The 47,076-nt window shown below is 68.4% G+C and carries 46 protein-coding genes and 1 pseudogene; 33 read left to right on the forward strand and 14 right to left on the reverse strand.

From position 1 onward, the window contains the following. From D3H34_RS26925 to D3H34_RS26955, 7 genes are all read right to left on the reverse strand, one after another. Positions 1-325, reverse strand: a 325-nt coding sequence (locus D3H34_RS26925) for a DUF3325 domain-containing protein (RefSeq protein WP_147400492.1), incomplete at its 3' end; no start/stop codon positions are given. Further along, the gene (locus tag D3H34_RS26930; RefSeq protein ID WP_119557491.1) at positions 322-1,938 is read right to left on the reverse strand and encodes a PepSY-associated TM helix domain-containing protein; all 1,617 of its coding nucleotides are present in this window, start codon (positions 1,936-1,938) and stop codon (positions 322-324) included. The genes D3H34_RS26925 and D3H34_RS26930, both read right to left, overlap by 4 nt. Continuing rightward, complete coding sequence (locus tag D3H34_RS26935) at positions 1,935-2,237, reverse strand: DUF3649 domain-containing protein (protein WP_119557493.1); 303 nt, start codon at positions 2,235-2,237, stop codon at positions 1,935-1,937. The genes D3H34_RS26930 and D3H34_RS26935 overlap by 4 nt, the downstream gene beginning before the upstream one ends. 113 nt (positions 2,238-2,350) lie before the next feature. Then, positions 2,351-4,840: a ferric-rhodotorulic acid/ferric-coprogen receptor FhuE gene (fhuE, locus tag D3H34_RS26940; protein WP_119557495.1), complete on the reverse strand. Its 2,490-nt coding sequence runs from the start codon at positions 4,838-4,840 to the stop codon at positions 2,351-2,353. Positions 4,841-4,910: 70 nt separating this feature from the next. Next, positions 4,911-5,966, reverse strand: a complete 1,056-nt coding sequence (locus tag D3H34_RS26945; RefSeq protein WP_205736818.1) for a FecR domain-containing protein — start codon at positions 5,964-5,966, stop codon at positions 4,911-4,913. Beyond that, entirely contained in the window at positions 5,963-6,466 is a 504-nt protein-coding gene (locus tag D3H34_RS26950) for a sigma-70 family RNA polymerase sigma factor (protein WP_119557497.1), read from the reverse strand. The genes D3H34_RS26945 and D3H34_RS26950 overlap by 4 nt, the downstream gene beginning before the upstream one ends. A gap of 102 nt (positions 6,467-6,568) precedes the next feature. Next, on the reverse strand, positions 6,569-8,269 hold the full coding sequence (locus D3H34_RS26955; protein ID WP_119557498.1) for a long-chain fatty acid--CoA ligase: 1,701 nt from the start codon (positions 8,267-8,269) through the stop codon (positions 6,569-6,571). Positions 8,270-8,479: 210 nt separating this feature from the next. On the opposite strand from D3H34_RS26955, the gene D3H34_RS26960 reads away from it, so the two are divergent. The 3 genes from D3H34_RS26960 to D3H34_RS26970 all read left to right on the forward strand — a co-directional run bounded on the left by D3H34_RS26960 (position 8,480) and on the right by D3H34_RS26970 (position 10,633). Next, positions 8,480-9,049, forward strand: coding sequence for a CHRD domain-containing protein (locus D3H34_RS26960; protein WP_119557500.1), 570 nt, complete (start codon positions 8,480-8,482; stop codon positions 9,047-9,049). A 105-nt stretch (positions 9,050-9,154) separates the two neighbouring features. Continuing rightward, entirely contained in the window at positions 9,155-9,595 is a 441-nt protein-coding gene (locus D3H34_RS26965) for an OsmC family protein (RefSeq protein WP_119557502.1), read from the forward strand. A 42-nt stretch (positions 9,596-9,637) separates the two neighbouring features. Next, positions 9,638-10,633, forward strand: a complete 996-nt coding sequence (locus tag D3H34_RS26970) for a Bug family tripartite tricarboxylate transporter substrate binding protein (protein WP_119557504.1) — start codon at positions 9,638-9,640, stop codon at positions 10,631-10,633. A gap of 21 nt (positions 10,634-10,654) precedes the next feature. Here D3H34_RS26970 and D3H34_RS26975 read toward each other — a convergent pair whose 3' ends face one another. After that, entirely contained in the window at positions 10,655-11,374 is a 720-nt protein-coding gene (locus D3H34_RS26975; protein ID WP_119557506.1) for a Crp/Fnr family transcriptional regulator, read from the reverse strand. 133 nt (positions 11,375-11,507) lie between these two features. Between D3H34_RS26975 and D3H34_RS26980 the strand changes: the two genes are divergently transcribed. The 24 genes and pseudogenes from D3H34_RS26980 (at position 11,508) to pabB (ending at position 32,376) form a co-directional block, all read left to right on the forward strand. Continuing rightward, the gene (locus D3H34_RS26980) at positions 11,508-12,014 is read left to right on the forward strand and encodes an ester cyclase (RefSeq protein ID WP_119557508.1); all 507 of its coding nucleotides are present in this window, start codon (positions 11,508-11,510) and stop codon (positions 12,012-12,014) included. Then, a complete protein-coding gene (locus tag D3H34_RS26985; RefSeq protein WP_119557510.1) occupies positions 12,011-12,784 on the forward strand; it encodes an SDR family NAD(P)-dependent oxidoreductase in 774 nt (257 codons plus the stop codon). Before D3H34_RS26980 ends, D3H34_RS26985 begins: the two co-directional genes overlap by 4 nt. 12 nt (positions 12,785-12,796) lie before the next feature. After that, complete coding sequence (locus tag D3H34_RS26990; RefSeq protein WP_119557565.1) at positions 12,797-13,876, forward strand: MBL fold metallo-hydrolase; 1,080 nt, start codon at positions 12,797-12,799, stop codon at positions 13,874-13,876. Positions 13,877-13,909: 33 nt separating this feature from the next. Then, complete coding sequence (locus D3H34_RS26995) at positions 13,910-15,256, forward strand: MFS transporter (RefSeq protein WP_119557512.1); 1,347 nt, start codon at positions 13,910-13,912, stop codon at positions 15,254-15,256. A 100-nt stretch (positions 15,257-15,356) separates the two neighbouring features. Continuing rightward, entirely contained in the window at positions 15,357-16,127 is a 771-nt protein-coding gene (locus tag D3H34_RS27000; RefSeq protein ID WP_119557514.1) for a GntR family transcriptional regulator, read from the forward strand. Beyond that, the gene (locus tag D3H34_RS27005; RefSeq protein WP_119557516.1) at positions 16,124-16,921 is read left to right on the forward strand and encodes a transporter substrate-binding domain-containing protein; all 798 of its coding nucleotides are present in this window, start codon (positions 16,124-16,126) and stop codon (positions 16,919-16,921) included. The genes D3H34_RS27000 and D3H34_RS27005 overlap by 4 nt, the downstream gene beginning before the upstream one ends. Before the next feature lie 15 nt (positions 16,922-16,936). After that, positions 16,937-17,599 carry an amino acid ABC transporter permease gene (locus D3H34_RS27010; RefSeq protein WP_119557517.1) on the forward strand — a complete coding sequence of 221 codons (663 nt, stop codon included), beginning with the start codon at positions 16,937-16,939 and terminating at the stop codon, positions 17,597-17,599. Between the two features lie 18 nt (positions 17,600-17,617). Then, positions 17,618-18,271, forward strand: a complete 654-nt coding sequence (locus D3H34_RS27015; RefSeq protein WP_119557567.1) for an amino acid ABC transporter permease — start codon at positions 17,618-17,620, stop codon at positions 18,269-18,271. Further along, the gene (locus D3H34_RS27020; RefSeq protein ID WP_119557519.1) at positions 18,255-19,043 is read left to right on the forward strand and encodes an amino acid ABC transporter ATP-binding protein; all 789 of its coding nucleotides are present in this window, start codon (positions 18,255-18,257) and stop codon (positions 19,041-19,043) included. The genes D3H34_RS27015 and D3H34_RS27020 overlap by 17 nt, the downstream gene beginning before the upstream one ends. A gap of 228 nt (positions 19,044-19,271) precedes the next feature. Beyond that, positions 19,272-19,733, forward strand: a complete 462-nt coding sequence (locus D3H34_RS27025) for a P-loop nucleotide/nucleoside kinase family protein (protein ID WP_119557521.1) — start codon at positions 19,272-19,274, stop codon at positions 19,731-19,733. 43 nt (positions 19,734-19,776) lie between these two features. Continuing rightward, positions 19,777-20,265: a GNAT family N-acetyltransferase gene (locus D3H34_RS27030; RefSeq protein WP_119557523.1), complete on the forward strand. Its 489-nt coding sequence runs from the start codon at positions 19,777-19,779 to the stop codon at positions 20,263-20,265. A gap of 70 nt (positions 20,266-20,335) precedes the next feature. Beyond that, a complete protein-coding gene (locus tag D3H34_RS27035; protein WP_119557525.1) occupies positions 20,336-20,917 on the forward strand; it encodes a YceB family lipoprotein in 582 nt (193 codons plus the stop codon). Next, positions 20,914-21,924: a glycerophosphodiester phosphodiesterase gene (locus tag D3H34_RS27040; RefSeq protein WP_119557527.1), complete on the forward strand. Its 1,011-nt coding sequence runs from the start codon at positions 20,914-20,916 to the stop codon at positions 21,922-21,924. Before D3H34_RS27035 ends, D3H34_RS27040 begins: the two co-directional genes overlap by 4 nt. Beyond that, complete coding sequence (locus D3H34_RS27045) at positions 21,921-22,196, forward strand: hypothetical protein (RefSeq protein ID WP_119557529.1); 276 nt, start codon at positions 21,921-21,923, stop codon at positions 22,194-22,196. The genes D3H34_RS27040 and D3H34_RS27045 overlap by 4 nt, the downstream gene beginning before the upstream one ends. Before the next feature lie 40 nt (positions 22,197-22,236). Next, complete coding sequence (locus D3H34_RS27050) at positions 22,237-22,650, forward strand: hypothetical protein (RefSeq protein WP_119557531.1); 414 nt, start codon at positions 22,237-22,239, stop codon at positions 22,648-22,650. Between the two features lie 77 nt (positions 22,651-22,727). Continuing rightward, positions 22,728-24,236 carry a TolC family protein gene (locus D3H34_RS27055; RefSeq protein WP_119557533.1) on the forward strand — a complete coding sequence of 503 codons (1,509 nt, stop codon included), beginning with the start codon at positions 22,728-22,730 and terminating at the stop codon, positions 24,234-24,236. 7 nt (positions 24,237-24,243) lie between these two features. Continuing rightward, entirely contained in the window at positions 24,244-25,632 is a 1,389-nt protein-coding gene (locus D3H34_RS27060) for a multicopper oxidase family protein (protein WP_119557569.1), read from the forward strand. A gap of 34 nt (positions 25,633-25,666) precedes the next feature. Next, on the forward strand, positions 25,667-26,185 hold the full coding sequence (locus tag D3H34_RS27065) for a cupredoxin domain-containing protein (RefSeq protein WP_119557571.1): 519 nt from the start codon (positions 25,667-25,669) through the stop codon (positions 26,183-26,185). 21 nt (positions 26,186-26,206) lie between these two features. After that, positions 26,207-26,665, forward strand: coding sequence for a DUF411 domain-containing protein (locus D3H34_RS27070; RefSeq protein WP_119557535.1), 459 nt, complete (start codon positions 26,207-26,209; stop codon positions 26,663-26,665). A 38-nt stretch (positions 26,666-26,703) separates the two neighbouring features. After that, positions 26,704-26,994 carry a copper-binding protein gene (locus tag D3H34_RS27075; protein ID WP_119557573.1) on the forward strand — a complete coding sequence of 97 codons (291 nt, stop codon included), beginning with the start codon at positions 26,704-26,706 and terminating at the stop codon, positions 26,992-26,994. 69 nt (positions 26,995-27,063) lie between these two features. Further along, positions 27,064-28,047, forward strand: a complete 984-nt coding sequence (locus D3H34_RS27080) for an acetyl-CoA carboxylase carboxyltransferase subunit alpha (RefSeq protein WP_119557537.1) — start codon at positions 27,064-27,066, stop codon at positions 28,045-28,047. A gap of 85 nt (positions 28,048-28,132) precedes the next feature. After that, the gene (locus D3H34_RS27085) at positions 28,133-29,170 is read left to right on the forward strand and encodes a P1 family peptidase (protein WP_119557539.1); all 1,038 of its coding nucleotides are present in this window, start codon (positions 28,133-28,135) and stop codon (positions 29,168-29,170) included. A 26-nt stretch (positions 29,171-29,196) separates the two neighbouring features. Beyond that, positions 29,197-30,597, forward strand: a complete 1,401-nt coding sequence (locus D3H34_RS27090) for a TAXI family TRAP transporter solute-binding subunit (RefSeq protein WP_119557541.1) — start codon at positions 29,197-29,199, stop codon at positions 30,595-30,597. A 22-nt stretch (positions 30,598-30,619) separates the two neighbouring features. Next, positions 30,620-32,376: pseudogene (gene pabB / locus D3H34_RS34755) on the forward strand (aminodeoxychorismate synthase component I). Positions 32,377-32,443: 67 nt separating this feature from the next. On the opposite strand, the gene ettA reads toward pabB, so the two are convergent. Next, positions 32,444-34,105, reverse strand: coding sequence for an energy-dependent translational throttle protein EttA (ettA, locus tag D3H34_RS27100; RefSeq protein WP_119557543.1), 1,662 nt, complete (start codon positions 34,103-34,105; stop codon positions 32,444-32,446). Positions 34,106-34,395: 290 nt separating this feature from the next. On the opposite strand from ettA, the gene D3H34_RS27105 reads away from it, so the two are divergent. Next, on the forward strand, positions 34,396-36,180 hold the full coding sequence (locus tag D3H34_RS27105) for a DEAD/DEAH box helicase (RefSeq protein ID WP_119557545.1): 1,785 nt from the start codon (positions 34,396-34,398) through the stop codon (positions 36,178-36,180). Between the two features lie 123 nt (positions 36,181-36,303). After that, the gene (locus D3H34_RS27110; protein WP_119557574.1) at positions 36,304-37,362 is read left to right on the forward strand and encodes an endonuclease/exonuclease/phosphatase family protein; all 1,059 of its coding nucleotides are present in this window, start codon (positions 36,304-36,306) and stop codon (positions 37,360-37,362) included. A gap of 6 nt (positions 37,363-37,368) precedes the next feature. On the opposite strand, the gene D3H34_RS27115 is transcribed toward D3H34_RS27110, so the two are convergent. The 5 genes from D3H34_RS27115 to D3H34_RS27135 form a co-directional block, all read right to left on the reverse strand. Next, the gene (locus tag D3H34_RS27115) at positions 37,369-38,568 is read right to left on the reverse strand and encodes a mandelate racemase/muconate lactonizing enzyme family protein (protein ID WP_119557547.1); all 1,200 of its coding nucleotides are present in this window, start codon (positions 38,566-38,568) and stop codon (positions 37,369-37,371) included. Positions 38,569-38,651: 83 nt separating this feature from the next. Then, positions 38,652-39,662 (reverse strand): TRAP transporter substrate-binding protein, encoded by a 1,011-nt coding sequence (locus tag D3H34_RS27120; protein ID WP_119557549.1) that lies wholly within the window; start codon positions 39,660-39,662, stop codon positions 38,652-38,654. Positions 39,663-39,738: 76 nt separating this feature from the next. Further along, a complete protein-coding gene (locus tag D3H34_RS27125) occupies positions 39,739-41,040 on the reverse strand; it encodes a TRAP transporter large permease (RefSeq protein WP_119557551.1) in 1,302 nt (433 codons plus the stop codon). Then, the gene (locus D3H34_RS27130) at positions 41,037-41,582 is read right to left on the reverse strand and encodes a TRAP transporter small permease (protein WP_119557576.1); all 546 of its coding nucleotides are present in this window, start codon (positions 41,580-41,582) and stop codon (positions 41,037-41,039) included. The genes D3H34_RS27125 and D3H34_RS27130 overlap by 4 nt, the downstream gene beginning before the upstream one ends. A gap of 60 nt (positions 41,583-41,642) precedes the next feature. Beyond that, the gene (locus D3H34_RS27135) at positions 41,643-42,392 is read right to left on the reverse strand and encodes a FadR/GntR family transcriptional regulator (protein ID WP_119557553.1); all 750 of its coding nucleotides are present in this window, start codon (positions 42,390-42,392) and stop codon (positions 41,643-41,645) included. 218 nt (positions 42,393-42,610) lie between these two features. Here D3H34_RS27135 and D3H34_RS27140 point away from each other — a divergent pair, with 218 nt between their 5' ends. The 4 genes from D3H34_RS27140 to D3H34_RS27155 all read left to right on the forward strand — a co-directional run bounded on the left by D3H34_RS27140 (position 42,611) and on the right by D3H34_RS27155 (position 46,813). Beyond that, positions 42,611-44,350, forward strand: a complete 1,740-nt coding sequence (locus D3H34_RS27140) for an IlvD/Edd family dehydratase (protein ID WP_119557555.1) — start codon at positions 42,611-42,613, stop codon at positions 44,348-44,350. Positions 44,351-44,470: 120 nt separating this feature from the next. After that, positions 44,471-45,382, forward strand: coding sequence for a 2-dehydro-3-deoxygalactonokinase (locus tag D3H34_RS27145; protein WP_119557557.1), 912 nt, complete (start codon positions 44,471-44,473; stop codon positions 45,380-45,382). Further along, the gene (locus D3H34_RS27150) at positions 45,379-46,020 is read left to right on the forward strand and encodes a 2-dehydro-3-deoxy-6-phosphogalactonate aldolase (RefSeq protein ID WP_119557559.1); all 642 of its coding nucleotides are present in this window, start codon (positions 45,379-45,381) and stop codon (positions 46,018-46,020) included. Before D3H34_RS27145 ends, D3H34_RS27150 begins: the two co-directional genes overlap by 4 nt. Before the next feature lie 55 nt (positions 46,021-46,075). Beyond that, positions 46,076-46,813, forward strand: a complete 738-nt coding sequence (locus D3H34_RS27155; protein ID WP_119557561.1) for an aldolase — start codon at positions 46,076-46,078, stop codon at positions 46,811-46,813. The last annotated feature ends 263 nt before the right edge of the window (positions 46,814-47,076 follow it).

Raw genomic sequence — 47,076 nt, forward strand, 5'->3', positions numbered from 1 at the left:
ACAGATAGGCGCCGCCAACCATCAGCAACGGCGCGATCAGCCATGGTGCAAAGCTGGTCAGCAGCAGCGCCACCGGCAACGCGCCCGCAGACAGAAAGCCCAGCCACGCAACCGGCCCGACCGTGGCACCCCACGCCGTCACGCAGGGCACGATGGCCGCGACCAGCAGCGCCGCTCCGACCACACGCAACCCGACTCGTCGGCGCGCAGGCACTTCGCGCCCGCGCGTCAGCTGTTCGTGGTGCCGGTCCATGGCGAAGCTCAGGCACGACATGCCCGCGTAGGCCAGTGCAAAGCCGAGCAACGAAGCCCACACCGTCGTCATCGCGCCTTCCTCCGCAGATGGCGCAGCGCGCCCAGCGCCGCGAGCCCGAAAGCCACCGCGCCCAGTTCGACGCCCAGGCTCTCCCAGTCGCCGCGCAGCAGTTGCGCCAGCATGTGATCGCCCGTGGTCACGACATTGAGCGCCGGCAGCAGCAGGCACAGCGCGGCCAGCGCGCCGAGCTGTTCGCGCCATGCGCGCGCCGGCTGGCGCAGGAAGGCATGCACCAGCGCCAGCGCCCACAGCGCGAAGAAGACCTGCAGTTCGCGGTCGGCGCGGTGCCCGATGCCCACCGGTACCAGCCGGTTGGCCCACAGGTAGCCCACGCAGGCGATGGCCAGGCCCGCGATCGCCGCGACGTTCAGCGCTTCGACGAGCCGGTAGACCCGCGCCGTCGCGCCGCCGAACTCGCCCAGGTGCTTCTGCCGGCGCTTGACGATGAACAGCACCGCGCCCGAGCCCATCATCGCGGTGCCCGCGAGCCCGCACAGGAAGTAGAGCCACTTCATCGGCCAGCCGCCGAAGGTGACCATGTGCAGCCCGCCCATGGCCGACTGCGCGAGCATGGCCGCGCCGCCGTCCGCGGCGCCCGGCAGGCGCACGCGCTGCACTTCGCCGGTGGCGGCCGAGAACTGCACCATGCCGGTGGTGGCGCTGAGGCGGCGCGCGGACTCGTCGTCGCCGTTCCATCCGTACACGCCGATGCGCGCGGCGGCGTCGCCCGGGTGGTCGATGACGACCGCGCGCACCGGCTGGCCCATCTGTGCCTGGCCGCGCGCGGCAAAGGATTCGAGCGCGGGCACGGGCATCGCGCGGCCAGTGGGCGCGGGCTTGTCGCTGTCGCCCAGCTCGGCCGCGAAGCGCACCTGCGCCGCCGGGCCCGTGCCGTAGTGCAGGACCTTGCCGGCCGGCATGAAGGTGGTGCCCGAGATCACCAGGCCGGTGTAGGCGATCATGAACTGGAAGGGCAGCGTCAGCACCGCCACGGCGTTGTGCGCGTCGAGCCAGCTGCGCTGGCCTTTCTTGGGCCGGAAGGTGAAGAAGTCCTTGAAGATGCGCTTGTGCGTGATGACGCCCGACACCAGCGCCACCAGCATCGCCATCGCGGCGATGCCGACGATCCACAGGCCGACCGTGCCGGCATGCAGCTCGTAGTGAAAGTCGACGAAGTGGTGGCCGCCGAGCGTGGCACGTGTCGCGTGGCCACCCTCTTCCTTCATGGGTCGACCCGTGGTGGGGTCGAGCGAGGCGCTCGCGTACTGCTGATTGGCGTCGAACCAATAGACCTTGAGCTCGCCGCCGCCCTGCGCGTCGGACGGCCACAGTTCCCACATCGCGGCGCCCGGGTGGTGCTCGGCCATGTAGGCCAGGCCCCAGGCCAGGCGCTGTGCGCGGTCGGCGGTAGGCTCGCCCTTCTTCGCTGCGGCGGCGGCTTCCTCGGCGTGGTGCTCCGGCGTCATCCAGTGGGTGATGGGCTCGTCGAACACCGCCAGCGTGCCGGTGAGGAACACCGCGAACAGCAGCCACGAGAACCACAGCCCGCACCAGGTGTGCAGCCAGGCCTGGGCTTGGCGGAAACCGCCTTGCGACGTGGCCTTGGTTTTCTTCGTGCTCATGCCCCGCCTCCCGCGCCGCGCAACATCAGGCCCAGCCCGGCCAGCACCACGGCCGGCAGCAGCAGACCCACCCAGGCGCGGAGCAGCGACACGGGCGCAAACGCCCAGATCACGGCGACGGTGTAGACCGCGAAGCTGAATTGCATGCCCCCGAGCGCGGCCTCGGCGGGGGTGGCCGGCAGCACGGCGGCCAGGAAGACGGCGACGGCCGAGGCCAGCGCGTAGCCACCGAGCACGGCGGCCGCGACGCGGGACAGCAGCCGCAGGGCGGGAGAAAAGGAGGAAGAGCGGGTGTTCATCGGGGACGGAAAAACAGGGCGCGGAAATGCGCCCCACCCCTACATGACAAACGAGAACGAAAAAAGGGTCATACCGGGTGCCGGATGGTGTGCCGGCCCCCGCCTGTTCGCACTCAGAACGCGTAGCTCAGCGTCGCCACGGCGTTGCGCGGCGTGCCGAAGTAGGCCTGCCCGTCGATGTTGCTGTAGTACTTCTTGTCGAAGAGGTTCTCGATGTTCAGCTGCAGCGCCAGCTTGGGCGTGAAGGCGTAGCGCGCCATCAGGCTCACGACCGCGCGCGAGCCTTGCTGGTAACGCAGGTCGACATCGTTCACGCTGTACGCGTAGTACGTGCGGTTCTGCCAGTTCACGCCGCCGCCCAGGGTGAGCCGGTGCCACGCGCCGGGCAGGCGGTAGGTGGTGAACAGCGTGGCCTGCGTGGTCGGCATGGTGGTGTTGATGCGGTTGCCGTTGCCTTCGCGGCCCAGCGTGCGTGCGATGCCCGCGCTCAGCTGCCAGCCGGGGGCCAGCTCGCCCGACACCTGCAGCTCGATGCCCTTGCTGGTCACGCCGCGTGCGCCGTAGTAGGCGCCTTCGGTCGAGTTGGGCACAAGCTTGGTGCCGTCGCGCTGGGCCACGTTTTCCTGTTCGGCGCGGAAGACGGCGATCGAGGTGTTGAGCTTGCCGTTCAGGTGCTCGCCCTTCAGGCCGATCTCGTAGCTCTTGCCGGTCACCGGGTCGAGGTAGGCGCCGCTGGCGTCGCGGTAGTTCTGCGGCTGGAAGATGTCGGTGTAGCTCGCGTACACCGAGTAGGTGTCGCCCAGGTCGTACACCAGCCCCGCGTAGGGCGTGAACACCTCGTGCTTGCGGGTGACCGGGGCGTCGGCGGTCAGGCGCGTGGAGCGCCAGCTGTTCTGGCGGCCGCCCACGATGAACTTGAGCGAATCGGTCAGCGACAGGCGCGCGGCGCCGTAGTAGCCGGTCTGGCGTGTCTTGGTGATGCCCGAGACCTTCAGCGGGTCCCAGTTCGGCTCGGGGTACGACAGGGCGTTCCAGTCGTAGAAGTTGCCGGTGTCGGGCAGCGCGCTGGTGCGCGGATGGTTGGCCTCCACGTAGCGCGACTGGCTGTTGGTGACGCCCACCACCAGCTCGTGCGTGCGGCCCAGCAGCGTGAAGGGACCGGTGGCCTGCAGGTCGAGGCTGTTCTGGCGGAATTCGTGCTGGAAGTAGCCTGGCAGCGAGCCCAGGCCGGTGCCGGTGAGGCGGTCCAGGTCGCCGTAGAGGTACAGCAGCTTGGCGTTCTGCTTGCTCTGGCGGTGCGAGCCGTTGGCCTTGAGCTTCCAGCCGTTGTCGAACTGGTGCGTGAGGTTCGCGAAGGCCGTGGTGGTGGTCGTGTCCCAGTGGGTCCACGGCGTGCCGATGGTCTTGGAGCGGTCCCAGCGGGTGGCCGTGCCGTCGGCGAAGGTCAGCGGCAGGCCGCCCCAGGTCGACGAGGTGGGTCGAGTGGCCTGCGACTCGATGCCCACGCTCAGCGTGGTGCTCGGCGTGAGGTCGGCATCGACCACGCCGTACAGCACGTGCTTGCGGCCGTGGTATCTGTCGATGAAGGAGTCGCGGTCTTCCGTCATGCCGATGATGCGGGCGCGCACACGGCCGTCCTTCGTGACCGGCGTCTGCAGGTCGACGGTGCCGCGACGCAGGTTCCACGAGCCCAGCGCGAGCGACGCATTGCCGGCGAACACCTTGCTGTCGGCATGCTTGCGCACCAGGTTGACCGAGGCCGACGGGTTGCCCGCGCCGGTGAGCAGCCCGGTCGAGCCACGCACGACCTCGATGCGGTCGTACAGCACCGGGTCGTTGGTGGAGGCGCCGAAGAAGTCGGTCGTGACCGTGGTCGGCACGCCGTCGTACTGGTAGTTGTCGATGTAGAAGCCGCGCGCGTACAGGTCGGTGCGGTCGCTGTCGGAGCTCACCGAGAACACGCCGGGCACGCTCTGCATGGCCTGGCCGAGCGACAGCAGGTTCTGGTCGTCGATCTGCTGGCGCGTGATCACGGTGACCGACTGCGGCGTCTCGCGCGGTGACAGCGCCAGCCCGGTGGCCGCCGCGGTGGCACGCGTGGTGTACGCGCCCGTGCCTTCGGTGGCGCCGCTGCGGTCGGCGTCGGCCGAGACGGTGACGGGGGCCAGCGTGTCGACACCGCCCTGCCCTGCGACCGGTGCGGCCAATGTGGCTGTATCGCGGCGGTTCAGCGTATAGCTGCCGTCGGTGCGCGCCACCACCTGCAGTCCGCTGCCCGCGAGCAGGCGCTCGATGGCTTCACGCGCGGTGTAGCGGCCCGACAGCGCGGGGCTGCTGCGCCCTTGCGTCAACGCGGGGTCGAACGACAGCGCGATGCCGTTGCCGGCTGCGAAGGTGGCCAGCGTGCGACCCAGCGGGCCGGAGGGAATGTCGTAGGCGCGGGAAGCCGCGGCATCCAGCGATGGCGACGACGCCTGCGCGAAGGCCGCCCCTCCCGCGCCGGCCAGCCCGCCGAGGGCGAGCGCCATCAGCGCGTGGCGAAGGACGGTGTTCAGGCGGCGCTCTGCGAACGGGCGCAGGGCGGACGGGCGGGATGCAGACATGGAGACGGGCCTTTCGGTTGGGCAACGGTGAGTTCTTCACCTTCCTTGCCAGCCGAAACGAAAAAAAGTCTCACCCCCGGATCGAAATATTTTTCGAGGCGCCCGTTGCGCCGTCTTCCGCCGCACGCGGTATCAAGGTGACCCAGTAGCCGCGCAGGCGCGTGGCCGCATCCACCGGATAGGTCGACACCAGCATGCGCAGCACGGCGTCGGTGTCGGCCAGCGGAAACGCACCCGAGACGCGCAGGTCGGCCACCGCCGCGTCGCACTGCAGCAGGCCGGGCCGGTAGCGCGACAGCTCGGCGGCGAAGTCGGCCAGCCGCATGCCGTCGGCCAGCAGCATGCCCTGCGTCCAGGCCAGGACGGACGCGTCCGCCGCGCTGAAAGGCGCAATGCCGTCGGCCATGAAGCGGGCCTGCTGCCCCGCCGGCAGCACGCGCGCCTCGGCGCGGTCGGGCGTGATGCGCACCGCGCCTTCGAGCACGGCGATGTGCGTGTTGCCGCCCGCTTCCTTGCGCACGCTGAAGCGCGTGCCCAGGGCCTCCATCGTGCCGCCGGCGCTGGCCACGCGGAACGGGCGATGCACGCCGGCAGGGTCGGGCGCGGTGGTGATGAAGATTTCGCCCGCATGCAGCACGACGAGGCGCTGCGTGCCGTCGAAATGCACGTCGACCGCGCTGGCGGTGTTGAGCGTGAGCCGGCTGCCATCGGCCAGCCGGAGTTCGCGGCGCTCGCCGGTGGCCGTGCGATGCCCGGCCATCCAGCCGCGCTCGTCGGACATCTCGACCAACTGCCAGCCGAGCCAGCCGGCGGGCACGGCCGCCAGCAGCGCGGCCAGCCGGCCGAGCGTGACGCGGCGGCTGCTGCCGTTGCTGTTGCGACTGCCATTCGCGGGCCGTGCGAGCGAAGACATCGCCAGCGCCGGCGGCAGGCCGCCGAGCTTGTTCATCAGCAGTTCGGCGCGCGCCCAGGCGCGGGCGTGGTCGGGGTGGCTCTGGCGCCAGCGCTCGCAGGCGCGGCGGTCTTCGTCGGTGACGGCGCTGTCGTGCAGCCGCATCAGCCATTCGGCGGCCTCGTCGAGCACGCGCGGGGCGAGCTTCGATGTCTCGAAATTCAGGGCACTCATTCCATCACCGCCAGGCAGCCACGGAACCCCTGCTGCATGTAGCGCTTGACCGTGACGAGCGACACGCCCAGCTCGCGCGCGATGTCCTCGTACTTCATGCCGTCGAGCTGCGAGAGCAGGAAGGCCTGGCGCGCGAGCGGCTTGAGGGCGTCGAGCATGGCGTCGATCTCGTGCAGCGTCTGCAGGATCACGAGCCGCTGCTCGGGCGATGGCGCCTCGGGCTCGGGCATGACGGCCAACGCCTCGAGGTAGGCGCGCTCCAGCGCCTGTCGCTGGTACCAGTTCACGAGGATGTTCTTGGCCACGCTCGTGAGGTAGGCGCGCGGCTGCGCGATGACCTCGGGGTTGCGCGCCGTCAGCAGCCGCGCGAAGGTGTCCTGCGCCAGGTCGGCCGCATCGCACGAATTGCCAAGCTTCTTGCGCAGCCACGACTGGAGCCAGCCGTGGTGGTCGCTATAGAGGGCGTGGACTTGCTGGAAGGCGGCTTCGGCAGCGGACATGGCGGGCGGCACGGCGGCCGGGATGCCGCTTACAAATAAGAATTATTCTCATTTTAAGCAAAAAGGCCGCAGTCCGGCCTTTTCCGTGCGCACCGTCGCGCTTCAGGCCGCCGGCTGCTCGGCTTCCTGCAGCAGGCGCCACATCACCTTGCCGCTGCCGCTCTTGGGCAGCGCATCGACGAACTGCACCTTGCGCGGGATCTTGTAGACCGCCATGTTCTCGCGGCACCAGTCGATGATCTGTTGCTCGGTCGTGTCCTTGTGCGTGGCGCGCAGCACCACCACGGCCTTGACCGATTCGCCGCGGTAGTCGTCCTTGGTCGAGATGACGCAGGCTTCCTGGATCGCGGGGTGGCGGAACATCAGCAACTCGACCTCGGCCGGCCAGACCTTGAAGCCGCTCGCGTTGATCATGCGTTTGAGGCGGTCGGTGATGAAGAAGTAACCCTCCTCGTCCATGCGGCCCATGTCGCCCGAGCGGAAGAAGCGCTTGCCCTCGAACTCGACGAAAGCCGACGCGGTGGCGTCGGGGCGCTTCCAGTAGCCCTGGAACACCTCGGGGCCGTGGATGATGATCTCGCCCGATTCGCCGATGGGCATCTCCTGCAGCGTGTCGGGGTCGACCACGCGCGCGTCGGTGCTCATGAACGGGATGCCCAGGCACTGCTGCTTCGGGTGGTCGGAGGGGTTGGTGTGCGAGGGCGCGGCGGTCTCGGTGAGGCCGTAGCCTTCCTGGTACTTCAGGCCGTACTGCTCGAACAGGCGCTGCGCCACGGCCTGCGGCATGGCGGCGCCGCCGCCGCCGATGTGGGTCATGCTCGTGAGGTCGTAGCTCGCGAAGTTGGGGCTAGCCATGAGGTCGATGACCATGGTCGGGATGTTGGTCCAGCTCGTGACCTTCCAGCGCGAGATGAGCCGGCCCGCCACGTCGCGGTCCCAGCGCGGCATGATGACCAGCGTGGCCGCCGCGAGGATCGAGGTGTGCATCATGCTCACCACGCCGGTGATGTGGAACATCGGCACCACGGCCAGCACCACCGCCTCCGAGGTCGCCTGGCCCCAGAGCTGGCCGGCCATCGCGTTGTGCATCAGGCTCGAATGGTGGTGCACGCAGCCCTTGGGCAGGCCGGTGGTGCCGCTGGTGTAGGGCAGCAGCGCCATGTCGTTCGCGCCCACCACGTGCGCGGGCGCCGGGTGTCCGGCCGCGAGCGCGTCGGTCCAGGCCATCGACTGGCCGTCGGCCAGCGCGGGCAGCGGGTGGCGCGTGCCGAGCCAGTCGGCCCAGGCCGGCGCGGGGGCGTCGTCACCGGTGACGTTCGGGTCGAAGGCGTCGGTGAACTGGCTCACGATGAGGTGCGACAGGCGCTGCTCGGCCGGCAGCGCGTCGCTGGCCTTGGCCAGCTCGGCCGCGAGGTCGCCGGTGGTGATCGCCACCTTGGCGTCGGGGTCGGTGATGTAGTGCTTGAGCTCTTCCGCCCGGTTCATCGGGTTGACCGGCACCACGACGGCATTGGCGCGCAGGATCGCGAAATGCGCGATCACCAGCTGCGGGCAGTTCTGCATGTTCAGCACCACCCGGTCGCCGCGCTTCACGCCCAGCGCATGCAGCGTGCCGGCCAGCCGCTCGACCTGGTCGGCCAGCTCGCGGTAGCTCAGCACGCGGCCGAAGAAGACCAGCGCGGCCTTGTCCGGGTAGCGCGCCGCCGAGGTCGCGAGGTTGTGCCACAGCGAGGTGGCGGGGACGGTGATCGAGTGTGGGAGGCGTTTGGGCCAGAACTTGTAATGCGGGCGGGTGGGTTGCATGGTCGGGACAGGCTGGGAAGGAAAAGGAAGCGAAGGAAGCAAGGCGCGAAAAGGCGCGATGCGCCAGCCTAAGCCGCACCGGCCGCCGCTCCCATCGGGGAAGCCCCCGGGGCGTCACCTTGGAGACGCCCATTTTTCGTACCTGCGGCCATCGGCTATCGTGAAGCCCCCGGGCCGCGTGCCCTTCCCTCCTTGTCCTCCGCGCCTGCCATGTCCGATCCCGAACGCAAGACCCTCCGCCGACGCATCGTCCTCTTCGGTGCCGCACTGGCCACGCTGGTCGTAGCGGGCTGCTCCAGGGTCCCCCGGTTCGGCATGTCGCCCCCCGCGACGGAACCGCAGTCCAAGGAGCCGCCGACGTGGTTCGTGGCCGACTGCTGGCTGGGGACCGGGGACGTGGTCCCGCGCAACCCCGGCCCTCGCGGCGATGCCGGCGGCTCGGCGTTCGGCACGCTGACGCTGGCCAACGGCCTGTTCGAATGGCGCGTGAACTACGCGCGCCTGAGCGGACCGGCGACGCGCGCGGGCTTCTACGGCCCTGCAGCCAAGGGCAGCAACGGTCCGCTGGTCGTCGAGCTGCCGCCGCACAGCCAGGCCGAACAGCGCGGCGAGGGCGCCAGCGCCGGCTACGAGCTGACTGGCAGGAGCCGCCTGACCCCGGCCCAGATGGCCGACCTGATGGCCGGCCTGCTGTATGTCAGCGTGTCGACGCAGGCCTGGCCGGGCGGCGAGGTCCGGGGCCAGCTGCAGCGCAGCACCTTCGGCACGCACGGCGGCTGACATCGCCGTGCGCGATGCGCCCTGCGACTACAGACAGGCACCGCTTTCGGGGCGATACCCGGGGTTCTCCCTCCGAGCAACCACCACCCGACTGAAGGAATGTCCATGGCAGCAGACAAGCACGCAAGCGTTCACTGGGAAGGCGCCGGCAAGACCGGCAAAGGCCAGATCAGCACCGAGACTGGCGCCCTCAAGGACTATCCCTACGGCTTCGCCAGCCGTTTCGAGGACGACCGGCGCGGCACCAACCCCGAGGAAATCGTCGGCGCGGCCCATGCCGCCTGCTTCACGATGGCCTTTGCCTTTGCGCTCGAAAAAGAAGGCCTGGCCGCCACGAAGATCGACACCCGCGCCGCCGTGCGGCTGGCCAAGGACGGCGACGGCTTCAAGATCGACCGCATCGCGCTGGAACTCGATGCCAGCGTGCCGAACCTCGACGAGGCGAAGTTCCAGCAGATCGCGGCCGCCGCCAAGGCCGGCTGCCCGCTGTCGAAGGCACTGGCGAGCGTGCCCGAGATCACGCTGAAAGCCACGCTGGCCGGCTGATCGCGCTGCTTATGATCGCCTCCACAACAACGGAGACGGATCATGAGCAAGCCCACCCGGACCGCTTCGGCGGTTCTTTCTTTCGCCCTGTCCGCCGGCGTCATGTTCGGCGCGCTCGGCACGACGACCGCGATGGCCGCCTACCCCGACAAGCCGATCAAGGTCGTCATCGGCTTCCCCGCCGGCGGCCCGCTCGACCAGCACGCGCGCCTGCTCACCGACAAGCTGCAGGCCGTGCTCGGCCAGCCGCTCATCGTCGACTACAAGCCGGGCGCGGGCGGCTCGGTGGGCGCCGATGCCGTAGCCAAGAGCCCGGCCGACGGCTACACGCTGATGCTAGCCAACACCGGCGTGGCCGTGATCAACGGCGCGCTCTACAGCAAGCTGCCCTACAACACGCAGCGCGACTTCGTGCCCATTGCGCGCACCGCCATGCAGCCGCTGGCGCTGCTGGTCACGCCCAAGCTGCCAGTGCAGAACCTGAAGCAGTTCATCGACTACGCCAAGGCGCGGCCGGGCCAAGTCAACTATGGCTCGGCCGGCAACGGCGGCATCAGCCACCTGGTGCCCGAGATGTTCAAGACCGCGACGGGCCTCTTCATGGTGCACATCCCCTACCGCGGCAGCGCGCCGGCCTTCACCGACCTGATGGGCGGGCAGGTGCAGTTCATGGCCGAGTCGATCCCGCAGGCCGCCAACTATCACAAGCAGGGCAAGGTGCGCGCGCTGGCCGTGACCAGCCGCGAACGCAACCCCGCGCTGCCCGACATCCCGACCGTCATCGAATCGGGCGTCAAGGGCTTCGAGGTGGTGGGCTTCTACGGCTTCCTCGCGCCGAAGGACACGCCGAAAGACGTGGTCGCCAGGCTCAGCGACGCGTTCAAGCAGGTACTGACCAGCCCCGAGGTGCGCGAGCGCATGGTGAGCCAGGGTGCCGACCCGGCCTTCCTGGGCAGTGAAGACTTCGCACGTTTCCTTGCGACGGAAACGCCGCGCTGGGACAAGGCCGTGAAGGCTTCCGGCGCACGCATGGACTGACGCGCAGTCCGCCGCCCACGCTCAGTTCGGCGTGGCCGCGTGCCGTTCGAGCTGCGCACGGCTCAGCAGCTCGATGCTGCGGTACCGCACGCGCAGCGTGCCGTCTTCCTCCCACAGCTTGAGCTGCCGGTTCACGCTCTGGCGCGACACGCCGAGCATGAACGACAGGTCTTCCTGCGACACGCCCAGCAGCGTGCCACCGCCCTCGCCCGGCCCCTGGCCGTGCGCATCGAGCGTGAGCAGGCGATGCGCCAGCCGCACGGGCAACGGCATCAGGATCACGTCGTCGATCCACGCCAGCGCCTGGCGCAGCCGAAGGCACACCAGCCGCGTGAAGGCCATGTGCACGTCGGGGTGCTCGGCCACGAGGCGGTGGAAGTCTGCCGCCGACACCACGGCCATCTCGGTGGTGTCGACGGCGCAGGTGTCGTAGACGCGCTCGCGCCCCACCAGCAGCGAGACCTCGCCGAACCAGTGGCCGGGTTCGAGCATCGCGATCACCGCTTCGCGCCCGCCCGGTGCGACCACGCTCACGCGCAGCGATCCGCCGACCACGCCGAACAGCGCGTCGGGCGACGAGCCCTTGTGAAAGAGCGATTCGCCGCGCGCCAGCGTGCGCCGGTGTGCCACCGCGAGCAGGCGCTGCTGCACTGCCTCGGGCAGCCGCATGTCGCCGTTGTGCACCGGCGAAGGCGCCGAATCGGGCACGGCATGGGGTGAAGAAACAGGCGTGCGTGGCATCGCGGGTTTGTCCGGGGCTGCGATTGCCAACACCGGACAGTCTTGGTTCGAGGGGCTGCCGATAGTACGCAGGCCACCCGGGTCGACGCATTCGCGGCAACCCGATGTCCCCTGTCACATGGAGCACACCCCGATGAAAGACCTGACCGACCTGCAAGCCCGCCGCGAGCGCCTCGTGCTCGACCATTTCGCCGACGAGACCAAACAGGACTTCGACGCCGTGCTCGGCACCTTCCCGCACCCGCACTACGAGCTGATTCCCAGCGGAGAGGTGCACGACGGCATCGCCGATGTACGCCAGTACTACATCGACACGCGCCGCGCGTTCCCCGATCAGCGCCACGAGATCATCCAGCTGCGCCACGCCGACGATTCGGTGATCGTCGAGTTCTGGCTGCTCGGCACACACCGCGGTCCGCTCAAGGGCATTCCGCCGACGGGCAACAGCTTTCGCTGCCGCATGAACGCCTTCTTCATCTTCGAGGGCGACCGGCTGGTGTGCGAGCGCGTGTACTTCGACACGCTCACGATGCTGCGGCAACTGCTGGTCGGCGTGCCGGCGGCGCACGTCGGCGCGCTGGTGGGCAGCCTGCTGGGCCAGCCCTCACCGGCTCACGCCCCCGAAGCGGCCACTGCATGACGGCGCTACGCAACGACGCACTGGCAGGTCGCCACGCCATCGTGACGGGCGGCGCGCGCGGCATCGGGCGGGCCATCGCGCGGCACTACCTGGCAGCGGGTGCGAGCGTGGCGTTGTGGGACGTCGATGCGGCCGTTCTGCTGGACACGCGGCAGGCGCTGGCCCCGCTCGGCACGGTGGCCGTCGAGGTCGTCGATGTGCGCGACGAAGCGCAGATCGCGCGCGCGGCCTCGCAGTCGCAGGAGCGCTTCGGCGGCATCGACATCCTCGTCAACAACGCCGGCGTGCTCGGGCCGCCCGTGCCGGCGTGGGAACACACGCCCGCGCAGTGGCGCGAAGTGCTCGACATCAACCTGACCGGCGCCTGGCTGTGCTGCCGCGCCATCGTGCCGGTGATGCTGGCGCGGCGGCGCGGACGCATCGTCAACATCGCCTCGGTCGCGGGCAAGGAAGGCAACGGACTCAACGCGGCGTACTCGGCGTCGAAGGCCGGGCTCATCGCGCTGACCAAGTCGCTCGGCAAGGAGCTGGCGTCGTCGGGCGTGCTGGTGAACTGCATCACGCCATCGGCGGCCGACACCGAGGTGTTCGCGGCCGTGCCTGCGGAGCACCGCGAACAACTACGCACCGCGCTTCTGTCTCGTGTGCCGATGGGGCGCTTCGTCGAGGTCGATGAAGTGGCGGCCATGGCGGCGTGGCTGGCGTCGGACGACTGCTCGTTCAGCACGGGCGCGGTGTTCGACATCTCGGGCGGCCGCTCGATGTACTGAGTGGAGATGCACATGACAAGAGATCCAGACCCCACAGGTTTCGCCCAACTCGGCGCGTTCGACGGCGCGCGCAACGCCGCCATGCCGCAAGACCGCCTGCGCGCCATCCGCCACGGCGCCGAGGCACTGCGCGAGCGGCTGCTCGACGCGCCGCCCGTGCGCTTCGCGCGCAGCTTCAACCTGCTGCGCATTCCCTACCCCGCGTGGTTCGCCTTCACCGGCGTGTACTCGCAGCAGCTGCTCAAGCCGCACATGGTGCATCTGCTGGCGCGCACCACGTTGATCCAGTACGACGACTTCGAAGGTCGCCTGCGCACGTTGCTCTTCACGCCCGCCGACTTCGAGGCGGGCAACGAGACGCCCTACTTCAAGCGCCTGGCCGAGCAGACGCCGAAGTTCCTGCACAAGACCATCGCACCGGTCTACCAGACGGTGCCGCAGGCGCTGGCGAGCTGCGGCATCGCGCCGGAGCAGGTCGACTACATCACCTACGACCATCTGCACACGCAGGACGTGCGCCGCTGGCTCGGCAGCGCCCACACGCCGGCCCTGCTGCCGAACGCCAGGCTGCTGGTGCACCGGCAGGAACTCGCCAACGTGCAGGGCCTGCTGCCGGTGCAGGCGGAGTGGTACTGCCCGCACGGCCTGGACGGCGTACCGGCGCAGCGCGTCGTCGCCTTCGACGGCAGCATCCAGCTGGGTCGCGGCCTGGCGCTGGTGCACACGCCGGGGCATACCGAAGGCAACCATTCGCTGGTCTACCGCGCGCCCGACGGGTTGCGCGTGAGCAGCGAGAACGGCGTGTCGGCCGACAGCTGGGCACCGCTGCAGTCGCGTCACAACGGCATTCGCCGCTACGCGCAGGCCACGGGCTCGGAAGTGATCCTGAACGGCAACACGCAGGAAAGCAGCAACGACCAGTACCTGTCGATGGTGCTGGAGAAGACGCTCGCGGGCACCTCGGCGCTGCACGGCTTCAGCAACGTGGTGCCGTCCAGCGAGTGCTCGCCGCACTGGCTCTTTCCGGGCGCGCCCACCAGTCACCTGTGGGGCGAGACCTGCTTCGGCACGCCCACGCTCGCCCGCGCCTGAACGTCACCAGCGACAACAAGAAGGAGACACCCGATGAACACCGCCACCCTCGATAGCGCCGGGGCAAGCGCAAGCATGCCCACGCCGGCCACCACCGCCGAAGACGCCGCCCTCTTTCGCAAGATCACCTGGCGGCTGATGCCGCTGCTGTGCGTCTGCTATGTGCTGAACTACCTCGACCGCACCAACGTCGGCTACGCGCAGCTGCAGATGAAGGAGCAGCTGGGTTTCAGCGACGCGGTGTTCGGCCTGGGCGCGGGCATCTTCTTCATCGGCTACGCGGTGTTCGAGATTCCGAGCAACCTGATGCTCGCGAAGATCGGCGTGCGCGCGACCCTGTTGCGCATCATGGGTCTGTGGGGGCTGGCGTCGGCAGCCATGATGTTCGCCACCACGCCCACGCAGTTCTATGTGCTGCGCTTTCTCATCGGCGTGTTCGAGGCGGGCTTTGCGCCGGGCGTGCTGTTCTACCTGACGCTGTGGTTCCCCTCGCACCGGCGTGCGCAAGCTACCGCCCTGTTCTTCATGGCCTTCGGCGCCGCGCCCATCGTGGCAGGGCCGATCGCCGGGCTCACCATGACCTACCTCGACGGCGTGATGTCGCTGCGCGGCTGGCAGTGGCTGTTCCTGCTCGAAGGCGTGCCGAGCGTGCTGCTTGGCATCGTGGCCTTCCGCTGGCTGTCGAACAGCCCGGCGCAGGCGCCCTGGCTGTCGGCGACGGAAAAGCAGCGCGTGGCGCGCCTGCTGGCCGACGACCAGGCCGCCAACGGCGCCACCGAGCGCCACACCTTCGGCGCGGCGATGCGTGACGGCCGGGTGTGGCTCATCGGGTTCATGTCGTTCCTGATCATCCTGGGCATCTACGCGCTCTCGTTCTGGCAGCCGACCATCCTGAAGTCGATGGGGCTGAGCGTGCTGCAGATCGGTTTCTATGCGGTCATTCCGGCGGTGGCGGGCATCGCGGCCAACCTTGTCGTGGGGCGCCACTCCGACCGGCGCAAGGAGCGCCGCTGGCACTTCGCGCTGAGCGCGGTGGTGGGCGCGGCGGGGCTGGCGCTCACCACGCTCTTCATGCACAACGCCGTCGCCGCCGTGCTGTGCCTGGCGCTGGCGTCGATGGGCATCTCCGCCGCGTTCACCGTGCTGTGGTCGGTGCCCGGCACCTTCATGTCCAAGAGCGCGGCGGCGGCGGGCATTGCGCTCATCAGCACCATCGGCGGCAGCGCGGGGCTGGTGGCGCCGATGATGGTCGGCGCGCTGAAGACGATGACGGGCGGCTTCACCGCCAGCCTGTACGTACTGAGCGGCGCGCTGGTGCTGTCGGCCCTGCTCATGCTCGTGGCGCTGCCGGCCAGCGCGCTGGGCCGCACGAAGCGCTGAGCGCGCGTCACGCCGGGAGGCCCCGCACCGGGGTCGCGATCCATTTCGGTGCACATCGCTTGCATACCAGTTGGCACAGAAGCTGCTGGTATGCAGGACCATGGCCATCTCCGCATCCGAAATCAGTGCACGCATCGTCGAAGCGGTGATGGCGCAAAAACTCGCGCCGGGTTCGCGCCTGGGCGAGCAGCAGCTAGCCATGCTGTTCGACTGCAGCCGCACCATCGTGCGGGAGGCGCTCACACGGCTGGCGGCGCGCGGCATCGTCACGGTGAGCGCGCGGCGCGGCTGGTTCGTCATCGAGCCTTCGCAGGACGAGGCGCGCGAAGCCTTCGAGGCGCGGCGCGTGATCGAGCTGGGGCTGATCCGCAGCACGGGCGCCACGATCGACAAGCGTGCGCTGCGCCAATTGAAGGCGCACCTGCAACGTGAAAAGGCCGCACTGAAAGAGAGCGACGTCGGCAACCGCAGCTTCCTGCTGGGCGACTTCCATGTGTGCCTGGCCGAGTGCCTGGGCAACACGCTCTTGGCCGACACGTTGCGCGACTACACGGCGCGCACCACGCTGATCGCCATGCTCTACCAGTCCACGCACGACGCGGTGCAGTCGTGCGAAGACCACGTGCAGATCGTCGCCGCTCTCGAGCGCGGCGACCACGCCGCCGCCGAGGCACTCATGGCCGAGCACATCGGCACGGTGCAGTCGGCCCTGCGCGTGCAGGCGCCCGCCGATCCGCTGGCGCAGCTGCGCGATGCGCTGGCGCCGCTCAACAGCAGCACCCCGAACACCCCCACGCCGAAGCGCCGCCGCAAGGCCGCGCCCGCCGACGACGCCACCGATTCATCGACCTACCTAGGAGCCCTGCTATGACCTTCCCCGCTTCCCGCCGCCTGGCCCTCACACTCGCCGGCGCCGCTCTGCTGGCCGCGACCGGTGCCGCCCAGGCCCAGAACGCGCTCGACAACGTGCTCAAGGCCAGGACGATCAAGATCGCCGTGCCGACCGACTACCCGCCCTACGGCTCGGTCGACAGGAACATGAAGCCGCAGGGCCTCGATGTCGAAATGGCCGAGCTCATCGCCGCCAAGCTCGGCGTGAAGGTCGAGCTGGTGCCCGTGACCAGCGCGAACCGCATTCCCTACCTGCAGACCCGCAAGGCCGACCTCGTGATCTCCACGCTCGGCAAGAACGTCGAGCGCGAGAAAGTCATCGACTTCAGCGCGGCCTACGCGCCCTTCTTCCAGGCCGTGTATGCCGCCAAGGGCATGAAGCTCACCAGCTTCGCCGACATGGCGGGCAAGACCGTCGCGGTGACGCGCGGTGCGATGGAAGACCAGGAACTGAACAAGGTGGCGCCGCCGAACGTCGACTACCGCCGCTTCGAGGACAACAACGCGACGATCGCCGCCTTCGTGGCCGGCCAGACGCAGACCGTCGCGACCAGCGCGGCGGTCGCCGGCGACATGCTCGCCAAGAACCCGAAGGTGAACGCCGAGTTCAAGCTGCTGCTGAAAGACAGCCCCTGCTTCGTCGGCATCGCCAAGGGCGAGACCGCGCTGAAGACCAAGGTCAACGAGATCATCGCCGCCGCCAAGAAGGACGGCACGCTGGATGCCATGTCGAAGAAGTGGCTCGGCAAGGCCGCCGGCGACCTCCCCGTCTGATCAGCTGAAGCGGCCATGAACATCGAATTCGACTTCGGTGCCGTGCTGTCGGAATGGCCGCTGCTGCTGCGCGGTGTGGCATGGACCATCGGCCTCACCGCCATCGGCACCGTGCTGGGCATGACCGTCGGCACCTTCTGTGCGTGGGCGCGCGCCAATGGCCCTGCGTGGCTGCGCGCCATCGTGGGCACCTACGTGGAGCTGATCCGCAACACGCCCTTCATCGTGCAGCTGTTCTTCATCTTCTTCGGCTTGCCGGCCGCGGGCGTGAAGCTCTCGCCGGAGGTCGCGTCGGTGATCGCGATGGTGATGAACCTGGGCGCGTATTCGACCGAGATCATCCGCGCCGGCATCGAGGCCACGCCCAAGGGGCAGATCGAAGCGGCCGTGAGCCTGGCGCTGAGCAAGGCCCAGGTGTTCCTGCGCGTGGTGCTGCCGCCCGCGCTCAAGAAGGTGTGGCCCGCGATGGTGAGCCAGATCGTCATCGTGATGCTGGGCTCCGCGGTATGCGGGCAGATCTCGACCGAGGAGCTGAGCTACGCGGCCAACCTCATCCAAAGCCGCAACTTCCGCGCGTTCGAGGCCTTCATCGTCGCCACGCTGGTCTACCTGGCCTTGTCGGTGGCGCTGCGGCGTCTGCTGAACTGGGCGGGGCCGAAGTTCTTTTTCGGCCGCTGAATGCAAGGCACTTTCACCATGGTCGATTTTTCCTTGTGGGACATCCTGCGCAACCTGCTGATGGCGCTGCGCTGGACCGTCGTGCTCTCGCTCATCGCCTTCATCGGCGGCGGCCTCGTGGGCGCGCTGCTGCTGTTTGCGCGGCTGCGCGGCGGCAAGGCGGCGGATCGGGCGGTCAGCCTGTACGTGCAGCTGTTCCAGGGCACGCCGCTGCTGATGCAGCTCTTTCTCGCCTACTTCGGCATCGCGCTGTTCGGCATCGACGTGTCGGCCTGGACCGCCGCGAGCGTGGCGCTCACGCTGTACACCAGCGCCTTCCTCTGCGAGATCTGGCGCGGCTGCGTGGCCTCGATCCCGAAGGGCCAGTGGGAAGCCTCGGGCAGCCTGGCACTGAGCTTCGGCGAGCAGATGCGCCACGTGATCCTGCCGCAGGCCGTGCGGATCGCCATCGCGCCGACGGTGGGCTTCCTGGTGCAGGTTATCAAGGGCACGGCGCTGGCGTCGGTGATCGGTTTTGTCGAGCTCACCAAGGCCGGCAGCATGATCTCGAACGCCACCTTCCAGCCCTTCGTGGTGTTCAGCTGCGTCGCCCTGCTTTACTTCGTGCTGTGCTTCCCCGTGAGCCTGTACGCCAAGACCCTCGAGAGGAAGACCCATGGCCGCCGTGCTTGAACAACTCCAACCCCAACCCGAAACCGCAACCTTCGCCGCGCCCATCGTGCGCATCACGGCGCTGCGCAAGTCCTACGGCACGAACGAGGTGCTCAAGGGCATCGACCTGGACGTGAAGCGCGGCGAGGTGATCGCCATCATCGGTAAGAGCGGATCGGGCAAGAGCACGCTCCTGCGCTGCATCAACGGGCTGGAGGTGTTCCAGGAAGGCGCGCTCACCGTCGACGGCAAGCCCCTGCTGCACGAGAGCGCCATGGCCATGCGCGAGCTGCGCCAGCGCGTGGGCATGATCTTCCAGGGCTTCAACCTGTTCCCGCACCTCACGGTCGGCAAGAACGTGATGCTCGCGCCCACGCTGGTGAAGAAGCGTTCGCAGGTGGAAGCCGCCTCGCAGGCGCGCAAGCTGCTCGAACGCGTGGGCTTGGCCGAGAAGTTCGACGCCATGCCCGAGCAGCTGTCGGGCGGCCAGCAGCAGCGCGTGGCGATCGCCCGCGCGCTCGCGATGGAGCCGGCCGTGCTGCTGTGCGACGAGATCACCTCGGCACTCGACCCCGAACTGGTAGGCGAGGTGCTGCGCGTGGTGGAGTCGCTGGCCGACGAAGGCATGACGCTGCTGATGGTCACGCACGAGATGAGCTTCGCGCGCAAGGTCAGCGACCGCGTGATCTTCATGCACCAGGGGCGCGTGCACGAGATGGGTCCGCCGGCGGAGCTGTTCGGCAATCCGCAGACCGCTGAGCTGAAGCAGTTCCTGTCGTCGCTGCACGACTGAACACGGAGCGCACGAAGCTGGGCTATCCTCGGCCCATGGCCTGCCTGCACAACGCGTCGATGATTCGCACCATCTTCCAGATGGTGGGTTAGCGCGCGGTTCCACAAGTTCACGCCATGCGACCCGCCCCACGAGGCGGGTTTTTCGTTTCCTGGGGCTCATCTTCCAAGCCAGACCCCCAGGAGAAATGCATTGACAGCCACAGCAACACCCGCCCCGACGCTTCACATGGTCTGCGGCAAGATCGGCGCCGGCAAATCCACGCTGACCCGGCGACTCGCGCAGGCGCCCGCCACCGTCCTGATCAGCGAGGACACCTGGCTCGCGGCGCTGTACCCCGATGAAATCCATGAACTGCCCGACTACGTGCGCGCGGCCGGCCGGCTCAAGCAGGTGATGGGCGACCACGTCTGCGCGCTGCTCGGTGCCGGCGTGTCGGTGGTGCTCGACTTTCCGGCCAACACCATGAGCCACCGGGCCTGGGCGCGCGGCCTCTTCGAGAAAGCCGGTGCGGCGCACCAGCTGCATTTTCTCGACGTGCCCGACGACATCTGCAAGGCGCGGCTGCGTGCGCGCAATGCGTCGGGCGAGCATCCCTTCGAGACCTCCGACGTCCAATTCGAGCTGATCACCCGCCACTTCGCGCCGCCCACGGCCGAGGAAGGGTTCCACGTCATCCGCCATGTCTGAGGCCGACCCCGGCCAGCATGCGGCGCCGGTATGCTGCGCGCCCATGCACATAGCACTCGCCCTCTCCGCCGAAGCCCCCACCGTCGCGGCGGTTCTGAACGAAGCCGCGCAATGGCTCGCCGAGGGCGGCCGTCCGCTCTGGAACGCGGTGGACATCGGCCTCGAACGCATCCAGCGCGACACCGATGCCGGCCGCTATGTCGTGGCCCGCGAACACGACGACTGGGCCGGCGTGATGCGGCTCGACCTGGAAGACCCGTCGTTCTGGCCCGAGACCGCGCCCGGCAGCTCGGTGTTCGTCCACAAGCTGGCCGTGCGCCGCGCCTGGGCGGGCCGCGGCGTGTCGCGCGCGCTGCTGGCGCATGCACGCGAGCACGCCCGCGCGCTCGGGCGTCCCTGGCTGCGGCTGGACTGCGTGGCCGACCGCACCGCCCTGCGCACGTTGTACGAAGGCGTCGGCTTCACGCTGCACAGCTGCATCGAGCTGCGCGGCGGGTTGTTCGCGCGCTACGAACTGCGCGTCGACGGCTGATCGTCCGACATGTGGGCGCGCCCCGTCGGCTGGCGGGAACCCGGGCGCCTGTGGCAAGCTCGGAAGCTTCATGACCGACCGAATCCTGCCCTCCCATGTCCGCCGTCGGGTGCTGCGCGCGCTGCTGGGCGCCGCCGCCCTGCCCGCGCCGTTCGCGGCGCTGGCCGGCTTCAATTTCTTCACCAACGAGTACACCGCCACGCGCGAGGAGCTGCAGGCGCAGATCGCCAAGCGCTTTCCGGTGGCCGAGCGTTATGCCGAGATCTTCATGGTCGGGCTGCGCGACCCGCAGCTGGGCCTGGACGGGCGCACCAACCGCGCGGCCATCACGGCCACGCTGACCATCGCCAGCCCGTTGCTGGCGGCCTCGCCGGTGCAGGGCGTGGTGTCGGTCAGCAGCGCGCTGCGCTACGACGCGGCGGCGCGCGCGCTGCGGCTGGACCAGCCGAAGGCCGAGCGGCTCACGCTGCAGGGCGTGGAAGGCCGCGACGCCGAGCGCCTGCAACAGGTCGGCGCAGTGGTCGCACAGGAACTGCTGCAAGGGCAGATCCTGCGCAGCTTCACGGCCGACGAACTCACCGTGGGACGCAAGACCTACGAGATCGGCGACATCACGGTGCAGGACAACGGCATCAAGGTGCAACTCAAATGAAACAACGTGCGCTCCTTCCTCTTCTGCTGTTTACCGCCGCGCTCGTCGGCGTCGGTTGCGCGGCCATCGCCCCCACGGTGAAGCAGCACTTCGACCTGCAGGCCCATCGCGGCGGACGCGGCCTTGCGCCAGAAAACACGCTGGCCGCGTTCGGCAATGCCATGGACCTGGGCGTGACCACACTCGAGCTCGACATCGGGCTCACCGCCGACGGCGCGGTGGTGATCTCGCACGACACGGCGCTCAACGCCGACCACACGCGCGACGCGCGCGGTGCGTGGCTCACGGCCAAGACCGGTCCGTCGGTGCGCTCGCTCACGCTGGCACAGCTGCAGACCTACGACGTGGGCCGCCTGAACCCCACGAGCAGCTACGGCAAGCAGTTCGCGCTGCAACAGCCGCGCGACGGCGAGCGCATTCCCACGCTGGCCGCGCTGTTCGCGCAGGTGCAGTCGCGCGGCGCCGATGCGGCACGGGTGCACTTCAACATCGAGACCAAGATCGATCCGAACAAGCCCGACGAGACCGCCGCGCCCGAACCGATGGTGCGCGCGCTGCTGGCCGAGATCGACAAGGCGAAGATGTCCGACCGCGTGACCATCCAGAGCTTCGACTGGCGCACGCTCGCGCTGGTCGGCCAGCTCGCGCCCCAGCTGCCACGTGCCTACCTCACCACGGCCCGCACGCTGAAGGACAGCCGCTGGACCGCAGGTCTCGATGCCGCCAGCTTCGCCTCGGTGCCGCAGCTCGTGAAGGCCGCGGCCGGCGCACCGGCCGGACCGGTGATCTGGTCGCCAGCCTATGCCGACCTGGGCGCCCCCGCGATCCGCGAAGCGCACAAGCTTGGCATGAAGGTCGTGCCCTGGACCGTGAATCAGCGCGCCGACATGGTGCGGCTCATGGACGCGGGCGCGGACGGCATCATCACCGACTACCCCGACACGCTGCGCGAGCTGATGCGCGAACGCGGACTCGCACTGCCGGCGCCGGCGAAGGCGGCGTCATGAGCGCAGTGATTCAACTCGACGCCATCGCCTCGGGCATCGCCGCGCTGCAAGGCGGTGGCGGCTCGGTCACCACGCTTTCCACGGCCGCACGCGCCAGCACCGAACTGCTCGGCGCCCTTCCGCCGCGCTACGGTGAGGTGCTGCTGAACCTGCTCGACCGCCTCGAATCGAGCGCGCTCTTCAGCGAGGAAAGCTGCTCCTTCAGTCAGAAGGACCTGCTCGACAACCTGCAGGTGTGGGTCGACAAGGCCCGTGGCCAGCTGGTGTCTTGACGCCCTGACGCATCGCCCCGGTTTATCATCGCGACCCACCATGCGCACCCTGCTGCTCGCCCTCATGATCGCCCTGCTGCCCATTCGCGGCTGGCTCGGCGACGCCATGGCGGTCGAGATGGTGCGGCATTCGCTGCCCGCCGCCGAGGCGGTGACCACTGCAGCGGCAGGCATCGCCGAGTCGCATTGCCATGAGGCGATGGAGGCCGAGAGTGCCGGCACCGGCCACGACATGGCGGCCATGCACGACAGCGGCACCAATTCACAGCCCCATGGCGCCGACCACGCGAACTGCGGCACCTGTGTCGCCTGCCAGGTCTGCCACACGATGGCGCTCGGCGGCATGCCGCTGGTCGACACCCCGCATGCCGCGCCCCAGGCGCCGCCGGCCGCGCACGCGGCCCGCTTTGCAAGCGCCGAGCCCGTCCTGGGCCTGAAGCCGCCCATTTCCTGATCTCCCTGCCCGTAGTCCGTCCGCAGTGAGCCCTTGCCGGCTCGCCGCGTTCGCTGTCTTACCCATGGAGATCGTTCGTGAATTCCCTTGCCCGCCGGCCGCATGCCGGCATCCCTCGCTATCGAAAAGATAGCCCGCCCCGCCCTGTCGACAGGCGCGGAACTCCTTCCTCGTTCCTGAAAACCGTCGCCGCGCTGGGCGCTGCGCTGGTGCTCGCCGGCTGCGCCAGCCTGTCGCCCGACGGCGGCACGGCCGATGTGCAGACGCTGGTCGGCGGCAACCCGCTGATGGCGGGCGCCACGGCCCAGCGCAAGCCGGACGACGCCTCGCAGAAGAGCGTCGACACGCTCTTGGCCAAGCCGCTGGACGCCGAAGCCGCCGTGCGCATCGCGCTCATCAACGGTCCGCGCGTGCAGGACGCCTTCGCCACACTGCAACTGAGCGACGCCGACCGCGTACAGGCCGCGAGCCTGCCGAACCCGGTGCTGTCTTTCAGCCGCCTGATGCAGGGCAGCGAACGCGAGTTTGAGCGCATGCTGAGCTTCAACGTGGTGGGCCTGGTCACGCTGCCGTGGCAGGCCCGCTGGGCCGGCCAGCGGCACGAGGCGGCCAAGCTGCAGGCGGCGCAGAGCGTGCTGCTGCTGGCCGCCGACACCCGCCGCGCCTGGGTGCGCGCGGTCGCGGCGCAGCAGAGCGTGGCCTACCTGCGCGATGCGAAGGACGCGGCCGAAGCCGGTGCCGAACTGGCGCACCGCATGGCCAAGGTCGGCAACTGGAGCGCGCTGCAACGCACGCGCGAACAGCTGCTGCTGGCCGATGCGGGCGCGCAGCTCGCGCGCGCCGAACAGGCGGCCGTCGCCAGCCGCGAGCAGCTCACGCGCCTGATGGGCCTGAGCGGCACGCGCACCGCCTACACCCTGCCCGACCGCCTGCCGCCGCTGCCGAAGGCCGCGCCCGAACTCGGCGACGTGCAGGCCCTGGCGCTGCGCGACCGGCTCGACGTGCGCTCGGCGCAGGCGCAGAACACCGCGGTGGCCGGCTCGCTCGGCCTGACGCACGCGACCAGCGTCATCAACGCGATGGAGCTGGGCGTGGTGCGCAACACCACCTTCGAGAACGACGCCGATCGCTCGAAATCGATCACGCGCGGCTTCGAGCTCGAACTGCCGATTCCGATCTTCGACTGGGGCCAGGCCCGCAACGGCCGCGCCGAGGCGCAGTACCTGCAGTCGGCGGCGCGCGTGCGCGACGTGGGCGTGCTGGCCGCGAGCGAGGCGCGCGAAGCCTGGCAGGGCTGGAACACCGCCTACGGCATCGCCCGCCGCTACCGCGACGAGGTGCTGCCGCTGCGCAAGCAGGTCAACGAGGAGATGGTGCTGCGCTACAACGGCATGCTCGCCAGCGTGTGGGAGCTGCTCGCCGAAACGCGTGCCAGCACGCTCGCCGTGAACGCCGGCATGGAAGCCCAGCGCGATTTCTGGCTGGCCGACACCGACCTGCAACTCGTGCTCACCGGCAGCTCGCCCGGGGGCATGGCCGCGCCGCAGGCCGCGGCGTCCGACGCACCCGCCCCTGGAGCCCATTGAGATGACGATGAATCGCCGCAACTTCTTCGCGGGCGCCGCCACGGCCGTCGCAGCCACCACCGTGAGCCGCGTGAGCATGGCCGCGCTGCCCGAGCCGGTGACGCAGGCATCGACCGCCACCGCCGCGCCGCTCATGCCGCCGAACGGCCGGCCCTACAACCCCGTCGTCACCCTCAACGGCTGGACCCTGCCCTGGCGCATGAACGCCGGCGTCAAGGAATTCCACCTCGTGGCCGAACCCGTCGTGCGCGAGATGGCGCCCGGCTTCAAGGTCAACATGTGGGGCTACAACGGCCAGTCGCCCGGGCCGACCATCGAGGTGGTCGAGGGCGACCGTGTGCGCATCTTCGTGACCAACAAGCTGCCCGAGCACACCACCGTGCACTGGCACGGCCAGCGCCTGCCCAACGGCATGGACGGCGTGGGCGGCGTCACGCAGCCGCACATCCCGCCGGGCAAGACCTTCGTCTACGAATTCACTGCGCGCCGCCCCGGCACCTTCATGTACCACCCGCACGCCGACGAGATGGTGCAGATGGCGATGGGGATGATGGGATTCTGGGTCACGCACCCGAAGGCCGAGCATCCGCTGATCGAGAAGGTCGGCCGCGACTTCTGCTTTTTGCTCGGCAGCTTCGACATCGAGCCCGGCAGCGCCACGCCCAAGGTCAACACCATGACCGACTTCAACATCTGGAGCTTCAACAGCCGCGTGTTCCCGGCCATCGACACGCTCAACGTGCGCAAGGGAGACCGCGTGCGCATGCGCGTGGGAAACCTCACGATGACCAACCACCCGATCCACATCCACGGCCACGAGTTCGAGGTGACGGGCACCGACGGCGGCCCCGTGCCACGCACCGCGCGCTGGCCCGAAGTGACGGTGGATGTGGCCGTGGGCCAGATGCGGCAGATGGAGTTCATCGCCGACGAGGAAGGCGACTGGGCGCTGCACTGCCACAAGGCGCACCACACCATGGGTCCGATGGGCCACGACGTGCCCACCATGATCGGCGTGGACCACACCGGCGTGGCCGAGAAGATCAGGAAGCTCGTGCCCGACTACATGGTGATGGGCGACAAGGGCATGGCCGACATGGGCGAGATGGAAATGCCCATCCCCGACAACACCGTGCCCATGATGACCGGCACCGGCCCCTTCGGTTCGGCCGAGATGGGCGGCATGTTCACGCTGCTGAAAGTGCGGCGCGACCAGAAGCCGGGCGACTACCGCGATCCGGGCTGGTTCAAGCACCCGGCCGGCACGGTCGCACGCGAGGTGTCGGGCACCGGTGCGCCGGTGGCCCCGCGCAAGACCGGCGCAGCACCCGCTGCCCCTGACAGCGGCAGCGCCACCGTGCGCAAGCCCTCGGGCCATGGCGCCCACAACCACTGATCGTCTTCACCCTGATTTCTTGGAGATCCAAATCATGAACGCACGTTTCTCCGGCCTCGTCGCCGGCTTCGCCCTTGCTGCCGCCACCACGCTTGCCACAGCCCACGAAAACCACACGCCCAAGGCCGGCACCGCCGCCGTCACGCTCGCGCCCGAGCAGAAGGCCTGGGGCATCGCCGGCAAGGCCAGCGCCGTGAAGCGCACCATCGATATCGCGATGGCCGACGACATGACGTTCACGCCATCGGTCCTCGAGGTGCGCGAAGGCGACACCATCCGCCTGCGGCTGAAGAACCGCGGCAAGGACCTGCACGAACTCGTGCTGGGCACCACGGCCGTCATCGAAGAGCACGCCGCGATGATGAAGAAGCACCCCGGCATGGAGCACGACGAACCCTGGATGTCGCACGTGTCGCCCGGCAAGACCGGTGAACTGATCTGGACCTTCAACCGCGCCGGCGACTTCGACTTCGCCTGCCTCGTGAAGGACCACTACGAACTCGGCATGGCCGGCCGCGTGCGCGTGCTGGCCGCTGCCGCTCCCGCACGATGACCCGCTGAAAGGAAACCCACCATGCAACGACGAACCCTCTTGAAACTCGCCGCCGCCACGGCCACCACCGCTTCCGTGCCGCTCGCCGCGCAAGCCGCCGCGCCCATGGTCGAGATCTGGAAGGACCCGAACTGCGGCTGCTGCCAGGACTGGGTCAAGCACCTCAACAAGAACGGCTTTGCCACGCGCGTGCACGACGAAGGCAACGGCCCGGCGCGCGAGCGCCTGGGCATTCCCGCCAAGCTCGGTTCGTGCCACACCGGCCGCGTCGGCGGCTACGCCATCGAGGGCCATGTGCCCGCGCGCGAGATGCAGCGCCTCTTGAAGGAAAAGCCCAAGGCCGTCGGCCTCGCCGTGCCCGGCATGCCCATCGGCTCGCCCGGCATGGACGGCCCGGCCTACGGCGACCAGCGCGATCCCTACGACGTGCTGCTGGTGCTGGCCGACGGCACGACGCGCGTCTTCCAAAGCTATCGCTGATCCACCCTCTCTTCGGAAATCAGGAAGGACTCATGACCATGAAAAAACTCTTCACTGCCCTTTTCACTCTCGTGCTCGCCGCTGCGGCCTTTGCCCAGTCGGCACTGCCCCAGGTCGACGGCGAGGTCCGCAAGATCGACACCGACGCGAAAAAAATCACCCTGCGCCACGGCGACATCCCGAACCTCGAGATGACCGGCATGACCATGGTGTTCCGCGTGAGCGACCCCGCCCTGCTCGCCAAGGTGAAGGCCGGCGACAAGGTGCGCTTCACGGTCGACAAGGTCGATGGCGCGCTGACCGTGCTGTCGCTCGAGCCGGCGACCTGAGTCCGGTCGCGAGCCCGTCGCCGCATCCCTAGAATGCGGCGACGACAACGCCGGACACAGGAACTGAACTTGCCCAAACGAAGCTATCTCGACTTCGAGCAACCCATTGCGGAACTCGAATCCCGGATCGAAGCGTTGCGATCCATGCACGAAGGCTCCGCCGTCGACCTCTCGCAGGAGATCGATCAGCTCGACCGGAAGGGCCAGCAGCTCACCCGAGACATCTACGGCGAGCTCACGCCCTGGCAGGTCTTCAAGATCGCGCGGCACCCCGAGCGGCCGCTCACGCTCGACTACATCCAGGCCATCTTCACGGACTTCGTCGAACTGCATGGCGACCGGCACTACGCCGACGACATGGCGCTGGTCGGCGGCCTGGCCCGCCTCAACGGCACGCCCTGCATGGTGCTGGGCCACCAGCGCGGCGCCGACACCCGCGAGCGCGTGCTTCGCAACTACGGCATGTGCAAGCCCGAGGGCTACCGCAAGGCGCTGCGCCTCATGAAGACGGCCGAGAAATTCGGCCTGCCGGTGTTCACCTTCGTCGACACCATGGGCGCCTATCCCGGCATCGACGCCGAGGAACGCGGACAGTCCGAAGCCATCGGCCGCAACATCCTCGAGATGGCGCAGCTCGAAGTGCCGATCATCACCACAGTGATCGGCGAAGGCGGCTCGGGCGGCGCGCTCGGCATCGCGGTGGCCGACCAGATGCTGATGCTGCAGTACGCCGTGTATTCGGTAATCAGCCCCGAAGGCTGCGCGTCGATCCTCTGGAAAACCAGCGAACGCGCGCAGGATGCGGCGGAAGCCCTGGGCATCACCGCGCCGCGCCTGAAGGCGCTGGGCCTGATCGACAAGATCGTGAACGAGCCGGTCGGCGGCGCCCACCGCGATCCGAAGCAGGCCGCGGCCTCGCTGAAGCGCGCACTCGGCGACGCGCTGCGGCAGCTGTCCGACCTGAAACCCCAGGCATTGCTCGACCAGCGCTACGAAAAGCTGCAGAGCTACGGGCGCTTCATGGACGTCAAGGCTGGCACCGGCGGGCGCTGACGGGGGATCGGCGGCGGCAACAGAAACTACTGCTTGCAACTGCCGGGGCGACTCCCGCGGAGGCGCGGTCTCATAATCGGCCGCCATGTCCGCTGCGTCTTCTTCCTCCTCTTCGCCCTCTTCTCACGCCGGTGCCATCACCGACGTCGCCGGCATCGAAGTCGGCCATTTCTCCGACACCCGTCGCCCCACCGGCTGCACCGTGATCCTCGCGCGCGAAGGCGCCGTGGCCGGTGTCGACGTGCGCGGCGCCGCACCCGGCACGCGCGAGACCGACCTGCTCGCGCCCGGCAACCTCGTGCAGGAAGTGCACGCCGTGATGCTCGCGGGCGGCAGCGCCTGGGGCCTGGCTGCCGCCGAAGGTGCGATGCGCTGGCTCGAAGAACGCGGCGTCGGCATGGACGTGCGCTTCGGCACCCTGCCCATCGTGCCGGCCGCCGTGCTGTTCGACCTGCCGATGGGTGACGCGCGCATCCGCCCCGATGCAGCCGCTGGCTATGCCGCCTGTGAAGCTGCTTCGACCGATGCGCCCGCCGAGGGCAACGTGGGAGCCGGCACCGGCGCGCTGGTGGGCAAGCTGTTCGGCGTGCACCGCGCGATGAAGGGCGGCGTCGGCACCGCATCGGTCACCGTCGGCGGCGTGACAGTGGGTGCACTGATCGCGGTCAACTCGCTCGGCGACGTGATCGACCCCGACACCGCGCTGCCCGTGGCCGGCGCGCGCACCGAGGAGGGCACCGCCCTGCTCGACACCCGCCGCGCGCTGCTGCGCGGCGAACTACCCAAGCCGCTCTTGGCCGGCACCAACACCACCATCGGCGTGATCGCCACCGACGCCGTGCTGACCAAGGTGCAGGCCAACCGCCTGGCCACCGTCGCGCACGACGGCCTGGCGCGCGCCATCAACCCGGTGCACACCATGAGCGACGGCGACACGCTGTTCGCGCTGGCCACCGGCCGCGTGCCGCTCGAAGGCGATGCCCCCGGCATAACCGTGCTGAGCACCATGGCCGCCGAAGCCACCGCCATCGCCACCGTGCGCGCGGTGCGCGCCGCACGCGCCGTGACCGTGGGCGAACTGCACATCCCCGCGGCCGCCGACCTCGCACCCGCGCGCGGCTGACGCGCCAGCCCAGGAGCACGCACGCCATGGCCTTTCCCCGCACCCTGAAGCTGATCCTGCTGTCGATCCGCGACCTGATCGCCTCGGCCGGGCCGATCGTGTTCATCGTCATCGGCCTGCTGGTGGCCGCCTACTGGTGGCTGCAGCCGCAGCCGCCCAAGCACGTCACGCTGGCCACCGGCCCCACGGGCAGCGCCTATGCGCAGTTCGGCAAGCGCTACGCCGAAGCCTTGAAGCACAGCGGCATCACCGTCGACCTGAAGGCCACCTCGGGCTCGACCGAGAACCTGCAGCTGCTGCGCAGCGGCGACGCCGACGTGGCCTTCGTGCGCGGCGGCAGCGCCGATCCGGTGGCCGACGAAGAAGCCGGCCTGCGCTCGCTGGGCGCGCTGTTCTTCGAGCCGATCTGGCTCTTCTACCGCACCGACACCGCACAGAAGATCGACCGCAAGACCAGCACGCTGACCTCGCTCACGCAGCTGCGCGGCCTGCGCGTGAACGTCGACCTGCCCGGCAGCGGCCTGCCCGAGATCATGGAGCGGCTGCTCAAGGCCAACCGGCTCGGGCCCGACGACCTGCTGCTGTCGAACCTCGAACAGGCCGCCGCCGCCGAGGCGCTGCAGGCCGGGCTGCTCGACGCCATCGTGCTGTTCTCGGCGCCGCAGTCGCCACAGGTGCAGCGCCTGCTGCGCGCCAACGACATCCAGCTGATGGACTTCGGCCAGGCCGAGGCCTACACGCGGCGCTTCCCCTTCCTCTCGGCCGTGACGCTGCCGCGCGGCGTGGTCGATCTGTCGAAAGACCTGCCGCTGCACGACGTGTCGCTGCTCGCCGCCACCACCTCGCTGCTCTCGCGCGACGAGACCCATCCGGCCCTGCGCCAGCTGTTCGCGCAGGCCGCGCAGACCGTGCACAGCGACGCCGGCTGGTTCAACCGCGCGCGCGACTTCCCCAACACCCGCACCAGCGAACTGCCCGTGAGCCCCGAGGGCGACCGCGCGATCAACGGCACGCCGCCGTTCTGGCAGCGCTACCTGCCCTTCTGGGCCAGCAACCTCGTCGAGCGCATGTGGCTGGTGCTGGGCGGCATGCTGGTGCTGATGCTGCCGCTGAGCCGCGTGATTCCGCCGCTGTACCAGTTCCGCGTGCGTCGCCGCGTGTTCCGCTGGTACGCGCGGCTGCGCGACATCGAGGCCAAGGTGAACGCGCGCCTGAGCCAGGGCGAGCGCGACAAGCTGCTGGAAGAACTCGACGACCTCGACCGCGTGGTCAACAAGGTGGCCGTGCCGCTGTCGTATGCCGACGAGCTCTACGCGCTGCGCAACAACATCTACGCGGTGCGCAAGCGCGCGCTCGCGGGGTCGGCCGGCGCAGCCAGCGCGACAACGGTGCCGCCGGTCGCGCCGCCGGCCCGCGCCGCCGACTGACAAGGGACCGGGCGCGCGCTTGCTGTCCACGCTGATCGATTTCGCCGACCCGCGCACCGACGGGGCGACCCGGCTGCGCGCCGCCTTCGGTGCGCCCGTGCGCGTGCTGGCCGCCCATGCGCCGCACGAGGTGCGCCCCGTGCTGGAAGCCGTCGAGGCGCTGGCCCGCGAAGGCCGCTGGTGCGTCGGCCATCTGCGCTATGAAGCCGCGGCGGCTTTCGATCCGGCCTTCGACGTGCATGCGCCGGACGGGCCGCTGGCGTGGTTCGGTGTGTATGACGAAGCGTTGCCGTGGCCGGATGCCCCAGTGCCAGCCATGCCCCCGGTCGCGTGGACGACGGACCTGTCGCGCGAAGCCTTCGACCGGAATATGGCCGCGATCCACCGCGCCATCGCCGACGGCGAGCTCTACCAGCTCAACTACACGGCGCCGCTGCGCGCCACCTACGACGGCAACGCGCAGGCCTGGTTCCACGCGCTGCGTCAGGCGCAGCCCAACGGCTACGGCGCCTTCATCGACACCGGCGACGAACAGGTGCTGTCGGTGTCGCCCGAGCTGTTCTTCGACCGCGACGGCGACCGCATCCTCGTGCGCCCCATGAAGGGCACCGCGCCGCGCGGCGCCACGCCTGCCGAGGACGACGCCCATGCCCTGCGGCTGCGCACCGTGCCCAAGGAGCGCGCCGAGAACGTGATGATCGTGGACCTGATCCGCAACGACCTCTCGCGCGTGGCCCGGCCTTTTTCGGTGCGCGTGCCGCGCCTGTTCCACACCGAGGCACTGCCCACCGTGTGGCAGATGACCTCCGATGTGGAAGCCGAGCTGCGCGAGGGCACGACGCTGGCCGACCTGTTCGCGGCACTCTTCCCCTGCGGCTCCATCACGGGCGCGCCGAAGGTGAGCGCCATGCGCATGATCCGCGCGCTGGAGCCCGCCGCGCGCGGCGTGTACTGCGGCGCCGTGGGTGTGGTGCGGCCCGGCGGGCACGCGACCTTCAACGTGCCGATCCGCACCGTCACGCTGCGTGGCAGCGACGCGCGCTGCGGCATCGGCAGCGGCATCACCGCCGATGCGCAGGCCGATGCGGAATGGGACGAGTGGCGCCACAAGCGCGCCTTTCTTGGCGCGGCTGTATCGTCGCGGCCATGACCTCCTTCGAACTGCTCGAAACCCTGGCACTGACCGACGGCACGCTGCACGATGCGCCCGCGCACCTGGCGCGCATGCGCGGCGCGGCCATGCATTTCGGCTACCCCTGGCACCAGCCGCATGTGGCGGACTGCCTGGACCAGCTGCGCGCGGCGCACGCCACGGGCGCATGGCGCGTGCGCCTGTTGCTCGACGCGCAGGGGCAACCGCGCGCCGAAGCCTTCGCCATGGACGCCCCGCCGCCACGCGTGCGTCTGCAGCTGGCCACACGCGCCTTCGACGAGGCCGACAGCGAGTTCTCGCGCTTCAAGACCACGCGCCGCGCGCACTACGAGGCGTTCGCGCCCACCGCACCCGGCGTGTTCGACACCCTGCTGTGGAACCGCGACGGGGAGATCACCGAATGCACGCGCGGCAACATCGCACTGCGGCTCGACGGCCACTGGGTCACGCCGCCGCTGCGCTGCGGGCTGCTCGACGGCATCGGGCGCGCCCGCCGGCTGCGTGAAGGCCAACTGACCGAAGCCGTCGTGCGCGTGGACGACCTGCCGCGCGTCGAAGCACTGGCCTTCGTCAACAGTTTGCGCGGCTGGCTCGACGCGGACCTTGTCGACGACAACGCCCCCTGAACGACAAAGCGCGCGGCCCCTTGCGGAACCGCGCGCTCTGATCGAAGCGGCCGAAGCCGCCTGAGCCTTACTTGAGTGCCTTGTAGCGCATGCGTTTCGGCTTGGCGCCTTCTTCGCCGAGGCGCTTTTTCTTGTCGGCTTCGTACTCCTGGTAGTTGCCGTCGAAGAAGGTCCACTGGCTGTCGCCTTCGGCCGCGAGGATGTGCGTGGCGATGCGGTCGAGGAACCAGCGGTCGTGGCTGATGACCAGCACGGAGCCGGCGAACTCGAGCAGTGCGTCTTCCAGCGCGCGCAGGGTTTCGACGTCCAAGTCGTTCGACGGTTCGTCCAGCAGCAGCACGTTGCCGCCCGCGATCAGGGTCTTGGCCAGGTGCAGTCGGCCGCGTTCACCGCCCGACAGCGTGCCGACCTTCTTCTGCTGGTCGGAGCCGTTGAAATTGAAGCGACCCGCGTACGCGCGGCTGGCCATCTGGAACTTGCCGACATTGATGATGTCCAGCCCGCCCGAGATGTCTTCCCAGACGGTCTTCTCGTCGCCCAGCGCATCGCGCGTCTGGTCGACGAAGGCCATCTTCACGGTCTGGCCGATGACGACCTCGCCCGAATCCGGCTGCTCCTTGCCGGCCAGCAGCTTGAACAGCGTCGACTTGCCGGCGCCGTTCGGGCCGATGATGCCGACGATGGCGCCCGCGGGGATGTTGAAGCTCAGGTTGTCGATCAGCATGCGGTCGCCGAAGGACTTGCTGACGTTCTTGAACTCGAACACCTGGCTGCCCAGGCGCTCCGCCACAGGAATGAAGATTTCCTGCGTTTCGTTGCGCTTCTGGTATTCGACGTCGCTCAGCTCCTCGAAGCGGGCCAGGCGCGACTTGCTCTTCGCCTGGCGGGCCTTCGGGTTCTGGCGCGACCACTCGAGTTCCTTCTTCAGGGCCTTGGCGTGGGCTTCTTCGCTCTTCTGCTCCTGCGCCAGGCGTTCGCCCTTCTGCTCGAGCCAGGTGCTGTAGTTGCCCTTCCATGGAATGCCGCGGCCGCGGTCCAGTTCCAGGATCCACTCGGCGGCGTTGTCCAGGAAGTAGCGATCGTGGGTGATGGCCACCACGGTGCCCGGGAAGCGCTGCAGGAACACTTCGAGCCACTCGACCGATTCGGCGTCCAGGTGGTTGGTCGGTTCGTCGAGCAGCAGCATGTCGGGCTTGGACAGCAGCAGGCGGCACAGCGCCACGCGGCGCTTTTCACCGCCCGACAGCAGGCCGATCTTGGCCTCCCACGGCGGCAGGCGCAGTGCGTCGGCGGCGATCTCGAGCTGGTGCTCGGAATCGGTGCCGGCGGTGGCGATGATGGCTTCGAGTTCGGCCTGCTCTGCAGCAAGTGCGTCGAAATCGGCGTCTTCGGCGGCGTACAGCTCGTACACCTCTTCCAGGCGCTTCTTGGCGGCGTTCACGGCGCCCATCGATTCCTCGACGGATTCGCGCACGGTGTGCTCGGGGTTGAGCTTGGGTTCCTGCTCCAGATAGCCGATCGTCAGACCGGGCATCGGCAGGGCTTCGCCCTCGATTTCCTTGTCGACGCCCGCCATGATCTTGAGCAGCGTGGACTTGCCCGAGCCGTTCAGGCCGAGCACGCCGATCTTGGCGCCGGGGAAGAAGGACAGCGAAATGTCTTTCAAGATCTGCCGCTTGGGCGGCACGATCTTGCTGACGCGGTTCATCGAATAGACGTATTGAGCCATCTCTGAATGATTACCTCGGGTACGGGGATTGCCGGAAAAGAGCGCGCGCCCGGACCAGGGTTCGGGCGCGGCAAACCCCTGATTATCGACTCATGCGACAATAGACCCCGTTGCCGGGTCCAGTTGCCCGCAAACCGGCTCTCTGCCGGGGACGAAGAAACCCCCTGTTCTCACAGGTTTTCCGGCTCCCACCCCTGACCTTCATCTGCCTTGACTGGCTCGGCGTCACCCCAAACGACGCCTGGCGGGCCGATGCCACTGCGCCGTGTATGGCGCTTGTTGTTTCCACAATGAATTTTGACGAACTGAAGCTGGCTCCCGCCATCTTGAAGGCTGTGCACGAGCACGGCTACGACACCCCCACCCCCATCCAGGCGCAAGCCATTCCCGTGGTCCTCGACGGCCACGACCTGCTGGGCGGCGCCCAGACCGGCACCGGCAAGACCGCGGCCTTCACCCTGCCGATGCTGCACAAGCTCAGCATGAGCCGCAGCGCCACCAACAAGTTCGGCGGCACCGGCGTGCGCGCCCTCGTGCTGACCCCCACGCGCGAACTCGCGGCACAGGTCGAAGAGTCGGTGCGCACCTACGGCAAGTACCTGCAGCTCGACTCCACCGTGATCTTCGGCGGCGTGGGCATGAACCCGCAGATCAGCAAGCTCAAGAAGGGTGTCGACATCCTCGTGGCCACCCCCGGCCGCCTGCTCGACCTGCAACAGCAGGGCATGCTCGACCTGACCCAGGTCCAGATGCTCATCCTGGACGAAGCCGACCGCATGCTCGACATGGGCTTCATCCACGACGTGAAGAAGATCCTGGCCCTGGTGCCCAAGGAAAAGCAGAGCCTGCTGTTCTCGGCCACCTTCAGCGACGAGATCCGCGACCTCGCCGGCTCGCTGCTGCGCAATCCGCAGAGCATCCAGGTCACGCCGCGCAACACCACGGTGCAGCGCATCACGCAGGTGATCCACCCCGTGGGCCGCGGCAAGAAGAAGGCGCTGCTCGCGCACATCATCAACGAGAACAAGTGGAGCCAGGTGCTCGTGTTCACGCGCACCAAGTTCGGTGCCAACAGCGTGGCCGAATTCCTCACCAAGAACGGCATCGAGGCGATGGCGCTGCACGGCAACAAGAGCCAGAGCGCTCGCACGCAGGCGCTGGCCGGCTTCAAGAGCGGCGAGATCCGTGCCCTGGTGGCCACCGACATCGCGGCCCGCGGTATCGACATCGACGAGCTGCCGCACGTCGTGAACTACGAGATCCCGAACGTCAGCGAAGACTACGTACACCGCATCGGCCGCACCGGCCGCGCCGGTTCGAGCGGCGAGGCCGTGAGCTTCGTGTGCCTGGACGAAGAAGGCTTCATGCAGGAAATCGAACGCTTCACGAAGCAGACGATTCCGGTGCAGAAGGTCGAGGGCTTCGGCCCTGAAGAAGGCGAACGCGCCGAGCCGATCGCCATGGGTCGCCAGACGATCTGGGGCGGCGCCGGTCGTCCGCCGAGCCGCGAAGTCATGCAGGCAGCCGCCAAGGCCGCACGCACCGAAATGATGTCGCGCATCCGCGAGAACAAGGCCAGCCAGGGTGGCGGCGGTGGCAACGGCGGCGGCGGTCAACGCCGTGGTGGCGGCCAGGGCGGCGGTCAAGGCCGCAATGCCAACGGTGGTGGCCAAGGTCAGGGCCAGGGTCCGCGTGGCCAGGGCGCAGGTCGTCCGGCACAAGGCCGCGGCCCGCAGCAAGGCCAGCCGCGCGCACCGCAGCAACCCCATCACCACACGCCTTTCGAGGAGCGCCAGCCGCGCCATCACGGCAACAGCCACAGCCCGACGCAGGCCAACCAGGTCGCGCACCTGCGCGCCGAATCGGTCGGCGGCGGTGGCGGCGCGGGCCAACCCGATCCGTTGCGCACGAGCGTGGACCACATGGGTGGTCGCGGTCGCGGTGGCCGTTCGGGTGGTGGCGGCGGCGGTTACGGCGGCAACCGTTCGGGTGGCGGTGGCCGCTCGGGTGGTGGCGGCTACGGCGGCGGTGGCAACCGCTCCGGTGGCGGCGGCGGTCGCTCGTTCGGTCGCTGAAGCGCACAGACGCGCTGATTCAACAAAGGGCACCTCGGTGCCCTTTTTCATTTCTGCCGACACAGCAGGCGAGGCCCTGCCATGCACATGCATGGCACCTTCTCAGGCCACAATGCGCTCGCCATGCCCTCCTACATCCCGCCCAACTACGCCACCCTGTTCGTCGCGACCTGCAACCTGCTGAACCTCGCGAACCCGAACCGCGTGTACTACGACAACCAGGACGCCTACAACGAGCGCGAATACGAACGCAAGATCGACTGGATCGGTGAGCGCATCCACGCGCTCAACGCCGACGTGCTCGCCGTGCAGGAGGTGTGGGACGAGGCCGCGCTCAAGGCCGCCATCGGCCGCAGCGGGCTGCGCTACGACTTCGTCTCGGTGCCGGGCGCGGAGAACGCCCCGCCGCCGGGCAGCCCGCCCGGCACACCCGGGCGGCCGGGCGCGCAAGGCACGCCGCGCGTCGGCATCGTCACGCGGCTGCAAGTGGACAGCGTGCAGTCCTTCGTCGACTTTCCCCCGGGCTTCGCCGTCGAGGTGCCGGGCATCGGCCCGCACACGCGCTTCGAGCGCCCGCCCCTGCTGGTCACCGTGCGCATGAAGCACGGCCAGCTGGTGCATGTGCTCACGGTGCACCTGAAGTCCAAGCGCCCCAAGTTCCTGCAGGACGCGCAAGGCAACCACCTCGAAGACCGCGACGACCGCAAGATCGGCGCCATGGCCTCGCTGCGCTCGCTGCTGATGCGCGGCGCCGAGGCGGCGGCTTTGCGTTGCATCGTGATCGACCTGCTGCAGGGCACCAACGTGCCGCTGGTGGTGATGGGCGACTTCAACGACAACCCGCACAGCGTGACCACGCAGCTCGTGGCCGCAACCTCCGAAGTGGCCTACGACAAGGCCGCGCGCGACGTGGCGCTGTTCAACGCCTACGAGATGCAGGGCGAATCGGCGCTCAAGAAGGACGTGGCCTATTCGCACATCCACCAGGGTTTTCCGGATGTGCTCGACCAGATCCTGGTGAGCGAGGAATTCGTCGCCACGAGTCGCCACAGCCTGGGCGACGTGCGCCGCGTCGACTACTTCAACGACCACCTGCACGAAGGGCGCGACCGCTCGCGCTCGGACCACGGCTTCGTGCGCGCCCTGCTGCGGCTGCGCACCGACGACAACAACAACCGCTGACGAAACCTACGAGGCCTTCGACACCCGCACGATCGCATCGGCGCGCTTGTGCAGGTCGGGCAGCAGCTCCAGCCCGAGGCCGGGCTTGTCGTTGAGGCTGATCATGCCGTTCTCGACCTTCGGCAATTCGGTGACGAGTTCCTTGTACCAGCCGGTGAAGAAGGCGCGCACGCTCTCCTGGATGAGCGCATTGGGCGCATGCAGGCTCAGGTGCGTGGACGCGGCCCACACCACCGGCCCGGTGCAGTCGTGCGGCGCCACGGGCAGTTGCCAGGCGTCGGCCATCGCGGCGATCTTGCGCGCCTCGGTCAGGCCGCCGCACCAGCTCAGGTCGAGCATCGCGACACCCGCCACGCCGGTCTGCAGGTAATCCTTGAAGCCCCACTTGTAGCTCAGCGTCTCGCTGGCGCAGACGAGCGCCTGGCAGTCCTTCGCGTACTGCTTGAGCAGGTCGAGGCTGTCCATGCGGATGGCGTCTTCGTGCCAGAAGGTGTCGAACTCCCGGAGCGCGCGTGCGATCTTCTGCGCCATCGGCAGGCGCCACAGGCTGTGGAACTCGACCATGATGTCCATCTTGCCGCCCACCGCCTTGCGGATCTTGCGAAAGGGCTCCAGCGCGGTGTCGAGATCGGCGTTGCTGATGTACTGCCCGTGGCTCTTCTCCGCCGCCGGGTCGAAGGGCCAGATCTTCATCGCCGTGATGCCTTCGGACAGCAGCGACTCGGCCAGCTCGTCGGCATGGTGCAGGAAGCCCTGCAGGTCTTCGTACGGCCCGTTGTTGTTGGCCAGGCCCCAGTTCGAACTGGTCTGGTTGGTGGCGCTGCGGATGTACTGGTAGCCGGCGCAGGTGTTGTAGATGCGGATCGCATCGCGGCTCTTGCCGCCCAGCGCCGTGTGCACCGGCATGTTCGCGGCCTTGCCGAACAGGTCCCACAGGGCGATGTCCACCGCCGAGTTGCCGCGCGTTTCCACGCCCGATCCGCGCCACCCGAGGTAGCCCGTGATGTCGCGGTTGCGCGCTTCGATCTGCAGCGGGTCGGTGCCCAGCAGCTTCAGCGCCACCCACTCGTGCAGGTAGGCCTCGACCGCTTCCGCGCCCATGAAGGTCTCGCCGAGGCCGACCAGGCCTTCGTCGGTGTGCAGGCGCACCCACAGGATGTTGGGGAACTCGCCCAGGCGGATGGTTTCGACTTGCGTGATTTTCATGAAAGGGGTTCCGCAAAAAAGAAAAAGCCGCAGCGGCTGGCGCCGCGCGGCTCTTGCACATCGTCAGCTCATGCTCGCAAGCCTCAGCCGCCGCGCACCTTCTTCAGCGCATCGGTCACCACGCCCACGGCCTCCGTGCCGATGTTGGGCACGTTCTTGTCGTACACGGGCTTGACCTTCTCCAGCATGCGCTTCTGCTCGGCCGCCGAGACTTCGTTCACCGTCATGGTCTTGCGTAGGTTGGCGAGCGACTTCTCGTTCAGCGCGCGGTTGGCCGCACGCTGGACCTTCTGGCCTTCCCTCGCGGCCTCGCGCAGCACCGCCTGCTCCTGCGGGTTGAGCTGGTCCCACAGCTTCTTGCTATAGAGCACGAGGAACGGCGTGTAGGCATGGCGCGTCACGCTCAGGTACTTCTGGACCTCGCTGAACTTGGAGGTCTCGATGGTCACGAAGGGGTTCTCCTGGCCGTCGATGGTGCGGGTTTCCAGCGCGGTGAACACCTCGCCGAAGGCCATGGGCACGGCGTTGGCGCCCAGGGTCTTGAACGAGTCCAGGAAGATGTTGTTCTGCATCACGCGCAGCTTCACGCCCTCGAAGTCCTCGGCCTTGGCCACCGGCTTCTTGCTGTTGGTGAGATTGCGGAAACCGTTCTCCCAGTAGGCCAGGTTCACCAGGCCGGCGGCTTCGAGCTTCTTGTTGAAGTACTCGCCCGCGGGGCCGTCGAGCACGGCATCGGCTTCCTTCTCGTTGGCGAACAGGAACGGCAGGTCGAAGGCGCCGAGTTCCTTCACGATGCCCACCAGCGGAGAGCTCGACGTGCACACCATTTCCTGCGTGCCGGCGCGCAATGCCTGCGTGGCTGGCAGGTCGCCGCCCGCGGCACCGCCCCAGAAGGCCGCGATCTTCATCTTGCCGCCGGTCTTGGCCGCCAGCACTTCCTGCATCTTCTTCACGCCCACGCCCACGGGGTGGTCTTCGTTCACGCCGTTGGTGAACTTGATCGTGCGTTCGGCGAATTGCGCGAGGGCGCCGGTCGAGGCCAGCAGGCCGCCGGCCACGAGGGCCGCCGTCATCAGGGTTCTGCGAAACAACATGTTTGTCTCCTTCGATTCGAGGGGTTGGTTGATGGAACTGACTGACAGGAAAAGAGAAAAAAGGAAAACCGGAAAACTAGCGCCCCATCCACCACTGGAGCGGAACGGTCACGAGCTGCGGGAAGAACACCAGCGCGAACAGCACGACCAGGTGGGCGATGAAGAAGGGCATCACGCCCTTGAAGGCATCGTCCATCGAGATGCGCGCCACGCCGCTCACCACGTTGAGCACCGTGCCCACGGGCGGCGTGATCAGGCCGATCGCGTTGTTCATGATGAACAGCACGCCGAAGTACACCGGGTCGATGCCCGCCTTGAGCACCACCGGCATCAGCACCGGCGTGAGGATGAGCACTGTGGGCGTGAAGTCGAGCGCGGTGCCCACGATGACGATCAGCACCATCATCACGAACATCAGCAGCGTCTTGTTGTCCAGGAAGGGCTCGAGCAGCGCCACCACCTCGGTGGGAATGTTGGCCACCGTGATGAGCCAGGCGCTCACCATCGCGGCGGCCACGAGGAACATCACCACCGCGGTGGTCTTGCCCGCCGCGAGCGTGAGGCGGTACAGGTCGCGCACCTTGAGTTCACCGTAGACGAAGAGGCCGACCACGAGCGAATAGACGGCGGCCACCACGGCCGCCTCGGTCGGCGTGAAGACGCCGAACTTCATGCCGCCGATGATGATGACCGGCAACGCGAGCGCCAGGCTGCCCTGCGCCGTGACCTTCAGCCGCTCGCCCCACGGCACGCGCGGCGAGGACTTCACGCTCTCCTTCTTGGCCACGATCCACCAGGCCACGCCCACCGCGAGCCCCATCAGGATGCCCGGCACGATGCCCGCGAGGAACAGCTTGGTGATCGACACGTTGCCGGCCACGCCGAACACGATGAGCCCGATCGAGGGCGGGATCACCGGCGCGATGATGCCGCCCGCGGCGATCAGGCCGGCCGAGCGGTTGATCTGGTAGCCGGCGGCCTTCATCATGGGGATGAGGAGCGCGGCCAGCGCGGCCGTGTCGGCCACGGCCGAACCCGAGAGCGAGGCCATGATGATCGCCGCCAGTACCGCCACATAGCCCATGCCGCCGCGGTAGTGGCCGACCCAGGCCATCGCCAGGTTGACGATGCGCCGGCTGAGCCCGCCCGCGTTCATGAACTCGCCGGCCAGCAGGAAGAACGGCACCGCCAGCAGCGGGAAATTGTCGGCGCCGTCGACGAAGCGCTGCGCAATGATCTGGCTGTCGAAGGCCGGCAGGCCGCCGGTGTAGGCCAGCCAGCCCATCAGCGAGACACCGCACACCAGCAGCGAGTACGAGATCGGAATGCCCAGTGCCATGGCGCCGAGCAGGGAGACGATGAAGATCGTGACGGTCATTGCGCCACCTTTCCGTGCGCGGCCGTATCGAGCACCTGCTCTTCGGATTCCATGATCTGGATCAGCTCATGGTCGGGCACCTTGCCCCTGAACAATCGCCACAGCTTGTCGATGTTGATGATGCCCATCACCACCGACACCACGTAGCCGATGCCGTAGATCCAGATCATCGAGATGCCGACCACCGGCGAGATGTTGGTCACCTGCAGCTCGTGCATCTCGTACGTGCCCATGAAGAAGAGCACGTTGCAGAACAGCATGAGCGACTGGCTCAGGAAGAAGCACACCTTCTTGCCGTTGAGCGGCAGGTGCTTGATGAGCGTGTCGACGCCCAGGTGTGCGCCTTCGCGCATCGCCACCATGGCACCGATGTAGGTGAGCCAGATGAAGAAGTAGCGCGACATCTCGTCGGACACCGAGATGCCGGAGTTGAAGCCGTAGCGCAGCACCACGTTGCCGAACACCATGACGACCATCGCCGCCATGCACACGACCACGAGGAACTCCAGCAGGCGGAAAAAACCGTCGATTGCCCTTTGCATCAGCATCTGCATCTCCTGACTTTCCAGTGTTGTTGTGGGGTGTCTGCGCCCAGGCCGCGCCTAGAGCGGAAAGGCTTTCAGCTGCGTCGCCGGCCGGCTGATGCGCGGGATCTTCTTGCGCGAGGCCAGCACGGTCTCGATGTCGTGGCGCGCGCCGTCGATCAGCACCAGCACGGCCTTTTCGGCAGCAGCTGGATCGCGTGCGATCACGGCGTCGAGCACCGCGCGGTGCAGCGGCAGCGAACCCGCGGGCCCGTTCTTGCGGGTCGTGGATATCTCGAAGCTGGTGCGCAGCAGCGCACCCAGTGCGCGGCTCATCTGCACCAGCATGCGGTTGTGGCTGGAGCGGATCAGCCCCTGGTGAAAGCGCAGGTCGGGCGTGATGTAGTCGCCGCCGAACTCGATGGCGCGCTTCATGCCCGCATAGGCGTCTTCCATGTCGGCGATGTCTTCGGCGGTGGCCCGCTGGGCGGCCAGCGCCACCGCGGCGGGCTCGACCACGCGGCGCAGGTCCTGCAGGTCGCGCAGGAAATCGGCCGACAGGCCCGCCTGCGTCTGCCAGACGATCACGTCGGCATCGAACCAGTTCCACTGGTCGGGCGGCTGCACGCGCGTACCCACCTTCGGTCCGCTGGTGACCAGCCCCTTGGCGATGAGCGACTTGATCGATTCGCGCACCACGGTCCGGCTCACGCCGAGTTCTTCGCACAGGAGCGGCTCCGGCGGAATCGACGCGCCGGGCGCATAGCGGCCCGCGACGATGTCGCTGCCGATGCGGTCGACCGTGTTGCCGTGAACGTTCTTGATCATGCCTGCCTGTGTGTCTGTGTGTGGTTCTGGCGTGGTCCGGTGCTTGTGGAACCGCCTGCCTCGCGACGGTATCGGGGGGTGCCTGGCCTGCGCCGGCCACTCGAAAACCCTGAATGCGCGACAGCTCTCCGCGCTTATCATATGATGATTGAAACGGTCGTCCCGCAGGAAAAACCCTGACGATTCCGCTCCAGATCAACGACGAAGAGACACACCCCATGAGCAATGCCCCGAAGAAAAAACCCGCCAGCGAACTGCGCAGCCAGCAGTGGTTCGGACGCAATGACCGCGACGGTTTCATCTACCGCAGCTGGGTGAAGGGCAAGGGGGTTCCGCACGACCAGTTCGACGGTCGCCCGGTGATCGGCATCTGCAACACCTTCAGCGAACTCACGCCCTGCAACTCGCACTTCCGCACGCTCGCCGAGCAGGTGAAGATCGGCGTGTACGAAGCGGGCGGCTTCCCGCTCGAGTTCCCGGTGATGTCGCTGGGCGAGACGCTCCTGCGCCCCACCGCCATGCTGTATCGCAACCTCGCGAGCATGGACGTCGAGGAAAGCATTCGCGGCAACCCGCTCGACGGCGTGGTGCTGCTCATGGGCTGCGACAAGACCACGCCCGCCCTGATGATGGGCGCGGCCAGCGTCGACCTGCCGACCATCGGCGTCTCGGGCGGCCCCATGCTCTCGGGCAAGTGGCGCGGGCAGGAGCTGGGCTCTGGCACCGGCGTGTGGCAGATGAGCGAGCAGGTGCGCGCCGGCACGCTCAAGCTGCAGGACTTCTTCGAGGCCGAGAGCTGCATGCACCGCAGCCACGGCCACTGCATGACGATGGGTACCGCGAGCACCATGGCCAGCATGGTCGAGTCGCTGGGCATCGGCCTGCCGGGCAACGCGGCCTACCCCGCCGTCGATGGCCGCCGCAACGTGCTGGCGCGGCAGGCGGGCCGCCGCATCGTCGACATGGTGCATGAAGACCTGAACATGTCGAAGGTCCTCACGCGCCAGGCGATCGAGAACGCCATCAAGGTCAACGCAGCCATCGGCGGCTCGACCAACTTCGTCATTCACCTGCTGGCCATCGCGGGCCGCATGGGTGTCGAGCTCACGCTCGACGACTTCGACCGCCTCGCCGCCGACCTGCCCTGCCTCGTGAACCTGCAGCCCTCGGGCCAGTTCCTGATGGAAGACTTCTGCTACGCGGGCGGCTTGCCCGTGGTCATCAAGGAAATCGCCGACCACCTGCACAAGGACATCCTCACCGTCACCGGCCAGAGCGTGTGGGAGAACGTGAAGGACGCCGAGAACTACAACCCGCAGGTCATCCGCACCCAGGCCGAGCCCTTCAAGGACAAGGCCGGCATCTGCGTGCTGCGCGGCAACCTCGCACCCAACGGCGCCATCATCAAGCCCAGCGCGGCCACGCCCGAGCTGCTGGTGCACAAGGGCCGCGCGGTGGTGTTCGAGAGCGCCGACGACCTGCACAAGCGCATCGACGACGAGAACCTGGACATCGACGAGCACTGCGTCATGGTGCTCAAGAACTGCGGCCCCAAGGGCTACCCCGGCATGGCCGAGGCGGGCAACATGCCGCTGCCGCCGAAGGTGCTGCGCAAGGGCATCACGGACATGGTGCGCATCAGCGACGCGCGCATGAGCGGCACAGCCTATGGCACGGTGGTGCTGCACACCGCGCCCGAAGCCGCGGCTGGCGGCCCGCTGGCGCTGGTGCAGGACGGCGACATCGTCGAGCTCGACGTGCCAAACCGCAAGCTGCACCTGCATGTGAGCGACGAGGAACTCGCGAAGCGCCGCGCGAACTGGGTGGCGCCCAAGGCACCGCTCGACTCGGGGTACTGGAAGCTCTATGTCGACACGGTGCTGCAGGCCGACCAGGGGGCGGACCTGGGCTTTCTGCGCGGTCGTCGTGGGGGCTTTGTGCCGCGAGACAATCACTGATTCGGATGTTCGAGGCGTCGCTTCCGCCGGCGTGATCGTCGGACAGTGCGGTCGTTGATCGGCGAGCATCCGCCGCGTGTCCCGTGCACGCGCCCCGAACCAACGCTCAAAGACGCAGACATGACAAGACTCATCGCCATCGACTGGGGCACAAGCTCGCTACGCGGCGCGCTGCTCGACCCCAGCGGACAGGTCATCGAAGAGCGCAGCGACGCCCGCGGCATCCTCACAGTGCCCGAGGGCGGCTTTCCCGCCGTGTTCGAGTCGCTCTTCGGCGACTGGATGCGTCTCGAAGACACGCGCTGCCTCATCTCCGGCATGGCCGGCAGCAAGCAGGGCTGGGTCGAGGCGCCCTACTGCGCCTGCCCCGCGGGCCGCGTGGAAGTGGGCCGCAAGATCATCGACATCGCCGCCATTCCCGGCGCGCGCATCGCCATCGTGCCGGGCCTCAGCGACGAGCATGCCGGTGTGCCCGACGTGATGCGCGGCGAAGAGGTGCAGATCCTCGGCGCCATGACGATCACCGGCCTGGACGACGGCGTCTTCGTGCTGCCCGGCACCCACAACAAATGGGCGACGGTCAAGAAGGGCCGCGTCGCGGGCTTTCGCACCTACATGACGGGCGAGTTCTATGCGCTGCTGAGCCAGCACTCGATCCTCGGCCGCACGCTCGACGCGACCGCGCCGCTCGACGAAGCCGCCTTCCTCGAAGGCGTGACGCGCTCCGAGAACGGCCACGGCCTGCTGCACAACGCCTTCGGCACGCGCACGCTCGCGCTGTTCGAGCGCATGCCGAAAGAGGAGCTGTCGAGCTACCTGTCGGGCCTGCTCATCGGCGAGGAGCTGCGCACGCAATCGCTGCAGGCCGTCGGCGAGGTCGTGCTCATCGGCTCGTCCACCCTCACCCAGCGCTACACCCTGGCCCTGCGCGCCACCGGCGTTGCCACGCGCACGCTCGGCGCCGAAGCCACCTGGGCCGGACTGCACACGCTGTCCGGCTTCCTCGACACCGAAAGAACACCCGCCGCATGACCACACCCTTCGACAAATTCAACGCCGCGATGCAGGCACTGCCGCTGGTGGCGATCCTGCGCGGCCTCTCGCCCGCCGAAGCCACCGACGTGGGCGACGCCATCGTCGAGCCCGGCTTCCGGCTGCTCGAAGTGCCGCTCAACTCGCCGCAGCCGTTGGGCAGCATCGCGCTGATGCGCCGGCGCTTCCCGCAGGCGCTGGTCGGTGCCGGGACGGTGCTCGAAGCCGCGCAGGTGCGCGACGTGCACGCGGCCGGCGGCGAACTCATCGTGTCGCCCAACTTCAATGCCGACGTGATCCGCGAGGCCGCGCGCCTGGGCATGGTCTGCCTGCCCGGCGTGATGACGCCGACCGAGGCCTTCGGCGCGCTTGCGGCCGGCGCCACCGGCCTGAAGCTGTTCCCCGCCGAGCTGGCCTCGCCCGCCGTCGTGAAGGCCCTGCTCGCGGTGCTGCCGGCCGGCACGCCCGTGATGCCCGTGGGCGGGATCGCGCCGGACAACATGGGCGCATGGCGCGCGGCCGGCGCGGCCGGCTTCGGGATCGGCTCGTCGCTCTACAAGCCCGGCAAGAGCGCCGCCGCCGTGCGCGAGGACGCGCAGCGCTTCGTGGCGGCCTGGGCCGGCCTGACCCGCGTCTGATCCGCGCCTGATCCGAGACGACCTGTTCATCACAAGAAAGAAGGAGACCCCCGCGATGTCCGCCGATTCCGAATACGCCAGCCCCGCCGTGCGCCAGTTGCGCGAAGACCTTGCGCTCGCGCTGCGCGCCGCGGCCCACCACGGGCTGTCCGAAGGTGTGTGCAACCATTTCAGCGTGCTGCTTCCGGGCACGCAGGACCGCTACCTGATCAACCCGCGCGGGCTGCACTGGAGCGAGATCGGCCCCGACGACATCGTGCTGATCGACGTGCGCGGCGAAGTGCTCGCGGGCCGGCATCGCGTGGAGCCCACCGCGCTCTTCATTCATGGCGCGGTGCACCGGCTCACGGGCCACGCGGTGGTGTTGCACTGCCACATGCCGTATGCGACGGCGCTCACGATCACCGTCGATCGCGCGCTCGACCCGACCGCCAGCCAGAACGCGATGCGCTACATGAACCGCATCGCCATCGACGCCGAATACAACGGCCTGGCGCTCGACGACGCCGAAGGCGAGCGCATCGCGCGCGCCATGGCGGGCAAGGACGTGGCCTTTCTCGCGAACCATGGCGTGATCGTGGCGGGCGGCACCATCGCGCATGCCTACGACGACCTGTACTACCTGGAGCGCGCCTGCCTGCACCAGGTGATCGCGCAGTCGACCGGCCGCCCGCTGGTGCCCGTGAATGCCAAGCTGGCCGCTCATGTGGCGGCGCAGATCCAGGGCGAGCGGGAGCAGTCCGACCTGTTCTTCGAAGCCCTGCGGCGCATGCTGCCGGCACCGAAAAGCTGAAAAAAGCGGGATCGCAGCGGCTTACAGCTCTTCATGCGATTTCGCTCCCGGCTTACAAGAACTTCACACAATGGCGCGACGATGAGCCATCGCAACCACTCCTCAGGAGTCGCCATGAAAAAACTGACATTCGCCTTCGGTGCCGCCGCCCTTCTGTCGCTGGCAGCCCTCACCGCCCCGGCCCATGCCCAGGCCGGCGGCCCCTTCATCCAGGCCCAGGTGTACGTGACGCCCGCCCCGCCGCCACGCCCCCGCTACTACGC

This window comes from Acidovorax cavernicola, assembly GCF_003581445.1.

Excerpts from the sequence above, each read along its gene's own strand:
- D3H34_RS26930 (WP_119557491.1), bottom strand. The coding sequence starts at position 1,938 with ATGAGCACGAAGAAAACCAAGGCCACGTCGCAAGGCGGTTTCCGCCAA.
- D3H34_RS26935 (WP_119557493.1), bottom strand. The coding sequence starts at position 2,237 with ATGAACACCCGCTCTTCCTCCTTTTCTCCCGCCCTGCGGCTGCTGTCC.
- fhuE (WP_119557495.1), bottom strand. The coding sequence starts at position 4,840 with ATGTCTGCATCCCGCCCGTCCGCCCTGCGCCCGTTCGCAGAGCGCCGC.
- D3H34_RS26945 (WP_205736818.1), bottom strand. The coding sequence starts at position 5,966 with ATGAGTGCCCTGAATTTCGAGACATCGAAGCTCGCCCCGCGCGTGCTC.
- D3H34_RS26950 (WP_119557497.1), bottom strand. The coding sequence starts at position 6,466 with ATGTCCGCTGCCGAAGCCGCCTTCCAGCAAGTCCACGCCCTCTATAGC.
- D3H34_RS26955 (WP_119557498.1), bottom strand. The coding sequence starts at position 8,269 with ATGCAACCCACCCGCCCGCATTACAAGTTCTGGCCCAAACGCCTCCCA.
- D3H34_RS26960 (WP_119557500.1), top strand. The coding sequence starts at position 8,480 with ATGTCCGATCCCGAACGCAAGACCCTCCGCCGACGCATCGTCCTCTTC.
- D3H34_RS26965 (WP_119557502.1), top strand. The coding sequence starts at position 9,155 with ATGGCAGCAGACAAGCACGCAAGCGTTCACTGGGAAGGCGCCGGCAAG.
- D3H34_RS26970 (WP_119557504.1), top strand. The coding sequence starts at position 9,638 with ATGAGCAAGCCCACCCGGACCGCTTCGGCGGTTCTTTCTTTCGCCCTG.
- D3H34_RS26975 (WP_119557506.1), bottom strand. The coding sequence starts at position 11,374 with ATGCCACGCACGCCTGTTTCTTCACCCCATGCCGTGCCCGATTCGGCG.
- D3H34_RS26980 (WP_119557508.1), top strand. The coding sequence starts at position 11,508 with ATGAAAGACCTGACCGACCTGCAAGCCCGCCGCGAGCGCCTCGTGCTC.
- D3H34_RS26985 (WP_119557510.1), top strand. The coding sequence starts at position 12,011 with ATGACGGCGCTACGCAACGACGCACTGGCAGGTCGCCACGCCATCGTG.
- D3H34_RS26990 (WP_119557565.1), top strand. The coding sequence starts at position 12,797 with ATGACAAGAGATCCAGACCCCACAGGTTTCGCCCAACTCGGCGCGTTC.
- D3H34_RS26995 (WP_119557512.1), top strand. The coding sequence starts at position 13,910 with ATGAACACCGCCACCCTCGATAGCGCCGGGGCAAGCGCAAGCATGCCC.
- D3H34_RS27000 (WP_119557514.1), top strand. The coding sequence starts at position 15,357 with ATGGCCATCTCCGCATCCGAAATCAGTGCACGCATCGTCGAAGCGGTG.
- D3H34_RS27005 (WP_119557516.1), top strand. The coding sequence starts at position 16,124 with ATGACCTTCCCCGCTTCCCGCCGCCTGGCCCTCACACTCGCCGGCGCC.
- D3H34_RS27010 (WP_119557517.1), top strand. The coding sequence starts at position 16,937 with ATGAACATCGAATTCGACTTCGGTGCCGTGCTGTCGGAATGGCCGCTG.
- D3H34_RS27015 (WP_119557567.1), top strand. The coding sequence starts at position 17,618 with ATGGTCGATTTTTCCTTGTGGGACATCCTGCGCAACCTGCTGATGGCG.
- D3H34_RS27020 (WP_119557519.1), top strand. The coding sequence starts at position 18,255 with ATGGCCGCCGTGCTTGAACAACTCCAACCCCAACCCGAAACCGCAACC.
- D3H34_RS27025 (WP_119557521.1), top strand. The coding sequence starts at position 19,272 with ATGGTCTGCGGCAAGATCGGCGCCGGCAAATCCACGCTGACCCGGCGA.
- D3H34_RS27030 (WP_119557523.1), top strand. The coding sequence starts at position 19,777 with ATGCACATAGCACTCGCCCTCTCCGCCGAAGCCCCCACCGTCGCGGCG.
- D3H34_RS27035 (WP_119557525.1), top strand. The coding sequence starts at position 20,336 with ATGACCGACCGAATCCTGCCCTCCCATGTCCGCCGTCGGGTGCTGCGC.
- D3H34_RS27040 (WP_119557527.1), top strand. The coding sequence starts at position 20,914 with ATGAAACAACGTGCGCTCCTTCCTCTTCTGCTGTTTACCGCCGCGCTC.
- D3H34_RS27045 (WP_119557529.1), top strand. The coding sequence starts at position 21,921 with ATGAGCGCAGTGATTCAACTCGACGCCATCGCCTCGGGCATCGCCGCG.
- D3H34_RS27050 (WP_119557531.1), top strand. The coding sequence starts at position 22,237 with ATGCGCACCCTGCTGCTCGCCCTCATGATCGCCCTGCTGCCCATTCGC.
- D3H34_RS27060 (WP_119557569.1), top strand. The coding sequence starts at position 24,244 with ATGAATCGCCGCAACTTCTTCGCGGGCGCCGCCACGGCCGTCGCAGCC.
- D3H34_RS27065 (WP_119557571.1), top strand. The coding sequence starts at position 25,667 with ATGAACGCACGTTTCTCCGGCCTCGTCGCCGGCTTCGCCCTTGCTGCC.
- D3H34_RS27070 (WP_119557535.1), top strand. The coding sequence starts at position 26,207 with ATGCAACGACGAACCCTCTTGAAACTCGCCGCCGCCACGGCCACCACC.
- D3H34_RS27075 (WP_119557573.1), top strand. The coding sequence starts at position 26,704 with ATGAAAAAACTCTTCACTGCCCTTTTCACTCTCGTGCTCGCCGCTGCG.
- D3H34_RS27085 (WP_119557539.1), top strand. The coding sequence starts at position 28,133 with ATGTCCGCTGCGTCTTCTTCCTCCTCTTCGCCCTCTTCTCACGCCGGT.
- D3H34_RS27090 (WP_119557541.1), top strand. The coding sequence starts at position 29,197 with ATGGCCTTTCCCCGCACCCTGAAGCTGATCCTGCTGTCGATCCGCGAC.
- ettA (WP_119557543.1), bottom strand. The coding sequence starts at position 34,105 with ATGGCTCAATACGTCTATTCGATGAACCGCGTCAGCAAGATCGTGCCG.
- D3H34_RS27105 (WP_119557545.1), top strand. The coding sequence starts at position 34,396 with ATGAATTTTGACGAACTGAAGCTGGCTCCCGCCATCTTGAAGGCTGTG.
- D3H34_RS27110 (WP_119557574.1), top strand. The coding sequence starts at position 36,304 with ATGCCCTCCTACATCCCGCCCAACTACGCCACCCTGTTCGTCGCGACC.
- D3H34_RS27115 (WP_119557547.1), bottom strand. The coding sequence starts at position 38,568 with ATGAAAATCACGCAAGTCGAAACCATCCGCCTGGGCGAGTTCCCCAAC.
- D3H34_RS27120 (WP_119557549.1), bottom strand. The coding sequence starts at position 39,662 with ATGTTGTTTCGCAGAACCCTGATGACGGCGGCCCTCGTGGCCGGCGGC.
- D3H34_RS27125 (WP_119557551.1), bottom strand. The coding sequence starts at position 41,040 with ATGACCGTCACGATCTTCATCGTCTCCCTGCTCGGCGCCATGGCACTG.
- D3H34_RS27130 (WP_119557576.1), bottom strand. The coding sequence starts at position 41,582 with ATGCAAAGGGCAATCGACGGTTTTTTCCGCCTGCTGGAGTTCCTCGTG.
- D3H34_RS27135 (WP_119557553.1), bottom strand. The coding sequence starts at position 42,392 with ATGATCAAGAACGTTCACGGCAACACGGTCGACCGCATCGGCAGCGAC.
- D3H34_RS27140 (WP_119557555.1), top strand. The coding sequence starts at position 42,611 with ATGAGCAATGCCCCGAAGAAAAAACCCGCCAGCGAACTGCGCAGCCAG.
- D3H34_RS27145 (WP_119557557.1), top strand. The coding sequence starts at position 44,471 with ATGACAAGACTCATCGCCATCGACTGGGGCACAAGCTCGCTACGCGGC.
- D3H34_RS27150 (WP_119557559.1), top strand. The coding sequence starts at position 45,379 with ATGACCACACCCTTCGACAAATTCAACGCCGCGATGCAGGCACTGCCG.
- D3H34_RS27155 (WP_119557561.1), top strand. The coding sequence starts at position 46,076 with ATGTCCGCCGATTCCGAATACGCCAGCCCCGCCGTGCGCCAGTTGCGC.